Annotated in this window: 57 protein-coding genes (2 of these 57 running past the window's edge); 48 read left to right on the top strand and 9 right to left on the bottom strand. The window is 46.8% G+C overall.

The genetic code is table 11. The features are described 5' to 3' along the window. The 12 genes from gpr to mtaB form a co-directional block, all read left to right on the top strand. Window positions 1-481, top strand: partial view of a GPR endopeptidase gene (gpr, locus tag ADU24_RS13890; protein ID WP_053367197.1) — the 3' end only. It extends 644 nt beyond the left edge of the window; 481 of the gene's 1125 nt are visible here — the last part of the coding sequence; its start codon lies beyond the left edge, outside the window; its stop codon occupies window positions 479-481. 199 nt (window positions 482-680) lie between these two features. After that, window positions 681-1862: a stage II sporulation protein P gene (gene spoIIP / locus ADU24_RS13885; protein WP_053367196.1), complete on the top strand. Its 1182-nt coding sequence runs from the start codon at window positions 681-683 to the stop codon at window positions 1860-1862. 14 nt (window positions 1863-1876) lie between these two features. Continuing rightward, window positions 1877-2206, top strand: coding sequence for a DUF3679 domain-containing protein (locus ADU24_RS13880; RefSeq protein ID WP_053367195.1), 330 nt, complete (start codon window positions 1877-1879; stop codon window positions 2204-2206). Window positions 2207-2428: 222 nt separating this feature from the next. Continuing rightward, window positions 2429-4264, top strand: a complete 1836-nt coding sequence (lepA, locus tag ADU24_RS13875; protein ID WP_053367194.1) for a translation elongation factor 4 — start codon at window positions 2429-2431, stop codon at window positions 4262-4264. Window positions 4265-4419: 155 nt separating this feature from the next. Further along, a complete protein-coding gene (gene hemW, locus ADU24_RS13870; RefSeq protein ID WP_082306919.1) occupies window positions 4420-5586 on the top strand; it encodes a radical SAM family heme chaperone HemW in 1167 nt (388 codons plus the stop codon). Between the two features lie 105 nt (window positions 5587-5691). Further along, window positions 5692-6723, top strand: coding sequence for a heat-inducible transcriptional repressor HrcA (gene hrcA, locus ADU24_RS13865; RefSeq protein ID WP_053367192.1), 1032 nt, complete (start codon window positions 5692-5694; stop codon window positions 6721-6723). Window positions 6724-6770: 47 nt separating this feature from the next. Next, window positions 6771-7415, top strand: a complete 645-nt coding sequence (gene grpE, locus ADU24_RS13860) for a nucleotide exchange factor GrpE (RefSeq protein WP_082306918.1) — start codon at window positions 6771-6773, stop codon at window positions 7413-7415. Window positions 7416-7455: 40 nt separating this feature from the next. Then, window positions 7456-9294 (top strand): molecular chaperone DnaK, encoded by a 1839-nt coding sequence (dnaK, locus tag ADU24_RS13855; protein WP_053367190.1) that lies wholly within the window; start codon window positions 7456-7458, stop codon window positions 9292-9294. A gap of 430 nt (window positions 9295-9724) precedes the next feature. Continuing rightward, window positions 9725-10873, top strand: a complete 1149-nt coding sequence (gene dnaJ / locus ADU24_RS13850; RefSeq protein ID WP_053367189.1) for a molecular chaperone DnaJ — start codon at window positions 9725-9727, stop codon at window positions 10871-10873. A gap of 16 nt (window positions 10874-10889) precedes the next feature. Beyond that, on the top strand, window positions 10890-11831 hold the full coding sequence (prmA, locus tag ADU24_RS13845) for a 50S ribosomal protein L11 methyltransferase (protein ID WP_053367188.1): 942 nt from the start codon (window positions 10890-10892) through the stop codon (window positions 11829-11831). A 541-nt stretch (window positions 11832-12372) separates the two neighbouring features. Beyond that, window positions 12373-13119, top strand: a complete 747-nt coding sequence (locus tag ADU24_RS13840) for a 16S rRNA (uracil(1498)-N(3))-methyltransferase (protein WP_053367187.1) — start codon at window positions 12373-12375, stop codon at window positions 13117-13119. 6 nt (window positions 13120-13125) lie between these two features. Further along, window positions 13126-14481 carry a tRNA (N(6)-L-threonylcarbamoyladenosine(37)-C(2))-methylthiotransferase MtaB gene (gene mtaB / locus ADU24_RS13835; protein ID WP_053367186.1) on the top strand — a complete coding sequence of 452 codons (1356 nt, stop codon included), beginning with the start codon at window positions 13126-13128 and terminating at the stop codon, window positions 14479-14481. Between the two features lie 250 nt (window positions 14482-14731). Here mtaB and ADU24_RS13830 read toward each other — a convergent pair whose 3' ends face one another. Further along, window positions 14732-15652 carry a Na/Pi symporter gene (locus ADU24_RS13830; protein WP_082306917.1) on the bottom strand — a complete coding sequence of 307 codons (921 nt, stop codon included), beginning with the start codon at window positions 15650-15652 and terminating at the stop codon, window positions 14732-14734. A 342-nt stretch (window positions 15653-15994) separates the two neighbouring features. On the opposite strand from ADU24_RS13830, the gene rpsU reads away from it, so the two are divergent. The 24 genes from rpsU (at window position 15995) to ADU24_RS13715 (ending at window position 38528) form a co-directional block, all read left to right on the top strand. Beyond that, window positions 15995-16168 carry a 30S ribosomal protein S21 gene (gene rpsU, locus ADU24_RS13825; protein ID WP_007087607.1) on the top strand — a complete coding sequence of 58 codons (174 nt, stop codon included), beginning with the start codon at window positions 15995-15997 and terminating at the stop codon, window positions 16166-16168. 14 nt (window positions 16169-16182) lie between these two features. After that, window positions 16183-16626 (top strand): GatB/YqeY domain-containing protein, encoded by a 444-nt coding sequence (locus ADU24_RS13820; RefSeq protein WP_053367185.1) that lies wholly within the window; start codon window positions 16183-16185, stop codon window positions 16624-16626. Window positions 16627-16777: 151 nt separating this feature from the next. Then, window positions 16778-17413: an NfeD family protein gene (locus ADU24_RS13815; RefSeq protein WP_053367184.1), complete on the top strand. Its 636-nt coding sequence runs from the start codon at window positions 16778-16780 to the stop codon at window positions 17411-17413. A 70-nt stretch (window positions 17414-17483) separates the two neighbouring features. Then, entirely contained in the window at window positions 17484-18470 is a 987-nt protein-coding gene (gene floA, locus ADU24_RS13810; protein ID WP_269432239.1) for a flotillin-like protein FloA, read from the top strand. Window positions 18471-18508: 38 nt separating this feature from the next. Beyond that, window positions 18509-18967, top strand: coding sequence for a hypothetical protein (locus ADU24_RS13805; protein WP_053367183.1), 459 nt, complete (start codon window positions 18509-18511; stop codon window positions 18965-18967). Between the two features lie 227 nt (window positions 18968-19194). Next, the gene (yqfC, locus tag ADU24_RS13800; protein WP_053367182.1) at window positions 19195-19497 is read left to right on the top strand and encodes a sporulation protein YqfC; all 303 of its coding nucleotides are present in this window, start codon (window positions 19195-19197) and stop codon (window positions 19495-19497) included. Then, window positions 19494-20684: a sporulation protein YqfD gene (yqfD, locus tag ADU24_RS13795; RefSeq protein ID WP_053367181.1), complete on the top strand. Its 1191-nt coding sequence runs from the start codon at window positions 19494-19496 to the stop codon at window positions 20682-20684. Before yqfC ends, yqfD begins: the two co-directional genes overlap by 4 nt. Next, complete coding sequence (locus ADU24_RS13790) at window positions 20685-21644, top strand: PhoH family protein (protein ID WP_053367180.1); 960 nt, start codon at window positions 20685-20687, stop codon at window positions 21642-21644. A gap of 213 nt (window positions 21645-21857) precedes the next feature. Continuing rightward, on the top strand, window positions 21858-24038 hold the full coding sequence (locus tag ADU24_RS13785; RefSeq protein WP_053367179.1) for an HD family phosphohydrolase: 2181 nt from the start codon (window positions 21858-21860) through the stop codon (window positions 24036-24038). After that, window positions 24035-24505: an rRNA maturation RNase YbeY gene (ybeY, locus tag ADU24_RS13780; RefSeq protein ID WP_053367178.1), complete on the top strand. Its 471-nt coding sequence runs from the start codon at window positions 24035-24037 to the stop codon at window positions 24503-24505. Before ADU24_RS13785 ends, ybeY begins: the two co-directional genes overlap by 4 nt. Then, window positions 24483-24881, top strand: a complete 399-nt coding sequence (locus ADU24_RS13775) for a diacylglycerol kinase family protein (protein ID WP_053367177.1) — start codon at window positions 24483-24485, stop codon at window positions 24879-24881. Before ybeY ends, ADU24_RS13775 begins: the two co-directional genes overlap by 23 nt. Window positions 24882-25199: 318 nt before the next feature. Continuing rightward, window positions 25200-26123: a GTPase Era gene (gene era / locus ADU24_RS13770; RefSeq protein ID WP_053367176.1), complete on the top strand. Its 924-nt coding sequence runs from the start codon at window positions 25200-25202 to the stop codon at window positions 26121-26123. Between the two features lie 132 nt (window positions 26124-26255). Then, window positions 26256-26399, top strand: a complete 144-nt coding sequence (locus tag ADU24_RS22625) for a YqzL family protein (protein ID WP_082306915.1) — start codon at window positions 26256-26258, stop codon at window positions 26397-26399. A gap of 30 nt (window positions 26400-26429) precedes the next feature. After that, entirely contained in the window at window positions 26430-27182 is a 753-nt protein-coding gene (recO, locus tag ADU24_RS13765; RefSeq protein ID WP_053367175.1) for a DNA repair protein RecO, read from the top strand. Between the two features lie 309 nt (window positions 27183-27491). Then, on the top strand, window positions 27492-28874 hold the full coding sequence (locus ADU24_RS13760; RefSeq protein ID WP_053367174.1) for a glycine--tRNA ligase: 1383 nt from the start codon (window positions 27492-27494) through the stop codon (window positions 28872-28874). Between the two features lie 31 nt (window positions 28875-28905). Then, window positions 28906-29538, top strand: a complete 633-nt coding sequence (locus tag ADU24_RS13755) for a helix-turn-helix transcriptional regulator (protein WP_053367173.1) — start codon at window positions 28906-28908, stop codon at window positions 29536-29538. 33 nt (window positions 29539-29571) lie between these two features. Beyond that, entirely contained in the window at window positions 29572-30375 is an 804-nt protein-coding gene (locus tag ADU24_RS13750; protein ID WP_053367172.1) for a pyruvate, water dikinase regulatory protein, read from the top strand. Between the two features lie 583 nt (window positions 30376-30958). After that, the gene (locus tag ADU24_RS13745; protein ID WP_053367171.1) at window positions 30959-31450 is read left to right on the top strand and encodes a YaiI/YqxD family protein; all 492 of its coding nucleotides are present in this window, start codon (window positions 30959-30961) and stop codon (window positions 31448-31450) included. Between the two features lie 14 nt (window positions 31451-31464). Beyond that, entirely contained in the window at window positions 31465-33267 is a 1803-nt protein-coding gene (dnaG, locus tag ADU24_RS13740) for a DNA primase (protein ID WP_053367170.1), read from the top strand. A 39-nt stretch (window positions 33268-33306) separates the two neighbouring features. Then, window positions 33307-34425, top strand: a complete 1119-nt coding sequence (rpoD, locus tag ADU24_RS13735) for an RNA polymerase sigma factor RpoD (protein ID WP_053367169.1) — start codon at window positions 33307-33309, stop codon at window positions 34423-34425. A 256-nt stretch (window positions 34426-34681) separates the two neighbouring features. Then, the gene (locus ADU24_RS13730; RefSeq protein WP_053367168.1) at window positions 34682-35824 is read left to right on the top strand and encodes an acyl-CoA dehydrogenase; all 1143 of its coding nucleotides are present in this window, start codon (window positions 34682-34684) and stop codon (window positions 35822-35824) included. Window positions 35825-36082: 258 nt separating this feature from the next. Beyond that, window positions 36083-36451: a cytochrome c550 gene (cccA, locus tag ADU24_RS13725; RefSeq protein ID WP_053367167.1), complete on the top strand. Its 369-nt coding sequence runs from the start codon at window positions 36083-36085 to the stop codon at window positions 36449-36451. 254 nt (window positions 36452-36705) lie between these two features. After that, window positions 36706-37416, top strand: coding sequence for a tRNA (adenine(22)-N(1))-methyltransferase (locus tag ADU24_RS13720; RefSeq protein ID WP_053367166.1), 711 nt, complete (start codon window positions 36706-36708; stop codon window positions 37414-37416). Next, a complete protein-coding gene (locus ADU24_RS13715) occupies window positions 37413-38528 on the top strand; it encodes a Nif3-like dinuclear metal center hexameric protein (protein ID WP_053367165.1) in 1116 nt (371 codons plus the stop codon). Before ADU24_RS13720 ends, ADU24_RS13715 begins: the two co-directional genes overlap by 4 nt. A 38-nt stretch (window positions 38529-38566) precedes the next feature. Here ADU24_RS13715 and ADU24_RS13710 read toward each other — a convergent pair whose 3' ends face one another. Then, entirely contained in the window at window positions 38567-39526 is a 960-nt protein-coding gene (locus ADU24_RS13710) for a 4-hydroxy-3-methylbut-2-enyl diphosphate reductase (RefSeq protein ID WP_053367164.1), read from the bottom strand. Between the two features lie 171 nt (window positions 39527-39697). Continuing rightward, window positions 39698-40324, bottom strand: a complete 627-nt coding sequence (gene vrrA, locus ADU24_RS13705) for a VrrA/YqfQ family protein (RefSeq protein WP_082306914.1) — start codon at window positions 40322-40324, stop codon at window positions 39698-39700. Window positions 40325-40754: 430 nt separating this feature from the next. On the opposite strand from vrrA, the gene ADU24_RS13700 reads away from it, so the two are divergent. Continuing rightward, window positions 40755-42068, top strand: a complete 1314-nt coding sequence (locus tag ADU24_RS13700) for a DEAD/DEAH box helicase (RefSeq protein WP_053367162.1) — start codon at window positions 40755-40757, stop codon at window positions 42066-42068. Between the two features lie 24 nt (window positions 42069-42092). Beyond that, on the top strand, window positions 42093-42986 hold the full coding sequence (locus ADU24_RS13695; protein ID WP_053367161.1) for a deoxyribonuclease IV: 894 nt from the start codon (window positions 42093-42095) through the stop codon (window positions 42984-42986). Between the two features lie 102 nt (window positions 42987-43088). Here the strand turns inward: ADU24_RS13695 and ADU24_RS13690 are convergent, their stop codons facing one another. After that, window positions 43089-43343 (bottom strand): DUF2624 domain-containing protein, encoded by a 255-nt coding sequence (locus tag ADU24_RS13690; protein WP_053367160.1) that lies wholly within the window; start codon window positions 43341-43343, stop codon window positions 43089-43091. A 147-nt stretch (window positions 43344-43490) separates the two neighbouring features. Here ADU24_RS13690 and ADU24_RS13685 point away from each other — a divergent pair, with 147 nt between their 5' ends. From ADU24_RS13685 to ADU24_RS13675, 3 genes are read left to right on the top strand one after another with little or no spacing between them, the layout of a single operon-like run. Continuing rightward, on the top strand, window positions 43491-44267 hold the full coding sequence (locus ADU24_RS13685) for a metal ABC transporter ATP-binding protein (protein WP_053367159.1): 777 nt from the start codon (window positions 43491-43493) through the stop codon (window positions 44265-44267). After that, window positions 44261-45112, top strand: a complete 852-nt coding sequence (locus tag ADU24_RS13680) for a metal ABC transporter permease (RefSeq protein WP_053367158.1) — start codon at window positions 44261-44263, stop codon at window positions 45110-45112. The genes ADU24_RS13685 and ADU24_RS13680 overlap by 7 nt, the downstream gene beginning before the upstream one ends. Before the next feature lie 5 nt (window positions 45113-45117). Continuing rightward, on the top strand, window positions 45118-45528 hold the full coding sequence (locus ADU24_RS13675; protein WP_053367157.1) for a Fur family transcriptional regulator: 411 nt from the start codon (window positions 45118-45120) through the stop codon (window positions 45526-45528). Window positions 45529-45551: 23 nt separating this feature from the next. On the opposite strand, the gene ADU24_RS13670 is transcribed toward ADU24_RS13675, so the two are convergent. Then, window positions 45552-46112 carry a 5' nucleotidase, NT5C type gene (locus ADU24_RS13670; protein WP_053367156.1) on the bottom strand — a complete coding sequence of 187 codons (561 nt, stop codon included), beginning with the start codon at window positions 46110-46112 and terminating at the stop codon, window positions 45552-45554. Between the two features lie 208 nt (window positions 46113-46320). Between ADU24_RS13670 and ADU24_RS13665 the strand changes: the two genes are divergently transcribed. Further along, window positions 46321-46791, top strand: a complete 471-nt coding sequence (locus ADU24_RS13665) for a DUF308 domain-containing protein (protein WP_231689617.1) — start codon at window positions 46321-46323, stop codon at window positions 46789-46791. A gap of 53 nt (window positions 46792-46844) precedes the next feature. Here ADU24_RS13665 and ispG read toward each other — a convergent pair whose 3' ends face one another. The 3 genes from ispG to ADU24_RS13650 all read right to left on the bottom strand — a co-directional run bounded on the left by ispG (window position 46845) and on the right by ADU24_RS13650 (window position 49271). Next, window positions 46845-47951 carry a flavodoxin-dependent (E)-4-hydroxy-3-methylbut-2-enyl-diphosphate synthase gene (gene ispG / locus ADU24_RS13660; RefSeq protein ID WP_053367155.1) on the bottom strand — a complete coding sequence of 369 codons (1107 nt, stop codon included), beginning with the start codon at window positions 47949-47951 and terminating at the stop codon, window positions 46845-46847. A 114-nt stretch (window positions 47952-48065) separates the two neighbouring features. After that, window positions 48066-48386, bottom strand: a complete 321-nt coding sequence (locus ADU24_RS13655; RefSeq protein WP_053367154.1) for a LysM peptidoglycan-binding domain-containing protein — start codon at window positions 48384-48386, stop codon at window positions 48066-48068. Window positions 48387-48500: 114 nt separating this feature from the next. Then, window positions 48501-49271, bottom strand: a complete 771-nt coding sequence (locus tag ADU24_RS13650) for a DUF1189 domain-containing protein (protein WP_053367153.1) — start codon at window positions 49269-49271, stop codon at window positions 48501-48503. A gap of 147 nt (window positions 49272-49418) precedes the next feature. Between ADU24_RS13650 and ADU24_RS13645 the strand changes: the two genes are divergently transcribed. Continuing rightward, the gene (locus ADU24_RS13645) at window positions 49419-49901 is read left to right on the top strand and encodes a DUF456 domain-containing protein (RefSeq protein ID WP_053367152.1); all 483 of its coding nucleotides are present in this window, start codon (window positions 49419-49421) and stop codon (window positions 49899-49901) included. 371 nt (window positions 49902-50272) lie between these two features. On the opposite strand, the gene ADU24_RS13640 is transcribed toward ADU24_RS13645, so the two are convergent. Beyond that, window positions 50273-50968, bottom strand: a complete 696-nt coding sequence (locus ADU24_RS13640; protein WP_053367151.1) for a Crp/Fnr family transcriptional regulator — start codon at window positions 50966-50968, stop codon at window positions 50273-50275. A gap of 319 nt (window positions 50969-51287) precedes the next feature. Here ADU24_RS13640 and ADU24_RS13635 point away from each other — a divergent pair, with 319 nt between their 5' ends. From ADU24_RS13635 to pstC, 5 genes are all read left to right on the top strand, one after another. Continuing rightward, on the top strand, window positions 51288-51896 hold the full coding sequence (locus ADU24_RS13635) for a superoxide dismutase (RefSeq protein ID WP_053367150.1): 609 nt from the start codon (window positions 51288-51290) through the stop codon (window positions 51894-51896). Window positions 51897-52017: 121 nt separating this feature from the next. After that, window positions 52018-53235: an MFS transporter gene (locus tag ADU24_RS13630; RefSeq protein ID WP_053367149.1), complete on the top strand. Its 1218-nt coding sequence runs from the start codon at window positions 52018-52020 to the stop codon at window positions 53233-53235. A gap of 142 nt (window positions 53236-53377) precedes the next feature. After that, on the top strand, window positions 53378-55537 hold the full coding sequence (locus tag ADU24_RS13625) for a peptidoglycan D,D-transpeptidase FtsI family protein (RefSeq protein ID WP_053367148.1): 2160 nt from the start codon (window positions 53378-53380) through the stop codon (window positions 55535-55537). Window positions 55538-55782: 245 nt separating this feature from the next. After that, window positions 55783-56733 (top strand): PstS family phosphate ABC transporter substrate-binding protein, encoded by a 951-nt coding sequence (locus ADU24_RS13620; protein ID WP_053367147.1) that lies wholly within the window; start codon window positions 55783-55785, stop codon window positions 56731-56733. 153 nt (window positions 56734-56886) lie between these two features. Next, a protein-coding gene (gene pstC, locus ADU24_RS13615) for a phosphate ABC transporter permease subunit PstC (RefSeq protein ID WP_053368934.1) crosses the window boundary here: on the top strand, window positions 56887-57671 show its 5' portion. The gene runs 121 nt beyond the window's last position; 785 of the gene's 906 nt are visible here — the first part of the coding sequence; its start codon is at window positions 56887-56889; its stop codon lies off the right edge, out of view.

Genomic DNA, 57671 nt, shown 5'->3' with positions numbered 1-57671 from the left:
TACGGGGATCCACCCAGGGTCAGGGGTCGGCAACAAACGGAAGGAGCTCAGCAAGGAAACCCTTGGTATTCCGGTTATCGCTATAGGCGTGCCGACGGTCGTCGATGCTGTTTCCATTACAAGCGACGCCATTGATTTTGTCCTGAAGCATTTCGGCAAGGAGTTGAAGGAAGGGAACAAGCCGTCGAGGGCGCTTGTTCCGGCTGGCATGACGTTTGGAAAGAAGAAAAAGCTGACAAATGAGGACTTGCCTGAAGAAGAGCATAGAAAAACGTTTCTTGGCATCGTTGGCACCCTTGAGGAAGAGGAAAAACGCCAATTGATTCATGAGGTCCTGGCTCCGCTCGGGCACAATTTGATGGTAACGCCAAAGGAAGTGGATGTATTCATCGAGGATATGGCAAACCTGATTGCAACAGGGTTAAATTCGGCGCTTCATTCTGAAGTCGACCAGGAAAATACGGGTTTCTATACAAGGTAAGCTTTTTCCTGGCCACTTAATCAGAACCCGCCTTAAAAAGAAAACCTATTGCCATGCACATGCCACCTAAAATGAGGAACAGGTTCTACCAACTCTATCGCTTTCATATGATTTACTAGAAACTCGGTTCAAGGCATGTTGATTGTCTTTATGGCAATCCCTTGAATCGCTGTAGATCATTGGAGGGGATGGTGGGACGATGAAACACAGGCCGAACAATGCACTAATTTTATCAGGGACAGGCCTGGCAAAGGGGGCCGCCCTGCTGGCCAGCTTCCTGATTTGCATTTTTACCGCAAGCGGGCTCCTTGCATCCCTAGGTACGGGAAACACCCAAAAATCATTCGGCCTTGGAAATTCGCCAGGCAGAATCAATACGGAACTGCTTTACCGATTCGCGGGATGGGAGAACCATTACTTCGCGAGCCAGGATGGAAAAGGCGCGAGCCCGAAGCTTGCAAATCTTTTTTTATCCGTATCGGCAAATATAAAGTTAGACGACCCGAGAAGCTTGCTAGGACGGGAGTTGCCAGGTTTCTATTTGTTTGATGGCAGGATTGCCGTAGCGGGAGAAGGGACCAATTATACAAATATGCCAATTGAATCGGCTCCGCCAATTGAAATAATGAGGGCGGAAAGGGAGGCTGCGCTTCAAAACCTCGCCGATATTCCTTCTACCGGCAATGGCAGCTCCCCTGCACCGAGGTGGAAAGAAGGTGTGTTCATCTATTTCTCCCATAACCGGGAGTCTTATTTGCCTTACCTAAAAGGTGAAAAAGAGCCCAATCGCGCCTACCATTCGAAAATCAACGTCACGCAAATAGGGGATGTCCTGAAGAGTAGCCTTGAAGCTAGGGGAATTGGCTCGACTGTCGATAAAACGGATATTAATAATAGGTTGCTATCCAAAAAATTAGGATATGAAAAATCATATTCAGAAGCCAGGAATGTAGTTAAAGAAGCGATGGCAACGAATAAGGAACTTCTATATTATTTCGACATCCACAGGGATTCCCATCGAAAAAAAGAAACGACCAAACTAATTAACGGAGCTTCTTATGCAAAGCTGGCATTCGTTATCGGTGGTGACAATCCCAATTTCAAAAAGAATGAGCAATTCGCAACAGAGCTTCATGAGCTTCTTGAGAAAAACTACAAAGGCCTTAGTAGAGGTGTCGTGGTGAAAAAGGGAAAGGGGACGAATGGCAAGTACAACCAGGATTTATCAGGAAACGCCATTCTTATTGAATTTGGGGGAGTCGATAATACCTTCGAGGAATTGAACCGGTCCGCTGAAGCATTCGCAGATGTTTTTGCTGATTATTTCTGGCAGGCAGAAAGTGTGGAAAAACCGATTGAACAGCCGACTGATAAAAAGTAAGAGGAGGGAGCGGCATGAAGCTCTATATGTTAAAAGCACTTGGCCTTGCCGCGATCATGTTCGCGCTCGCCCTCGGGGGGATGCAGGCGGCAAATGACGGAATCAGCCGCATAAAGGGATATGGAGAACCTGAATTCAAGCAGCCTGTTTCTCTTGAAAAAGAAGGCCATGAAGATTTGACAGTCGGAATTATGGGAAGCGAGGTCGCCACAATCCGTTTAAATGAAAGAGGCCAACAAATTGAGGATACGGAAGGCATCAATGTGTTTTCCTCAATAGGCAAAGCACTGACAAGTATTCTGTCAGGAGCCGTAAAAGGAATAATTGATTTCTTTTCAAAGTAATATGCTTTTGTTTTTGTGTCCGGGTATGGAAGGCCCGGGCACTATTTTTATGTTTTATTTTCCTGCACGGCGGTAAGTGGCGCCACTTTTTCCTTCAATTCCCTGCATAACAGAATCCATATCTATCTCCGTGGGGATACCTGCACTTTTCATTGAAAGTTGATTTTCGTGCTGATATAATCAAAAATAGTCTACAGGTGCGTAAAACAGGAGTGAACCCTATTGAATAGAGAACAACGTTTGAAGAGGCAGTCGAAAATAAGGAACTTTTCGATTATAGCCCATATTGACCATGGCAAGTCGACGCTTGCCGATCGAATTTTGGAAAAAACGAATGCATTGACCTCACGTGAAATGAAGGACCAGTTGCTTGACTCCATGGACCTGGAGCGTGAGCGTGGCATAACGATTAAGCTAAACGCCGTCCAGTTGAAGTATAAGGCAAAAGACGGGGAAGAATATATCTTCCATTTAATCGATACACCGGGGCACGTCGATTTCACTTATGAGGTCTCGCGAAGCCTCGCAGCATGTGAAGGAGCAATTCTTGTTGTCGATGCCGCTCAGGGGATTGAAGCGCAGACCTTGGCAAACGTCTATCTTGCCCTTGATAACGACCTGGAAATCCTTCCGGTTATTAATAAAATTGACTTGCCAAGCGCTGACCCGGAGCGAGTCCGCAATGAAATCGAGGATGTCATTGGCCTTGATGCTTCCGAAGCGGTCCTCGCTTCCGCCAAAGCCGGCATTGGAATCGAAGACATCCTTGAGCAGGTAGTCAAGCAGGTTCCCGCTCCAACGGGAGATCCGGAGGCGCCATTAAAAGCCTTAATATTCGACTCGCTGTATGATGCGTATCGGGGCGTTGTTGCCTATATCAGGGTTGTCGACGGAACAATTAAGGTTGGCGACAAAGTTAAGATGATGGCAACCGGGAAAGAATTCGAAGTAAACGAAATCGGGGTGTTCTCGCCTAAAGCGGAACCGCGCGAAGAACTGACAGTCGGGGATGTCGGCTTCCTTACCGCTTCGATTAAAAATGTGAGTGATACGAGGGTCGGGGATACGATTACCAACGCGAAAGGCGGGGTAACCGAGCCGTTGCCAGGCTACCGGAAATTAAATCCGATGGTCTTCTGCGGTCTTTATCCAATTGATTCAAATAAATTCAACGATTTGCGTGAAGCCCTCGAAAAGCTTGAGCTGAATGATGCGGCTCTCCAGTTTGAGCCTGAAACATCCCAGGCGCTTGGCTTCGGTTTCCGCTGCGGATTCCTTGGCCTGCTCCACATGGAAATCATCCAGGAGCGGATTGAGCGCGAGTTTAAAATCGACCTGATTACAACGGCACCGAGTGTAATTTACCATGTTCTTTTGACGGACGGAACCGAGCTTAGCGTGGACAACCCATCCAATATGCCGGACCCGCAAAAAATCGACCATGTCGAAGAGCCATATGTTAAAGCAACCATGATGGCCCCGAACGATTATGTCGGCGCGATTATGGAACTTTGCCAGCATAAACGGGGTATTTTCATCGACATGCAATACTTGGATGAAAAGCGTGTCAGCATTGTATATGAAATTCCGCTTGCTGAAATTGTTTATGACTTCTTCGACCAGCTCAAATCGAATACAAGGGGCTATGCGTCCTTTGATTATGAGCTGATTGGCTATAAGCCTTCCAAGCTGGTCAAGATGGACATTCTGCTGAACACTGAAAAGGTTGATGCCTTGAGCTTCATCGTCCATAAGGATTTTTCCTACGAACGTGGAAAGGCGATCGTCGAAAAGCTGAAGGACCTCATACCGAGGCAGCAATTCGAGGTGCCTGTCCAGGCAGCTATCGGACAGAAGATCGTTGCCCGTTCCACAATAAAAGCAATTCGTAAAAACGTGCTCGCAAAATGTTACGGCGGGGACATTTCCCGGAAACGGAAGCTTCTTGAGAAGCAAAAGGAAGGGAAAAAGCGAATGAAACAAGTGGGTTCTGTTGAAGTCCCGCAGGAAGCATTCATGGCCGTCCTTAAAATGGATGACAGCGGACCGAAAAAGTAAACGAGATACGAGATGGCAGGCACCCGCCCGATCAGGCGGTGCCTGCCTTTTTTCATATAGGTGAATTGCCTTATATTAGAAGAAAGCGTCATAGCTTCTTGCTTCTTATTTTTTTGCCTTCTTATAGTATAATGGTTTAATATGTTTTTCTTGGAGTGATAAACGTGAATGAAACGAAATATACAGCGCCAGCCGCTGCCTATATCCATATTCCATTTTGTCAGCATATTTGCCACTATTGCGATTTCAATAAATTTTTCCTTCAGGGCCAGCCGGTTGACGAGTACTTAGAATCCCTCGATAAGGAGATTGGGCTCACACTTGGCCGCTATCCGGCGGGGGAGATGAAAAGTATATTTGTAGGAGGTGGAACGCCAACAGCCTTGAACAGTGCACAGTTGGAGAAGCTTTGCGGAAGCATTAACGCCAATTTGCCCAAGGCGCCTGGCCTTGAGTACACGTTTGAAGGAAATCCTGGCGACCTTTCCTATGAAAAACTGGCTATTCTTAAGGATGCCGGAGTGAACAGGCTGAGCCTTGGAGTTCAGTCATTTAACGATGAATTGCTTGAGAAAATCGGCCGGAGCCATAGGGCAAGGGATGTGTACAAAACAGTCGAGGATGCAAAAAGGGCGGGGTTCGAAAACATTTCCATCGATCTCATCTACGCACTTCCCGGACAATCGCTTGGCGATTTCAGGGAAACGCTAACCGAAGCACTATCCCTTGGCCTTCCCCATTTTTCAGGCTACTCGCTCATCATCGAGCCAAAGACGGTTTTTTATAACCTGATGAGAAAGGGAAAACTCCCATTGCCTGGCGAGGATGTGGAAGCGGCCATGTACGAACTGCTAATGGATGAAATGGCTTCGCATGGCTACCAGCAATACGAGATAAGCAATTTTTCAAAAAAAGGCTATGAAAGCCTCCATAATCTGACGTATTGGAGAAATGAGGAATACTATGGATTCGGGGCGGGTGCGCACAGTTATGTTGGAAAAGTCCGCCGCTCCAATATCGGTCCGCTTAACAGATATATGGCCTCCCTTAAAGACGGGCAGCTTCCTGTCTTGGAGGAAAATGAGGTAACAAAGGAAGAAGCGATGGAAGAAGAAATGTTCCTTGGCCTAAGGATGGCGGAAGGAGTCAGAAAGAGTCATTTTAAAAAGAAATTCAATGTTTCGCTCGAATCTGTTTTCGCATCCCAAATTGACACATTGTCGAAAAATGGCCTCATAGATGCCTCAGGGGAAAGCATCTTCCTGACGCGAAAAGGAAAGCTTCTCGGGAACGAGGTTTTCCAGTCATTTTTAATGAAGTAGGCGATGCCATTTTGAATCGAAATCATTGACACGACCAGGTAGTTTTGATACTTTATTAGTAGAATTAGCACTCGGGGTAAATGAGTGCTAACAGGGGTGATGAACTTGTTAACAGATCGCCAATTGCTTATTCTTCAGGTTATTGTTGATGAATTCATCCGATCCGCACAGCCGGTCGGTTCCCGGAGTTTGTCAAAGAAAGGGACTATTTCATTCAGTTCCGCGACAATCCGGAATGAAATGGCGGATCTTGAGGAACTTGGGTATATAGAAAAGACCCATACGTCATCCGGCAGGATCCCCTCGGAAAAAGGTTACCGGTATTATGTCGATCATCTGCTATCTCCCGAAAAAGTCGACCAGAGGGATTTGACCAAAATCAAGTCGATTTTTGCCGAGCGGATTTTCGAATTTGAAAAAATCATCCAGCGGTCCGCCATGATTTTGTCAGAAATGACAAGTTACACCTCCATTATGCTCGGGCCCGCGGTTGAGGAGAACCGGCTGAGAAAAATTCAAATCGTCCCTTTGAACAAGGAAACAGCGATTGCAATCATTGTCACTGATACTGGCCATGTAGAAAACAAGATGATGCAGCTCCCGGCTTCGCATGATGCGGGTGACCTTGAAAAGATGGTTAATATCCTGAATGAGCGGCTTGCGGGTGTTCCACTCCTTGATTTACGGGATAAACTGTATAAGGAAGTGGCGGTTCTGCTTCGCCAGCATATTAATGACTATGATATGATGCTCCATTTGATTTCCGACGCGCTGAAAATGCCTGTCAGCGAAAAATTGTTTTTCGGAGGCAAAACCAATATCCTCAGCCAGCCGGAATTTAATGATATTTCAAAAATACGCAGCCTCCTTTCGATGATTGAGCAGGAACAGCCTGTTTATGAATTGATTAAAAACAGCCCGGCTGGGATTACGATCAGGATAGGCCGTGAAAATGATAACCAGGCGATGGAAAACTGCAGCCTGATAACTGCCACTTATACAATGGGTGATGAAAATCTCGGAAGCATTGGGGTTCTTGGCCCTACGAGGATGGAATATTCACGGGTCGTTGGCCTTTTGAAAATCATCAGCCGGGATTTGTCAACCGTTCTTACAAAGCTGTATCAAACGAAATAGCCTTGGAAATATTGAGTAGGGGCGGATGCCTTATCCCGCCCTTTTTAATGGCCTTTTTCCGAAACGTGCAGCTTTTATTTTGGATATTGAAGACTGTTCCTTTAAGGGAGGTGAGCAAATTGACAGAAGAAAACAAGACTGATTTTACCCAGCCAGAAGATTTGGACCAGAAAGAGACTGAGGCTGGAAATGAAGAAACTGCTGCCGAGCGCACTGAAGCTTCAGAAGGCACTGGCCTTTCGAATGAAAAATGTGCTGAGCTTGAAAAGAAGCTGGAGGAAGCTGAAAACCGCTACTTCAGGCTGCAGGCTGATTTCGATAATTACCGGCGCAGGGTTAAAATTGACACCGAAGCTGCCGAAAAATACAGGGCTCAGAGCCTGATTTCAGATATTCTTCCAACCCTGGACAATTTTGAACGGGCATTGAGCCTGGAAGTTGAGGGTGAACAAGCATCATCACTGAAGCAAGGGATGGAATTGGTTTACCGTGGCTTGCTGGATGCGCTGAAAAAGGAAGGACTTCAGGCAATCGAGGCTACCGGCCAACCGTTTGACCCTAATTTCCACCAGGCGGTAATGCAAGTGGAAGACGATGCTTATGAGTCAAATACAGTGGTTGAAGAGTTTCAAAAAGGGTATTTGCTAAAGGATAAGGTAATTCGTTATTCAATGGTAAAAGTGAACCAATAAAATTACCTTTCTACATATTTGGAATTGGAGGAAAAGGATTATGAGCAAAATCATTGGAATCGACCTTGGTACGACCAACTCCTGTGTGGCCGTACTTGAAGGGGGAGAACCTAAAGTAATCCCAAACCCGGAAGGCAACCGCACAACACCATCCGTCGTTGCCTTTAAAAATGGCGAGCGCCAAATTGGGGAAGTGGCCAAGCGTCAGGCTGTTACGAACGCGAACACAATCATGTCGATTAAAAGGCATATGGGCACAAGCCATACAGAGGAAATTGAAGGCAAAAAATACACGCCTCAGGAAGTTTCCGCAATCCTGCTTCAATACCTGAAGTCCTATGCGGAAGACTACCTTGGGGAAGAAGTTACAAAAGCAGTTATTACCGTACCTGCATACTTTAATGATGCGGAGCGCCAGGCAACGAAGGATGCCGGACGGATCGCAGGCCTGGAAGTAGAAAGGATTATCAACGAGCCAACAGCAGCAGCGCTTGCTTATGGCCTTGATAAAACGGAAGAAGACCAAACAATCCTCGTTTACGATCTTGGAGGCGGTACATTTGACGTATCCATCCTTGAACTTGGCGATGGTGTGTTTGAAGTAAAAGCTACTGCTGGTGATAACCGCCTTGGCGGCGATGATTTCGACCAGGCTGTTATTGACTATCTGGTTGACCAGTTCAGGAAAGAAAACGGAATCGACCTTTCACAGGATAAAATGGCGGTTCAGCGTTTGAAGGATGCAGCGGAAAAAGCAAAGAAAGATCTTTCCGGTGTTACTTCAACGCAAATCTCATTGCCATTTATTACTGCTGGCGCAGCCGGCCCCCTTCACCTTGATGTTACATTGACAAGAGCGAAGTTCGATGAATTGACTGCTGATCTTGTTGAACGCACAATGGGGCCAACCCGCCAGGCATTAAGCGATGCAGGAATGTCTGCTTCCGAAATCGACAAGGTTATCCTCGTTGGCGGATCAACTAGGATCCCTGCCGTTCAGGAAGCTATTAAACGCGCGACTGGCAAAGAGCCTCACCGCGGAGTCAACCCTGACGAAGTAGTTGCAATGGGTGCCGCAATCCAGGGAGGCGTCATTTCCGGAGACGTGAAGGATATCGTGCTTCTCGACGTTACCCCACTGTCACTTGGAATTGAAACAATGGGCGGCGTATTCACGAAGCTGATTGAAAGGAATACGACAATTCCTACATCTAAATCACAGATTTTCTCTACTGCCGCTGACAACCAGACCGCAGTTGATATCCATGTCCTTCAAGGGGAACGCCCAATGGCTGCGCACAACAAGACACTTGGACGTTTCCAACTGACCGATATTCCGCCGGCTCCACGTGGAATCCCTCAAATTGAAGTAACTTTTGATATTGACAAGAACGGAATTGTAAATGTCCGCGCGAAAGACCTTGGAACGAACAAGGAACAGCAGATTACGATCAAGTCCTCAACCGGCCTGAGCGATGAAGAAATCGAGCGCATGGTTAAGGAAGCTGAATTGAATGCAGAAGCAGACAAGAAGGCAAAAGAGGAAGTTGATCTTCGCAATGAAGCTGACCAGCTCGTGTTCCAAACGGAAAAGACATTGAAAGATCTTGAAGGCAAGGTAGACGCTTCCGAAGTGGCAAAGGCAACTGAAGCGAAAGATGCCCTAAAGGCTGCAATCGAGAAAAACGACCTCGATGAAATGCGCGCGAAGAAAGACGCGTTGCAGGAAATCGTCCAGAACCTTTCCGTCAAACTTTACGAAGAAGCAGCGAAGCAGGCGCAAGCCCAGCAAGGACAGAATGCCGGTCCTGGTAGCGCCGGCCCGAAAGACGACAATGTCGTTGACGCCGAATTCGAAGAAATCAAAGACGACAAGTAAGAAAAGCGGAGGTGGTCAGGGGCTACAGGCTTAAGACCCCGAGCCCCTAGCCGCCGCAGCTGGACAGAGAAAAGCGGAAGTAGCCGGTTAGCGCCGTATGGGCTGGAGGGCTCCGAACGAGATAAAGGAAACACAGTGAACGCAGTGAACCGATGTTGACTTATCGTAAGGAGGAGACCGAAGTACACTAGGCGCTGGCTGCCGCAGCTGGACAGAGAAAAGCGGAAGCGGCCGGTTAGCGCCGGCTGCCAGACAATAGAAAAGCAAGGGTCTCGTTATGAGTTCCTTTTTACATTGAAAAAGTCAAAGTCACGTTATCCGGCTTTGACTTTTTCTGTGGATTGCCTGGAACGGGCAAGCATCTTTATATTGTTTAACACCCAGGCGAATGCTACAATTATTTTTATGTGAGATTTTCGGGAGTGGTTAGATGAGCAAAAGGGACTATTATGAAGTACTTGGAGTCGGGAAGGGTGCCTCCAAGGATGAAATCAAAAAGGCATACCGGAAGCTTTCCAAGCAGCTGCATCCTGATGTAAACAAGGAACCGAATGCCGATGAAAAATTTAAAGAAGTGAAAGAGGCATATGAAACGCTCAGCGACGACCAAAAGCGCGCCCACTACGACCAATTCGGGCATACTGACCCGAACCAAGGTTTTGGCGGTTTCGGTGGTGGCGGCGATTTTGGCGGCGGCTTTGGCGGCGGCTTTGGCGGTTTTGAAGATATATTTAATACTTTTTTTGGCGGCGGGGCAGCCAGGAGGCGCGACCCAAATGCGCCAAGGCAGGGCGCGGACCTTCAATATACAATGACCGTTTCATTTGAGGAAGCCGCGTTCGGAAAAGAGACAGACATTGAAATCCCGCGTGACGAAACATGTGGAACATGCCACGGCTCGGGCGCGAAACCAGGGACTCAGCCTGAAACGTGCAGCCATTGCCATGGAACGGGCCAGCTGAATGTCGAACAAAACACCCCATTCGGCCGTATCGTTAACCGCAGGGTTTGTACTTACTGTAATGGAACCGGAAAAGAGATTAAGCAAAAGTGTGCAACCTGCGGCGGAGAAGGAAAAGTGAGGAAGAGAAAGAAAATCCATGTGAAAATCCCGGCAGGAATTGATGACGGGCAACAGCTGAGGATGGCTGGCCAGGGAGAAGCTGGGGCCAATGGCGGCCCTCCTGGGGATTTGTACGTTGTTTTCCATGTTAGGCCGCATGAATTTTTCGAACGGGATGGTGACGATGTCTACTGTGAAATGCCATTGACATTTGTCCAGGCATCGCTCGGGGATGAAATTGAAGTTCCGACCCTTCATGGGAAAGTTAAACTTAAAATACCGGCTGGTACGCAATCGGGAACCAAATTCCGCCTGCGCGGAAAAGGAATCCCGAACGTCAGAGGCTATGGTACAGGCGACCAGCATGTGATTATCCGGATTATCACGCCTACGAAATTGACGGACAAACAAAAGCAGCTGCTCCGCGAATTTGCGGAAATTAGCGGGAATGCGCCGCTTGGCGAGCATGAAGAAAGTTTTTTTTCAAAAGTAAAACGCGCCTTTAAAGGCGATTGAGAGTGGGGCAGGCAAGATGAAATGGTCTGAAATCAGCATCCATACGGCGAATGAAGCAGTTGAACCGATTTCCCATATCCTCCATGAAGCAGGGGCTAGCGGGGTTGTTATTGAGGACCCTTTTGAGCTTATTAAAGAGCGGGAAGACCAATTCGGGGAAATTTATCAGCTCGATCCGAATGATTATCCGGAGGAAGGCGTTATCGTTAAGGCGTACCTGCCGGTGAACAGCTTTTTGGGTGAAACGGTCGACGCCATCAAGGAATCAATCAATAATCTGATTATCCACGATATTGATATCGGTCTGAACAAAGTCACGATTTCCGAAGTAAACGAGGAAGAATGGGCAACAGCCTGGAAAAAGTACTACAATCCAGTGAAAATTTCAGAGCGGTTCACGGTAGTCCCAACGTGGGAGGAATATACCCCGGTAAATAGTGATGAATTGATTATTGAACTAGACCCGGGCATGGCTTTTGGTACAGGAACCCATCCTACAACGGTCATGTGCATCCAGGCGCTCGAACGGACTGTAAAGCCGGGTGATGACGTAATCGATGTGGGCACAGGCTCCGGCGTTCTAAGCATAGCAGCGGCATTGCTTGGTGGCTCCGATATAAGGGCGTATGATCTCGACGAAGTGGCCGTTAAGTCAGCAAGGCTGAATATTAAGCTGAATAAGGTCCAGGACAAGGTATTGGTTGCCCAGAACAACTTGCTTGAAAGGATACAAGATCGTTCAGCTGATGTCGTTGTCGCCAATATTCTTGCCGAAGTCATTTTACGGTTTACAGAAGACGTGGCCCGCGTCCTGAAACCTGGCGGCACCTTCATCGCTTCAGGAATCATCCAAGCCAAAAAGGATTTGGTAAAGGATGCACTCATTAACGAAGGCTTTTCAATAGTGGAAACAATTTTAATGGAAGACTGGGTTGCGATAATCGCCCAAAAGAAATGATTTTCCGCATGAGGTATCCGCTTTTTTAAGCGGATGCCTTTTTTGTGAAGTGTGAAGTAAATTCGGAAGCTGTACGGGACGTAGTTTTTAATTCAGAAAGAGAACATGTGAACCATCGGAAATGGAGTCCAGAGATAGTTGAATGTAAATTGGGGTAATAGTGGTATCTGAGTCCAAAGAAGCCCGATTTTTTGACAGCTAGTAGAGTATTCGTAACTTCCGTGTCCAAATAAGGCGGGGATTCGGACACCAAATAGAGTCTTTGCAACTTCCATGTCCAAATAAACCAGGGATCCAGAAAGCAAACTAAATTTTCATGGGATTCTAGTCCAAAGCCCCCTTTTCAAAAATTCAACACGATCATTCACCTTGCTCTTTACGACATTCGCCCCGTTTATTAGTTCATTCGCCACATTTTACAAGCCATTCGCATTTATCTAAATTTTCATACAATTAAAACACCAGTAAACATGCAAAATCAAGTGACTTTATTAGTAACTTTTAGTAAAATAGAAATATTGCTTACAGAGGGGTGCTCCACATGCAGCGCTATTTTGTTGAAAAATTGGAAGATGGCCGGTTCATTCTGGAAGGGGATGACCGTTTCCACATCGTGAAGGTGATGCGAATGGGAATTGGTGATCACATCATCTGTGTTAACCCCGGGGCAAGGAGCGCTGTATGCGAAATTGCAGAAATTACCGGTGAAACGGTAGCCGCGGACGTTGTAAAATGGAATGATGGAACTACCGAGCTGCCTATCCAAGTGGCGATTGCCAGCGGGCTTCCGAAAGGGGACAAACTGGAATGGATTATTCAAAAGGGCACCGAAATGGGCGCCCACAAGTTCATCCCATTTGCCGCCGCGCGTTCCGTCGTTAAACTGGACGAAAAAAAATCAGGCAAGAAGGCTGAACGTTGGCAGAAAATTGCCAAGGAAGCGGCCGAGCAGTCACATCGCAATGTATTGCCTGAAGTTATGGCGCCGATTGATTTTCGCGCTCTGCTTTTGGAGTCCAATAACTATGATGCAAAGCTCGTCGCCTATGAAGAAGAAAGCAGGGCCGGAGAAACTTCCGCATTCTCTGGAACACTTGCGAATATTAAGCCGGGAGATTCCTTGCTGATTGTTTTTGGTCCGGAGGGAGGGCTTTCTGAAGGGGAAGTTGACCAACTCAAGGGCCATGGTTTTCAGCTTTGTGGTCTGGGACCAAGAATTTTAAGGACAGAAACCGCCCCGCTCTATGCGCTGGCGGCGATATCCTATCATTTAGAATTAATGAGGTGAGTTTACATGCCTACAGTCGCGTTTCATACTCTTGGATGCAAGGTGAACCACTATGAAACTGAAGCAATTTGGCAATTGTTCAAACAGGAAGGCTACGATCGTGTTGAATTCGAGTCTTCTTCTGATGTATATATAATCAATACGTGCACGGTCACGAATACAGGCGACAAAAAAAGCCGCCAAGTTATCCGCAGGGCGATACGCAAAAACCCGGATGCCGTTATTTGCGTTACCGGCTGCTACGCCCAAACGTCACCAGCTGAAATCATTGCAATCCCGGGTGTGGACATTGTTGTCGGGACTCAGGATCGCGTGAAGATGCTCGACTATATCGCCCAGTACAAGCAAGAGCGCCAGCCGATCAACGGCGTCCGCAATATTATGAAAAACCGGGTGTATGAGGAGCTGGATGTTCCCGCATTTACAGACAGGACACGCGCATCCCTGAAAATCCAGGAAGGCTGCAACAACTTCTGCACCTTCTGTATCATTCCGTGGGCCCGCGGCCTCATGAGGTCACGTGATCCGAAAGAGGTTATCCGCCAGGCACAGCAGCTAGTCGACGCCGGCTACAAGGAAATCGTCCTTACAGGCATCCATACCGGCGGCTACGGCGAAGACTTGAAGGATTATAACTTGGCAGCCCTGCTCCGGGATCTTGAAGCAGAAGTTAAAGGGCTGAAACGCCTTCGCATTTCATCCATTGAAGCGAGCCAAATTACCGATGAAGTTATCCAGGTCATCAATGATTCGGAGCTTGTTGTCCGCCACCTGCATATACCGCTGCAATCCGGGTCTGATACCGTCTTGAAAAGAATGCGCCGGAAGTATACGATGGAATTTTTCGGCGAACGGCTTGACCGCTTGAAGGAAGCACTTCCTGGCCTTGCCGTTACATCCGACGTCATAGTCGGTTTTCCGGGTGAAACGGAAGAAGAGTTCATGGAAACATACAATTTCGTCAAGGCTCATAAATTTTCCGAGCTTCATGTCTTCCCATACTCCAAGCGCACAGGCACCCCTGCCGCGAGGATGGAAGACCAGGTTGATGAAGAAGTGAAAAATGAGCGCGTCCATCGCCTGATTGCCCTTTCCGATCAGCTTGCCAAGGAATATGCGTCCCAGTTTGAAGGAGAAGTGCTTGAAGTGATTCCGGAAGAGGAATTCAAGGATGGCGGCCAAACGGGCTTGTATGTCGGCTATACAGACAATTACCTGAAGGTTGTTTTCCCGGCATCCGAGGAAATGGTCGGAAAGATTGTAAAAGTGAAAATTGCCAAAGCCGGATATCCTTATAATGAAGGCCAGTTTGTCCGCGTAATGGACAACGAAGAAGCCTCCGTTAAGGAAGCGATTGGATAACACAGCAAAGGCTGCCCCGTGAATGATGGGGCAGCTTTTCTTTTTGGGAAAAATGGGCCATCGTACGAAGTTTTCAAAGGGAACACATAATCTCTACTTTAAAAAAATGCCATCGTACGAAGTTTTCAAAAATAATCACTACTTTTTAAAAATCCTAAAGCACGATATTGCCTGGAGAAATCATGAACCCATCTTTTTTAAAATCCTCAACAACCGAGAATCCATAAATCATCTTTTATTTCCTTCAACACTATTTAGCATGGAAATACATAATCATTCTCCCGAACCTCTCCGCGAATGGAAGCGCCAGCAGCGAAGTCGCAACATTGAAAATGACGCTGATGTGGGCCAGCTGGACATCGGGTGATTTGGCTATGGCCGGCCCCAGATTCCCAAGTGCAGGAATAAGAGGGATGAACAGCAGGACGCCTATGACATTCAGCCAGACATGGGCAAATGCAGCCAGCCTTGCTTCCTCGCCGCCTCCGATTGCCGCAATAAGGGCAGTTATGCATGTCCCGATATTGGCCCCAAGCATGACGGCGATTCCCGCCTCGAGCCCAAGGACGCCTGAAGTAAGGAAGCCCATTGCAATTCCTGTCATGGCCGTACTGGACTGGATAATGGCGGTCATGCATGCCCCGGCCGCTATCCCGACAAGTATATGCTCGTTTAATGACAATAGGAGCTTATGGACGGCCTCTACGGACGCCAGGGGCAGCGATAGAGCCTCGAACCCTTTCATAGCGGTGAAGACGGACGCAATGCCCAGGAGGACCATCCCGGAGCTTCTCCAAACGACCTTCCTCGCAAAAATTAAAATGGCACCGGCAACTGCGATTGGGATTAGGATCTTACCTAAATCAAATGTAATTAATTCTGTCTTGAACGTAGTCCCGATGTTTGTCCCCAAAATAATCCCGATTGATTGGGGGAAGGTAAGGATTCTGGCGGAAATCAATCCTATCGCCAATACCATAACAGTCGAGCTGCTTTGAAGGATTGCTGTGATTAATGTGCCGGTGGCCATACCTTTAAATGGGGTGCTCGTTAATTTTTGGAGCAGCCGCTTCAGCCGGTTCCCGGATATATTGAACATCCCAATCCTGATAATGGTCATCCCCATAATAAACAGCCCAATGCACAAACCAAATAAAACAATGTATTTCACGGCATCCACTCCCTTTACCAGTCTATGGCCTGTCCCGGGAGAGAATGATTCTTTTTTCTAAAACAAACGGATGGGTAGGCATTAGGAAGGCTGCTGCAGCCTTGCAATTGTACATAGAAAAAATATTTTTCTTTTCCGAAGGGGCCTGGCGCAGGTGCTTTCACTTTACTGATAGCCTTCCGTACTTATATTTTCGGGATTATTTTAAAAAAGTTGGACAAACATCCCCATCCCGTGCGTAAATTCAGTTGACCTCAGTAATAGGTTGTATTATAATGGCAAAGTACATGGTTTTCCATGTGTTTGATGTGAGTGTGTTGTGTTCGGAGGGAGGGAAAGAGAATGTCTAAAACCGTCGTTCGTAAAAACGAATCGCTTGAAGATGCTCTTCGTCGCTTCAAACGTACAGTTTCTAAAACTGGTACATTGCAAGAAGCTAGAAAGCGCGAATTCTACGAAAAACCAAGTGTCAAGCGTAAGAAGAAGTCAGAAGCAGCCAGAAAGCGTAAGTTTTAAGAGAGGGTGGACCTATGAGTCTTCTCGAGCGTTTAAACAATGACATGAAACAAGCAATGAAATCAAAAGACAAAGACAAGCTTACCGTCATTCGGATGATCAAGTCCTCCATGCAGAATGAAGCCATTAAGCATGGACGGGAATTGACCGAGGAGGAAGAGCTGACTGTCCTTTCACGCGAAATGAAACAACGGAAAGACTCCCTTCATGAATTTGATAAAGCAGGTCGTCCTGACCTTGTTGAAAAACTGCGCCAGGAACTTTCAATTGTGGAACTTTACATGCCCCAGCAGCTTTCCGAAAAGGAGCTAGAGGAAATTGTCAAGGAAACAATCGTGGAAACCGGTGCCAGTTCCAAAGCGGATATGGGAAAAGTGATGGCTGCCATTATGCCAAAAGTCAAAGGCAAGGCAGACGGATCACTTGTTAATAAACTTGTGCAACAACACCTTTCATAATTCAACTGACATCAATGGCCGCAGGCGTAAGCCTGCGGTTTTACTATGACCTGGAAAAGTGGAGCGCTTCCAAAATTTATTTTGCTTGCCTGAAACTTTCAGGCATATGAGACGTACATAATAGAACAGGGATTTTGGGAGGAGGATTGAGATGACCGCATTTATAACAGATCCTATTGTTGTCACGGTGTTATTGTGCATTGCGGGGATGGCTATGGTCCTGGAATTGTTTTCACCAAGAATAGGGCTGCCGGGGCTTGTCGGGCTATCCGCGTTGTTGCTGTTTTTTTATGGCCACTTTATGGCCGGGCTGGCGGGGTTTGGTACGCTCGCCCTTTTTATCGCAGGCATAATCCTGATTTTTCTTGAATTTTTCCTTCCGGGCGCAGTAGCTGGAACGCTTGGGATTGCGGCGCTTGTGGGAAGTTTGTTCATGGCGGGGGAAAACACGTTTCAGATGGGTGTTTCACTGCTAATCTCGTTAACGTTTTCAATTGTCTTATTCTTTTTGCTTATCAAAGTGTTCCATAAGAAAATGACCCTGTTTAATTCAATGGTCCTGTTTGACACTGCGCGCAAAGAAGATGGCTATGTTTCAAACGTAAACAGGACCGACCTGATGGGCAGGGAAGGAATTGCACAAACCGTGCTCCGGCCAGCCGGCACCGCCATTTTCGGCAGTGAGCGCGTCGACGTGGTGACGGAAGGATCCTTCATTGGGCAAAATGCAAGGGTGAAGGTAATTGAAGTTGAAGGTCCCCGTGTTGTGGTAAGGGAGATAAAGTAAAGCCGCTAGAAACATAAAGAGGCAAGCTTTATCACTAATATAGATAAAGATTGAAGGAGGCTGAACCATTTTGACGAATGAAGCTGTTTTTATCATTGCGATTGTAGTAGTTGGAATGATTTTATTAGGGATCTTGTTATCTTTTGTCCCGGTCATGCTATGGATTTCCGCGCTTGCGGCTGGGGTAAGGGTGAGTATCTTCACCTTAATTGGGATGAGGTTGCGCCGCGTAACGCCGCACAGGGTCATCAACCCACTGATCAAGGCGCATAAAGCAGGACTTAATGTTACGACGAACCAGCTTGAAAGCCACTATTTGGCCGGGGGGAACGTAGACAGGGTCGTAAACGCGCTTATCGCCGCGCACAGGGCGAATATCGAGTTGTCGTTTGAACGGAGCGCCGCGATTGACCTGGCCGGCCGTGATGTACTAGAAGCGGTCCAAATGAGTGTTAACCCAAAAGTTATTGAAACGCCTTTCATCGCCGGGGTTGCGATGAACGGAATCGAAGTGAAGGCAAAGGCGCGAATTACCGTGCGCGCCAACATTGACCGCCTTGTCGGTGGGGCCGGAGAAGAAACGGTTGTTGCCCGTGTTGGCGAGGGAGTCGTTTCCACAATCGGTTCTTCCGAAAACCATAGCAAGGTTCTCGAAAATCCAGACCTGATCTCCCAGACGGTGCTAGCAAAAGGGCTTGACGCCGGGACCGCATTCGAAATCCTGTCAATCGATATCGCGGATGTGGACATCGGCAAAAACATCGGTGCGGAACTTCAAACCGAACAAGCCGAGGCGGATAAGAAAATTGCCCAGGCAAAGGCTGAGGAGCGCCGCGCGATGGCGGTTGCGAGCGAGCAGGAAATGAGGGCCAAGGTTGAAGAAATGAGGGCGAAAGTTGTCCAGGCGGAAGCTGAAGTGCCGCTTGCGATGGCAGAAGCTTTGAAATCCGGCAACATTGGCGTTATGGATTACTTTAATTTCAAGAATATCAATGCTGATACCGACATGAGAGATTCGATTGGCAAAATGGGCAAGGATCACAAAGATGGCCAGTAACAGCCTGGAACTGCTGAAGGCAGGGAAGGAGGCCCAAATTGGAAAAGCTTTTTGAAAATCCAATCCTATTGTTTGCATTAATCGCCATTGTTTCTTCGATGTTTTCCAAAATAAAAGGAAAACCTGAAGCCAAAAACAAGCGTCCCGGCAGGCTGCCCGAGCTGGCTAGGGAGCTGCAGGATATGGCAGGCGAAGTCGCGAGGCAAAACGAGCGGGGAAGCGGCAGGCGGCCCGTAAGACGCGAGGAGCCCCAGGTACAGGCGCGAACTGACAAGGCCGAAGCTGTGCGGGAGGCGGTCAATTCTGTTCCCGCTTTGGCGGCAGCCATGGAAAAGAGAGAAGAAACCAAAAGGCCCGTGCTTCAGGATGCGGGCAAAGGCAGGGATGGGCAGGATATCGCCATAGAGCCGGTAACGGAAAAAAATCTCGCGGATGCGGTAGTCTGGGCAGAAATCCTCGGCCCGCCAAGATCAAAAAAGCCTTATTATAAGCGATAGCCGCTATATCTATTTAAACAGGGATTCCAGCAGCGGTAGAAGCCTTGCAACGCGCGTTCTCGCGTGCATTAAGGGTTTGATGGCCCGTTGGTCAACCCGGGGGCTACCCATCTTACGGGAAACAGGCTCCCTGATGGAAGATTCGCTTTAAAGCTTGGATAGAAAAACAGGTGCTAGAACTTTCTTTCATTTCATAAATATATGAAATGAAAGGAGGTTCTTTTTTTATGGCGAAAAAATGGGGCCAGCGCCTCCGAAAATGGGTAGCGGCAAAGATGGATCTTCCTCAGGATGTCATGATGGATTTGCCAAGGATTACAATGATTGGCCAAATCCACATATATGTCGAGAACCATCGTGGGCTGCTTGCCTTCACAGACAGGGAATTAAGGCTGCTGCTGAAGAAGGGGCAGCTTTTAATAAAAGGAAAAGCATTTGTCATTAAAACAATCTTGCCTGAAGAAATTTTGCTTGAAGGGAAAATTGACCAGGTTATTTATATTCAGGAAGATTCCGGGGGGCCAAAATGAAAAACCAATGGGTAGAATTTTTAACGGGCAAAGTGACGGTCAAGCTTACTGGAAGGGGAATCGAGCGATTTCTGAATGTGCTGGCAAAGAACGGGATCCAAATATGGAATGCAAGGAGAATTTCCCCGGATGCAGTCCATTTCACGATGCGCCTTGGCGATGCATTGCGGATCCGCAGTTTTGCGAGGGGCAGTGAATGCAAAGTATCTTTCATAAGGAGGAAGGGCGCGCCGTTCCTTTTGAAAAGGCTTCTGAAGAACAGCGGATTCTTAATAGGCGCTTTTCTTTTTTTCGTAGTTGTCATGTTGTTATCCAATATTGTTTGGGGTATAGAAATAAAAGGGGCAAAGCCCGCTACCGAATATAAGATTCGCCAGGAACTGGACAAGCTTGGGGTAAAGAGAGGGAAGGCGATGTTTTTCCTCGATAGCGTTGAAACAATCCAGAAAGAGCTGACGAATCGGGTTGAAGCCATTACCTGGGTAGGGGTTGAACTCCGTGGCACCACCTTCCATTTTCGCGTTGTCGAGAAAAAACAGCCCGAGTCGCCGAAAATCATCGGGCCGAGGCACCTGATTGCCAAAAAGGAAGCGGTGATAACGAACTATTTTATCGAAAAAGGCCAAAAGCTTTTTGAAGTAAGTGACCGTGTCGTGCCCGGGCAGCTCCTCGTATCCGGGCTCATCGGAAGGGAAGGCGCATATGAAGCGGTAGCCGCAAAGGGTGAAGTTTGGGGTGAAGCATTGTACAGGGGTGAAATTGAACTTCCCCTGTCCGCTACATTTCAGGTGTTTAATGGCAGGGAACAGCAAAAGCATTTCCTGCGCGCGGGCAGCTTTCAATTTCCTATCTGGGGTTTTGGGAAAATTAACTTCAAGAATTACGAGACGGAAACATCCGCCGCACGAATGAAACTATTCAAATGGGAAATTCCTATTGCATATGTTAACAAGACGATGCGGGAACGCGAAGAAGTAACGAGAATTTACTCTAGAGATGAAGCGGTCAAAAGGGCTTCCGACCTGGCAAGGGCCGATATAAAAAAGCATATTGATGAAGATGCTATGATAAAAGGTGAAAAAATTTTGCACAGCTCGATTGCGAATGGTAAAGTTAAGCTGTCAATTCTTTATACAGTTGTAGAAAATATTGCGATAGGACAACCCATTATCCAAGGAGACTCATGAATGACAGAAAATTCAAGAATGATCCAACTTCAGCTTGAAAATCCAAATGAGGCAGTTACGCTTTTTGGAAATTCGGATTCAAACCTTAAAATTTTGGAACAGGAACTTCAAGTCTCGGTCATTTCCAGAGGCGAGGCCGTCCATGTGGCGGGGCTTTCGGAGAACGCGGAATTGGCCGCTTCAGTGCTTGACAAGCTCGTGCATGTCATCCGCAAAGGCATTGGCATCGGCCCGCGCGATGTTCTCTATGCCATTGAGCTTGCGAGGAAGGGAACGCTTGATTACTTCGAGAATTTATTCGAAGAGGAAATCGCCAGAAACGCACGCGGGAAATCAATTCGGGTGAAGACGATCGGGCAGGGATATTATATCAATGCCATGAAAAAGAATGATATGGTATTTGGAATTGGGCCTGCCGGTACCGGAAAAACCTACCTGGCTGTCGTCATGGCGGTGGCGGCCCTGAAAAACGGAACTGTGAACAAAATCATCTTGACCAGGCCTGCTGTCGAAGCGGGGGAAAGCTTGGGCTTTTTGCCGGGGGACCTGAAGGAAAAGGTTGATCCATACTTGAGGCCGCTTTACGACGCCCTTCACGATGTTCTTGGGATGGAACATACCGTGAGGCTAATTGAACGGGGGACGATTGAAATTGCCCCGCTTGCCTATATGAGGGGAAGGACACTGGATGAAGCGTTCGTCATCCTGGACGAAGCCCAAAACACTACGCATGCCCAGATGAAAATGTTCCTTACCCGCCTTGGGTTCGGTTCAAAAATGGTCATTACCGGCGACAAAACCCAGGTTGACCTTCCGAAAGGCGCCAAGTCCGGTTTATTCTCGGCCGAAGAAATCCTTGACGGAGTCAGGGGAATCGCTTTTGTCCGCCTTGAACAAAGCGATGTTGTCCGGCATCCGCTTGTAGGTCGGATTATAGAGGCTTATGGCAAAGTCGAATGACTAGCTGCTCCTTTAGGGGCAGCTTTTCCAATTTCCCGCCTTTTCCGGTAATCGATGCGGGCTACTTACCTTCCCATTTCCCTTTCATTTTGGAAATATAAGTGAAACTTGCTGAAAAACCTGTTATGATTTTGAAAAGGGAAGCGGTGCCTGAAAGAAGGATTCACAAGAGAAAAAGAGGGATGGGCCGCGCTTTTGGGAAAGGGGAACAGTATGGATATGCTTCGGCACCAGTTTCAGAAGATTAAACGGCTACTTGATATAACGTTTTTTCGCATCCTTTTCTTTGCCTTCATCGGGGTAATCCTGTTTCTGGCAATGTACGGAAATGTTAAACCGGATAAATTGAAGCTGGATCAATTTGAAATTGCTGAAAAGACAGTTGTATCCCCGATTACGGTCGAGGATAAAGAAAGTACGGAGGCAAAGCGCAAACAGGAACTAGAGCGTGTAAAAGGGGTATATAGGCTAAAAAGTGAGTATACGCAAAACCAGGTGGATTTAGTGGCCTCGATATTTGATACAGCTATTAAGGTCAACCAGGAAATTCAGGACGATTTGAAGAAAGCAGCCGAAGATAAAGAAGCCAGCGAGCCAAAGTCCGAAGCTCCCGAAGAAATCCCGGTTGCCGACAAGGTGAAAAAACTGAAGGAGAAGCTTACCCACGCTGTTATAGAGGAACTGCCGGAAGAGACTTTTATCGCGCTGGTTTCTGCTGATAAAGCGCAACTGGAGATTGCAAAAGATCTAACGGTAACAGCTGTCAATAACGTAATGAGCAAGCCCATCCCGGCTGATGAGGTTGAAAATTCCAAAAAGAAAGTTGAAGAGGAATTAAAGTTTTCTGCGCTTAAACCAAGCCTGAAACGCGCTGCGATTGTTTTGGGGCGGTACGCTGTTATCCAAAACGAGTTTTATGATCCCCAGGCAACCGAAGAAGCGCGGAGGCGGACTGCCGAAACTGTGGAGCCAGTTAAAATCCTTGAAGGGCAGGTCATAGTCGAAGAAGGTGAATTGATCAGCCATGAAATTTTCAGGCAACTCAAGCTGGCTGGACTTTTGGAAAGCCAGGACTCAAAAAAGCCGCTTATTGGACTTTTGCTCCTGATCAGCATCATTTTATCTGCGATATATTATTTTTTGGAACGGAAAAGCCTGTCCGAAAAAAAACAGACAGATCTCTTGCTTTTTGGAATTGTTTTTTCATTTTCAATCATTCTTATGAAGACTGCCAGCCAGTTTCAGCAATTCGGGTACGAAGGGGTCAGCTGCCTGTTTCCCGCGGCCATGGCCGGCATGATTATTAAAATATTGATTGACGAACGGCTTGCCTGGCTGACGGCAACCATCCAGGGGATTTGCGGAAGCATTATTTTCAATGAAGAAACGACTGGAGCCCTGAACATGTCGGCGGGGATTTATATCCTATGCGCTGGCCTTGCCGCAACCCTTTTCCTAAAGGACCAAAATGCCAGGTCAAAAATACTGCCAGCAGGCGTTTTTGTTTCTTTTATAAACTTTTCTGTCATCATGTCCTTGCTGTTCCTCAGGAATACCCAATATACGGGGATGGAGTACGGCCTCATCTTTATTTTTTCCGCCGTATCCGGCATTGCTTCCGCTGTCCTTGCAATCGGCCTTTTGCCGTTCCTTGAGGCCAGTTTCGGAATCCTGTCGGCAATGAGGCTGATTGAGTTGTCGAACCCAAACCATCCGCTTTTGAAAAAAATCCTGACAGAGGCACCGGGAACGTATCACCACAGCGTGATGGTCGCGAATATGTCTGAAGCCGCCTGTGAGGCAATTGGCGCGAACGGGCTCCTCGCAAGGGTTGGATGCTATTACCACGATATTGGAAAGACAAAACGTCCGCTGTTTTTTATTGAAAACCAGATCAACCGTGATAACCCGCATGACAGGCTGTCGCCGGGGAAAAGCGCACAAATCATCATTGCCCACGCAACCGATGGGGCTGCCATGCTGAGAAAGTATCATATGCCAAAGGAAATCGTTGATATCGCCGAACAGCACCATGGAACCTCATTGATTAAGTTTTTTTACCATAAAGCAAAACAGGCGGGGGATGTAAATGAAGCCGATTTTCGTTATCCCGGGCCAAAAGCCCAATCAAAGGAAGCGGCCATTATCGGGATTGCGGACAGTGTGGAGGCGGCAGTGCGCTCAATGGCCCTGCCAACTCCTGAGCAAATCGAATCCCTTGTCCATTCAATTATTTCGGACAAGCTGCAGGATGGCCAGTTAAATGAATGTGATTTAACGTTAAGGGAAATAGAAGTGGTTGAACATACACTTTGCGAAACGCTGAAGGGGATTTTCCATTCAAGGATTGAATACCCTACAGATATGACAAAACAAAAGGTGATGGATGCATGAAGATGATAATAGATTTTTTGGATGAAACCGGCACGGTGCGGGATGAAGATATTTCCGGGCTAGAAAGCCTGCTTAATTACGCCGCGCAGCAAATGGATGTCGAAGAGGGCAGTGAAGTGTCGGTTACTTTTGTGGGAAATGAACGGATTCAGGAAATTAATCATGAATATAGGCAGAAGGATGCCCCGACAGATGTGCTGTCCTTTCCGATGGAAGAGCCGGGCGAAGGGGAGATTGAAATTTCCGGCGGCGATTTGCCAAGGGTTTTAGGGGATATTATTATTTCCGTTCCGAAAACAAAGGAGCAGGCGGAGGAATATGGACATTCGTTCATGCGGGAGCTTGGTTTTCTTGCGGTCCACGGTTTCCTTCACCTCCTCGGCTATGACCATGAAACAGAAGCGGATGAGAAGGAAATGTTTTCGCTTCAGAAGGACATTCTTGATGGATACGGGCTCACCAGATAAGGGTCGTGCGTTCCGGGGCCGCCTGTTGAAATCGTTCGGTTTCGCCATAACGGGATTATTGACGGCGATACAAAAAGAACGGAACATGCAAATCCACATTTTCGCCGGTGTTGCCACGATTTGCCTTTCCGTTTTCTTCTCCATCTCGAAGCTTGAATGGCTCTTTATTCTACTGGCGATAGCGGGTATGCTTTCGCTTGAACTGCTGAATACGGCGGTGGAAAGGGTGGTCGACCTCGTTACGCAAGAATATCACCCGGTTGCGAAGCAGGCAAAAGATATCGCGGCGGCTGCTGTCCTTGTATATGCCTGTATGTCCGTTTTGGTTGGCCTAATCATTTTTTTGCCGAAAATCGCGGCAATGATCGGAAAGTAAAGAGGCAGGCACACTCCTGCCTTTTTAATTTCCCAAAAACCCGGGCAGATTTGAAATCCGGCTTACATATTGCTAAAATGGCGAAACAAGCAATTCTTATAGAAATGAATTTAAAGAAAATTCTAAATTTATTTTTGGGAAATGTCTGTGGAGGGATGAAACATACCCCAATTTAAGGTAAGATGGAAGAAGAAATACCCCCCGCGGACGATATTCCAAGGGGCCGAGAAAAGGTTTTAACAATGTGCAAAGAGGTAATAAAAGAAACTACAGCAGAAGGTTTTTCCCTTCATCGCTAAATACCGGAGGATTGCAAGCATGGCAAATGGTGCAAGTGTGGAAAAGGGCCATAAGTCGGGATTCATCTCGATTATTGGACGCCCTAATGTAGGTAAATCCACTTTTTTAAACAGGGTGATCGGCCAGAAGATCGCCATAATGAGCGATAAACCGCAAACGACCCGCAATAAGGTGCAGGGGGTGCTCACCCTCGAGGATGCACAGCTGATTTTCATCGACACGCCGGGCATCCACAAGCCCAAACATAGACTTGGTGATTTCATGATGAAGGTGGCCCAGAATACGCTTAAAGGAGTCGACCTGGTTCTGTTCATGGTCAGCGCCGAAGAGGGTTTTGGAAAAGGCGAGGAATTCATTGTTGAAAAGCTTCAATCGGTAAAGACGCCGGTATTCCTGATCATTAATAAAATTGATAAAGTCCATCCGGACAAATTGCTTCAAATTATTGATGATTACAAGGAAAGGCATCCGTTTGAGGCGATTGTGCCGATCTCCGCACTCGAAGGAAACAATGTGGATCGCCTTCTTGGACAAATAAAAGAGTACCTGCCGGAAGGTCCTCAATTTTACCCGGCCGACCAGGTGACCGACCATCCCGAACGGTTTATTGTTTCAGAATTGATAAGGGAAAAGGCGTTACACCTGACGAGGGAGGAAGTTCCCCATTCATTGGCGGTTATAATTGAAAAGATGGAGCGCGATGAAAAAAAGGATATGGTTCACGTCATGGCCGCGATTATTGTCGAGCGCGATTCGCAAAAAGGAATTATCATCGGCAAGCAAGGCGGGATGCTAAAGGAAATTGGGAAGCGGGCAAGAATGGACATTGAACAGCTTCTTGGCACAAAAGTGTATTTGGAACTTTGGGTAAAAGTGCAAAAGGATTGGCGGAACAAAATGTCGCGGCTGCGTGAATTCGGATTCCGCGAGGACGAGTATTAACTACGTTTGATTCTATTCATGGCCGAGATTAACAATATTTTCGCATTATTATTTTCGAATGGCAGGCTAAGATAAATGTAACCAGGGATTACGATTAGAAGCTAGTCTATTAAGGAAAGGATGGGGTTTTCAATGTTGGATTTTACCTGGAAGGTATTCAGTCAGACAGGTAATATTGACACATATCTTCTCTTTAAGGAAATGGAGAAGGAAAGAATAGAAATACCCGGCAATCTCGACGAAGAACTAGCGCAAGCAGATTATCCTGTTTCATAAGTTTGTCAAAATACCTGGATGGTGACTGGGATGCTTCAAAAATGTGAAGGCATCATCATAAGGACAACCGATTACGGAGAAACGAACAAGGTTGTTACTTTATTTACCCGTGAATGGGGAAAGGCCGGAGCGATGGCGAGGGGGGCGAAGAAGCCGAACAGCAGGCTTTCCGCGGCAACCCAGCTTTTGACTCATGGGTATTTTTTGGTCCATAAAGGCAGCGGGATGGGAAGCCTCCAGCAGGGGGAAATCATTTCTTCAATGAAATCAATTCGCGAGGATATTTTCCTGACGGCCTATGCGAGCTATATCGCCGAATTAACCGATAAGGCAGTGGAGGACAGGAAACCGAACCCGTTTTTATTCGAGCTGCTTTACCAGACCTTAAATTACTTAAATGAGGGATACGATCCAGAAATCCTCATGTTTATTTATGAGATGAAAATGCTGAATGTGATGGGCCTTTATCCCATCCTTGATCAATGCGCCGTTTGTGGCAGCACAGACGGGCATTTTTCTTTTTCCATAAGGGAAGGCGGATTCATCTGCCACCGCTGCATAGAAAAGGATCCATACCATTTCAAGCTTTCTCAGGCGGGAGCGAGGCTTCTCCGGCTATTTTACTACTTTGACCTTGCCCGCCTTGGCAATATCTCGGTGAAAAAGGAAACAAAGGACGAGCTGAAGCGGATCATTTCGGCGTACTATGAGGAATACTCCGGCCTGAGCCTTAAATCAAAGCGCTTCCTTGATTCAATGGATAGCCTGAGGGGCATGGTTTAATGGAGTTGACATCCGTTGCCTTTTTCGCTACTATCTTTATAAAGCTTTCTTAAATAATTCTATAAGTTGCAGAGATGGAAAAGAGTACCTGGCTGCTCCTGTAAAAGCGAATCCGGGATGGTGGAAGCCGGAGGACGGGAAACCTGGGAAGGGCGTTCCGGAGCAACATTCTTTCAAAGAGGCCGCATTTTTGCGGCAAATAGGGTGGAACCGCGGGTAAACTCTCGTCCCTATGCTTACTGGCATAGAGGCGGGGGTTTTTTGTTTCGTGTGCCAGAATACATATACTATGAAAAAGGAGAATGTACAATGAGCGTTTCAATGGAGCAGATTGTCTCCCATGCAAAACATAGGGGTTTTGTATTTCCGGGTTCCGAAATATATGGAGGGCTCGCCAATACATGGGATTACGGCCCGCTTGGAGTGGAACTGAAAAACAACATTAAAAAAGCCTGGTGGAAGAAGTTCGTCCAGGAATCCCCATACAATGTCGGCCTTGACGCCGCCATCTTAATGAACCCAAGGACATGGGAAGCTTCCGGCCATATCGGCAACTTCAATGACCCAATGATCGACTGCAAAAAGTGCAAATCAAGGCACCGCGCGGATAAAATAATCGAGAATGCATTGGATGAAAAGGGGATTGAACTTGTCGTCGATGGCCTTCCTTTCGAAAAAATGGAAGAGCTGATTAAGGAATACGATATTGCTTGTCCTGATTGCGGCAGCAAGGAATTCACCGGAATCCGCCAGTTCAATCTAATGTTCAAGACTTTCCAGGGGGTTACCGAGTCAAGCGCGAACGAAATTTTCCTTCGCCCGGAAACAGCCCAAGGAATTTTCGTCAATTTTAAAAATGTCCAGAGGACCATGAGAAAGAAGCTCCCGTTTGGAATTGCGCAGGTCGGCAAAAGCTTCCGAAATGAGATTACGCCGGGCAACTTTACTTTCCGGACGAGGGAATTTGAGCAAATGGAGCTTGAATTTTTCTGTAAGCCTGGTACCGAGCTGGAATGGTTCTCCTACTGGAAAGAGTTCGCGGAGCAGTGGCTGCTTTCGCTTGGAATGAAAAAGGAAAACCTCAGGCTCCGTGACCATTCCGATGATGAACTGTCACACTACAGTAACGCGACGACCGACTTTGAATACAAATTTCCTTTCGGGTGGGGAGAACTATGGGGTGTCGCTTCCCGTACCGATTATGATTTAAAGCAGCATATGCAGTATTCGGGCGAAGACTTCCATTATCTTGACCCTGAAACGAATGAGAAATATATTCCATATTGCATTGAGCCTTCACTTGGCGCCGACCGGGTCACCCTAGCCTATTTAATCGATGCCTATGAGGAAGAACAGCTCGAAGACGGCACTTCACGGACCGTCATGCATCTACATCCCGCACTTGCGCCATTCAAAGCGGCTGTCTTGCCATTATCGAAAAAGCTGTCTGATTCCGCAAGGGAGATTTTCTCTAGCCTCGCAAAAGAGTTCGCTGTCGACTTTGATGAAACGGGCTCGATTGGAAAGCGGTACCGCCGCCATGATGAAATTGGCACCCCATTCTGCATTACGGTCGATTTCGAAACGGCCGAGGACAGGAAGGTAACAGTCAGGGACCGTGATACAATGGAACAAACGCGCATTTCGATTGAAGAGCTAGCGGCATTCCTTCGGGAAAAAACGCAATTTTAGAATGGTTGGTATGTAGCACAGTGAATAGGCGGTGAGGGACTTGGAACTGAATAAGCGGCAGGACCAAATTTTGCAAATCGTAAAGGAAAACGGGCCGATTACAGGCGAGAATATTGCTGAAAGGCTAAATTTAACACGCGCCACACTAAGGCCGGACCTGGCCATTTTGACGATGGCGGGGTTCCTTGACGCAAGGCCTAGGGTAGGTTACTTTTATACCGGGAAATCCGGGGACCAGCTTTTATCAGAAAAGCTTCAAAAAATCCTGGTGAGCGACTACCAATCGATACCTGTCGTTGTTAATGAAAATGTTTCCGTATACGATGCGATTGTTACGATGTTTCTAGAGGATGTAGGAACCCTTTTTGTGGTTGACGAAAAATCAATTCTCGCCGGTGTCCTTTCGCGTAAGGACCTGCTTAGGGCAAGCCTTGGCAAACAGGAGCTAACCGCCCTTCCAGTCAATATCATCATGACAAGGATGCCTAATATTACTGTGTGCCGGAAGGAAGACCTGCTCACAGATGTCGCGAAACAGTTGATTGACAGGCAAATTGACGCGATTCCTGTTATTAGGGAAACGGAAGCAGGCTTTGAAGTGATCGGCCGTATTACGAAAACCAGTATAACGAGGGCGTTTGTATCCCTCGGGAACGCGGAATGAGCTTAGTTTAGGAAGAGGGGAATAAAGACGACCATGGACCAGCCAATAATCTATGTAGTATCCGATTCGGTTGGGGAAACTGCCGAACTCGTAACAAAAGCGGCAATCACCCAATTCAACGGCAACGATATCAAGCTAAAGAGATTCCCTTATGTAGAAGATACAGACCATATTGATGAGGTTATTTCACTGGCGGCGTTTGATAAAGGGATGATCGCATTTACACTCGTAAAGCCGCAAATGCGTGCGTATATGAAGGAAAAAGCGGATGAAGCGGGAATATACGCCGTCGATCTAATCGGACCGCTAATGGACCAAATCCAGCTGCTTTCCGGCAAAACGCCGCTATTCGAGCCAGGGCTTGTCAGAAAGCTGGATGAGGATTATTTTAAAAAGGTCGAAGCAATCGAGTTCGCGGTAAAATACGACGATGGAAGGGATCCCAGGGGTCTTATGAAGGCGGATATCATACTGATTGGGGTTTCGCGGACTTCAAAAACCCCGCTCTCCCAGTATTTGGCCCATAAACGCCTTAAGGTCGCCAATATTCCGCTCGTCCCGGAGGTCGACCCTCCGGAGGAACTGTACCGTGTTCCCGCCGAGAAATGCATTGGGCTCAAAATAAGCCCTGAAAAATTGAATTCGATTCGCCGGGAACGTCTTAAAACGCTTGGACTGAATGACAGCGCGAGCTATGCAAATATCGCCAGGATTAAGGAAGAGCTCGATTTCTTTGACAAGGTGATTGAAAAGATTGGCTGTCCAGTAATCGATGTCACCAACAAAGCGGTTGAAGAAACAGCGAACGTCATTTTAAGCAAAGTCCACAGTGGATAAAGTGAAACTTCCATCGGCGGCGTCCTTCCGCCGATGGTTAGTTGAACTTATCGGACCTTTAGGGACAGTAGCCCTTTAGGGCTTACTGTCTCTTAACGGTGGGGCAAAGTGAAACTTCCATCGGCGGCGTCCTACCGCCGATGGTTAGCCGCGTTCTACTGCCGCTAATTCCCCGCTAAAGCGGTGACTAAGCGGCAGTACGAACCCGATTGGTTCAACTAAGCCGCTGAAAAGCACAGCGGCAAGTTTCACTGTATCTCACTTATCGGACCTTTAGGGCTTACTGTCCCTTGAGTGGGATAAAGGATAAACACATGGCCGGGGAGGGCATGTGTTTTCCTTTTCATGCCAATATATCATTCTGTTTAAAAAAATGAGATAAATGAATGGCAAAATCATTTGAAATGTCCTATAATAAAAAATTGTGATAAAAAAGACACCTTTGCAGGTTTAGACTTGCATTGCTAGGAATAAACTATTTATTGTCAGAAGTCAAGGGAACGGATAATAAAAAATTCGACACAATCTCCGATAATCTTTGCCGGAAAAGAAGGAATATGCGGGGGGATGTAGAATTAGTACTATGGAAAAAAAACACCCAATAGTGTATGTGGATGCGGATTCGTGCCCGGTTAAAGAGGAAATTGCACAATTGGCGTCCGATTTTTCTGTTGAGGTGACATTCGTTGCTTCCTATGCCCACGCCACGTCCAATCCGCTTTATATGGAGTGGAAGTGGAAATATGTCGATTCGGATCGGGAAGCGGCCGACCTTTACATTATGAATCATGCATCCAAAGGTGACATTGTCGTCACACAGGATATCGGCCTTGCTTCCACTCTCCTGTTGAAAGGGGTTTATGTCCTATCGCCAAAGGGAAATTTATTTGAGGAAAAAGATATCCAAACGGCCCTTGACATCCGGTATATAAAAACAAAAGCCCGCGCCAGAGGCATTTATGGAAAGGGGCCGCCTCCGTTCACCGATTTGGAACGAAAACGGTTTGTGGAGGAACTGGCAGCACTATTGTCGGTTAGTGCAGGCGCCGGCTTTCCTGGCGGCCAAGAACGTTAACTGGAGTTGTTTTCATGGCTGAACGCATCCCCGAAGAAAAAGTCAATCAGATTAGGCAATCTGTTGATATAGTGGATTTTATCGGTGAATATGTGCAGCTGAAGAAACAGGGCAGGAATTATTTTGGCCTGTGCCCGTTTCACGGTGAAAATTCACCATCCTTTTCCGTTTCTCCCGACAAGCAGATTTATTATTGCTTTGGCTGCGGGGCGGGCGGAAATGTTTTTTCTTTTTTAATGGACCTCGAAGGAATGCCATTTGTAGAAGCCGCATCCAAACTTGCCGATCGGGCGGGGATGGATCTTGGAATCACCCACGCCGCCACAGAAGCGGAAAGTGCCAGGCAGGCAGGTTTGCAGCCATATTTCGAAGCCCATGATTTACTTGTAAAATTTTATCACCATTTGCTGGTAAATACAAAGGATGGGCAGGAAGCCCTTGAATACCTGCTGTCACGGGGATTTACGAGGGAGGCAATCGACACCTTCCAAATTGGCTATGCCCTTGATTCCTGGGAATTCGTTACGAAATTCCTTCAAAAAAGGGGTTTTAAGGCCGAAGAAATGGAAAAAGCGGGCCTCATTATCAAGAGGGAGAAAGATGGCACGTACTTTGACCGTTTCAGGAACAGGATTATGTTCCCTTTGTTCGACCAAAATGGAAAACCGATTGCTTTTTCGGGAAGGGCCCTGGGCGGGGAGGATGTCAAGTATCTGAACAGCCCCGAAACGCCAATCTTCAATAAAAGCAAAGTCCTTTATAACTTCCATTTGGCGAAACCGGTTATCCGCCGGCATCACCATGCCGTACTTTTCGAAGGATTTGCCGATTCAATCGCAGCCTACAGGGCCGGGGTGGAAAATGGCCTTGCGACAATGGGGACATCGTTGACCCAGGAACATATCTCCCTCATCCGGAGAAATGCCCAAGTTGTGACAATCTGCTACGACTCGGACAATGCCGGAATCGAAGCAGCTTACCGGGCGGCAGGCATGCTTACGGAAGCTGGAATTGAAATCCGCGTGGCATTGATGCCTGATGGCCTCGATCCCGATGACTATATAAGGAAATTCGGAGCCGAAAAGTTCAGGAACGAAATTTTAGGCTCAAGCCTTACATTAATGTCATTTAAATTTCATTACTATCGCAGGGGAAAAAATCTTCAAAATGAAGGAGATAGGCTTTCCTATATCGAAAAGATAGTAAGCGAAATAAGCAGCCTCCAAAAAGCGGTTGAAAAGGATCATTATTTACGGCAGCTCGCGGCTGAATTCTCATTGTCTCTGGAAGCATTGAAGCAGCAAATGGCGGAAAATGCCCAAAAAAGCAACAGGCAGGAAGGGAAGCCCCAAAAAAGGGAGCTTCCGCCGATTCCCGTCATATCCTCGGCGCTTAGGCCCGCCCACTACAATGCGGAGCGCAGAATGATCGCCCATATGCTCAGGGACCGGGAGAACGCCTATAAAATACAGGAAATGCTTAAAGGCACCACGTTCAACCATGATGAGCACCAGGCAATCATCACGTATCTTTTCGGTTATTATGAGGAAAAGGAACAATTCGAATTGGGAGAGTTCCTGAATTATATTAAGGATGAAAAGCTTAGGAGGATGGTTGCCGATATCGAAATGATGACGCTCAATGAAGAATTGGGCGAGCAAGAACTCAAAGATTATATCCATCAGGTGTTGAAATATCAAAAGTTGTTAAAAATAAAAGAAAAACGCAATCTCCAAAAAGAAGCGGATGCCCAAAAGGATTACCGTAAAGCGATGGAGCTGGGCAAAGAAATAATTGAATTGCAAAAATCATTGTAATGCAATGCGATATGCCTGAATTTTGAAGGAGGGGGACCTATGGCTGAAAAATCAGCACGGTCAAACGAGGTCGAGAATGAATTGACCGTTGAACAAGTGAAAGACCAATTAACAGCACTGGGTAAAAAAGTTGGCCACCTTGCCTATGACGATATAGCTGAAAAAATGGCAAATTATGACCTGGATTCCGACCAGATGGATGAGTTTTACGAATACCTTGGCGACCAGGGAATTGACCTGGTCGGAGACAATGAAGAGGCGGATCCGAAAATAGCAAAAGACGATGACGAGGAATTCGACCTCAATGACTTGAGTGTCCCTCCCGGTGTAAAAATAAATGACCCTGTCCGTATGTATTTAAAGGAAATTGGACGTGTCGACCTGCTTTCCGCCGAGGAGGAAATCGAACTTGCCAATCGGATCGAGGCAGGCGACGAGGAAGCGAAACGCCGTCTTGCGGAAGCCAACCTCCGCCTGGTTGTCAGCATCGCCAAACGGTATGTGGGCCGTGGCATGCTTTTCCTTGACCTGATCCAGGAAGGAAACATGGGATTGATCAAGGCGGTGGAAAAATTCGACTACCGCAAAGGCTTTAAATTCAGCACGTATGCAACATGGTGGATTCGCCAGGCAATTACGCGCGCAATCGCAGACCAAGCAAGAACCATCCGGATTCCTGTCCATATGGTTGAAACAATCAACAAGCTAATCAGGGTCCAGAGGCAGTTGCTTCAGGATCTCGGTCGCGAACCAACTCCGGAAGAAATTGCCGAGGATATGGACCTTACTCCGGACAAAGTAAGGGAAATTCTTAAGATTGCGCAGGAGCCTGTATCACTTGAAACGCCAATCGGGGAGGAAGACGATTCCCATCTTGGCGATTTCATCGAGGACCAGGATGCAACTTCTCCTTCTGAGCATGCCGCGTTCGAATTGTTGAAGGAACAACTCGAAGATGTCCTTGACACCCTAACCGACCGCGAAGAAAATGTCCTGCGCCTCAGGTTTGGGCTAGATGATGGCCGTACCAGGACGCTTGAAGAAGTCGGAAAGGTCTTTGGCGTAACTAGGGAACGTATCAGGCAAATCGAAGCAAAGGCACTCAGGAAACTGAGGCACCCGAGCCGAAGCAAGCGCCTGAAAGATTTTCTTGAATAAAATAAGCCTTCCAGCGGAGGTTTTCATGGATGATTACATCCGTGCTCCACATGGATGAGTAGCCTGCCTTTTACGTAAGGGCAGGCTCTTTTTTTTACCTTGCTCTATTTTACTTAAAATGGAATGCGAATGCAAATGGCCATGTGGGTGTTTTTTAATTATAAACCCTTTTCTAAAAGTTATAAATGTTGAGAAAATATTTACCCCGCCATATAATGGTTAAGAAAGCGCATACATAGCACTTGGAGGGGTAAACATGGATTTCAATTTAACATCTGAGCAGGAAATGATAAAAAAGACAATCAGGGAGTTTGCCGATGAAGTAGTGGCGCCGGGAGCCTTGGAGAGGGACCGGACGAAGCAGTTCCCACATGAAATTTTTAAACAGCTAGGGGAAATGGGCATCATGGGGCTGCCATTCCCCGAAGAGTATGGGGGTGGCGGGGCTGATACGATAAGCTTCGCGATTGTCACTGAAGAGCTTAGCCGGGCTTGCGGCTCGACCGGTATCACATATTCTGCCCATATTTCCCTTGGCGGCGCTCCGATCAATATGTTCGGCACCGAGGAGCAAAAACGGAAGTACCTTACCCCTATCTGCACGGGTGAATCTTTTGGGGCTTTCGGGCTTACTGAGCCAAACGCAGGTTCAGATGCCGGTGGTACAAGGACTTTCGCAAAAGAAGAAAATGGGGAATGGGTCATCAATGGCAGCAAGTGCTTTATTACAAATGCAAGCTATGCAAAGCATCTCGCTTTGACGGCGGTTACCGGCCAAACGGAAGCCGGCAAGGAAATTAGCGCTATTATCGTTCCAACGGATGCAAAGGGCTTTAAGGTAATCGACAACTATGAAAAAATGGGCTTGCATTCATCCAATACAACGGAACTTGTCCTTGAGGACGTCAAGGTTCCGGCCGAGAACCTTCTTGGGAAAAGGGGAGAAGGCTTCAAACAGTTCCTGATTACGCTTGACGGAGGGAGGATCGGCATTGGGGCGATGGCTGTCGGGATTGCCCAGGCAGCCTATGACAAGGCTCTCCAGTATGCGAAAGAAAGGGCGCAGTTTGGAAAGTCGCTTTCATCCTTCCAGGCTATCCAGTTTAAACTTGCCGATATGGCGATGAAAATCGAGCTGGCAAGGACAATGGTGTATAAGGCTGCATGGCTTAAGGACAACGGTAAGCCATTCACGAAGGAAGCAGCGATGTGTAAGCTCTATGCATCGGAAATTTGCATGGAAGTCACTGACCAGGCCGTCCAGATCCATGGAGGATACGGCTATATGAAGGATTATCATGTTGAACGCTATATGAGGGATGCCAAACTGCTGGAAATTGGGGAGGGAACATCGGAAATCCAGCGCATCGTCATTGCAAGGGAAATTGGCTGCAGCTAATTCTGGCAAGAGGCCTCCTCGAAAAGGCTGGCTGGGTGTTTTTACAGCCAGCCTTTTGTTTTTTTTTAAAAGAGTCTCCAGACTAGAATCCGCAGTTTTTTTTGTGGCTTTTATAATCGGGAATGCCAGGATTCAGTACTGGTGCTAATAAAATGTGACAAAAGTAACTTAATGCTTTTCCTTCTGGAGATTTTCGGCTAAAATAGTAGTTGTTTGTATATTACACGCATTTGTTCGTACATAAGGGAGGGGAATTTCATGAATCGCAATCCAGTCATTCCATTTATTCTTATTATGGTAATGGGTATCGGGTTAATTTTCTTGCTTTCCTTCAAGGGGCTTGGCGACATGAAGGAAATTGCAGAAGGCGATAAGAAAGGTGGCGGCGAAAAGACCGAGGTAGCCGCAAAGCCTGAGGAGCTGTACAAATCCACAGGCTGCATCAATTGCCACGGGGAAAATCTCGAAGGCGGAATGGGCCCTAAATTGGACGATGTTGGTTCTAGGCTTGATGAAGCCGGAATCAAAGACATTCTCGTTAATGGTACTACAGGTGGCATGCCTGCCGGTCTTGTAAAGGGAGCCGAAGCTGATGCCATGGCCAAATGGCTTGCTGAAAAGAAATAATTGCAAAATGCGAAAGCTGCTGCCCGTCCATCCGGGCGGCAGCTTTACTATTGTTTTAGGGTATTTAGTGAGAAGCTCCTGACCGTAAGAAGTTTGTTATTCTTCTTTTAGCCTGAAGGCGGGGCAGCCAGCTACCGTTCAGTCACTAAGGATAAGGAGATTGCTCCTTTTTGTTTTAATCCAAGTCCTTTGCATCTGTAAAGGACTTTTTTTATACTTGTAGAGAAACGTAAAAGTGAAAAGTGGTGCTTAATTTGAATGCTGAACAATTATCGAAACGCCTTGGGACAGTTGCTTCTTTTATCCCGAAAGGCGCGAGTGTTGCAGATATAGGCTCAGACCATGCCTATTTGCCATGCTACCTGGCGAAACAGGGGCATATACCCTCGGCTATTGCGGGGGAAGTGGTCGAGGGGCCTTACCAGTCCGCGAAAAGGCAGGTGGAAGCTACAGGCCTTCAGGATAGGATCGAAGTCAGGTTAGGAAATGGCCTAGAGGTCCTGAAACCTGGGGAAGCCGATTGCATTACGATAGCCGGAATGGGCGGCGTCCTGATTTCCGATATACTTGAGGCTGGTAAAGATAAGCTTCCAGGGGTAAAAAGGCTGGTCCTTCAGCCGAATGTCGGAGCCAATTCCGTTCGGGAGTGGCTCTTCAGGAACGGATGGGAGCTGATTGACGAAGAAATCCTTGAAGAGGACGGAAAAATTTATGAGGTCCTGGTGGCGGAAAAGGGGAATCCCGAAGCTCCGTATAAGGCTGAGTTGGAAAGAGGCATTTTGTTTGGCCCATTTTTGCTGAAGCGCAAAGAAACGGCCTTTATTAAAAAATGGACGCTAGAGAAAGAGAACTGGCAAAGAGTTCTGTCCCAGTTGGATAAAGCGCAGCCATCCACTGATGTGGATGAGAAAAAGGAAGAATTGTTCGGGAAAATCAGGATGGTGGAGGAGGTACTCGCAAATTGAAAAAAATAAACGGACATGAGTTAATTCGATTAATGGAATCCTTTTCACCGAAGGAATACGCGATGGAAGGGGATCGGATTGGCCTGCAGATTGGCCAACTGAACAGGCCGGTTGACAAGGTTTTGGTTGCCCTCGATTTGGTTGAGGAAGTCGTAGACGAAGCCATTGAAAAGGGCGTGCAGCTCATTATCGCCCACCATCCACCTATTTACAGGCCATTGGCGAAACTTGCAACCGATACGGCCCAAGGGCGGATTTTTGAAAAATTAATCAAGCACGACATTTCCGTCTATGCGGCCCATACGAATCTTGATGTAGCGACTGGCGGTGTAAACGACATGCTCGCTGCGGCACTCGGCCTGGAAAATCCGGAAGTGCTTGTCCCTACATATGAGGAGCGATTAAAAAAAGTTGTCGTTTTTGTCCCGAACGAGCATGCCGGCCAGGTAAGGGAAGCGATGGGGAATGCAGGTGCAGGTGCCATCGGCAACTACAGCCATTGCTCTTTTTCCACAGAAGGGACTGGAAGGTTTCTTCCGGGAGAGGGCACTAATCCGTTCATCGGCAGTGAAGGCAAGATTGAAGCAGTTGGTGAAGCAAGAATCGAAACCATTGTGCCTGAAAGGTTTGTAAAGAAGGTTGTAAGTGCCATGATAAAAGCGCATCCGTACGAGGAGCCCGCCTATGACGTTTACCCGGTAGAAAACAAAGGGGCCACCCTGGGACTTGGCAGAATCGGAACGGTTCAAGAAATGACCCTTCGTGAGTTTGCCGAAAAGGTAAAAGCGGATCTCGGGGTAGAAGCGGTCCGGGTTGTCGGGAATCTTGATGCCAAGGTGAAAAAAGCAGCCGTTCTTGGCGGCGATGGAAATAAGTATTTTTCACAGGCGAAATTCAAAGGTGCGGATGTGTATGTCACCGGGGATATTTACTACCATGTCGCCCATGATGCCCTTATGCTTGGACTTAATATCATCGACCCGGGGCACAATGTCGAAAAAATCATGAAAAAGGGTCTTGCTTCCGTCCTTGCCGGCCTTTGCGCAGAGGCGGGATATGATGCCGAAGTCCTTGCATCAGAAATCGATACCAATCCATTCAATGTTATTTAAGATAGAAAAAAACCGGCTGAGGTCAGCCGGTTTTTTGCTTATTGTAACTTTAGTTCAGGATTTTTTACTTTCGGAAGGATTTTTGCAAGCGGGACATTCTTTGTCCTATCCCACGTTGCCGGGTTTTCCGGATCATACTGCTCAAGGAAGGAAATGACTTCCTTCGTAATTGGCGTCGGAGTGGAAGCCCCAGCAGTAACCGCCACTGTCGAAGCATCTTTCAGCCACTCAAGGTCAAGCTCCGAAATATCGGCGATCCGATAGGCTTTCGTACCAGCAATTTCCTCGGAGACTTGGGCGAGCCGGTTCGAGTTGTTGCTCATGGGATCCCCAACGACAATCAGGACGTCCGCCTCACCCGCCTGCTCGGCAACGGCTTCCTGGCGTACCTGTGTAGCCATGCAAATCTCCCTGTGGACTTCGGCATGTGGATATTTTTCCTTAACCCTATTTATGATTTCGGCAACATCCCATTGGCTCATGGTTGTCTGGTTTGTGACAATGATTTTATCATGGCCGATTTCTAGGGCATCGACATCTTCTGAGGTTTCGACAAGGAAGACAGTTCCCGGTGCCGCAACGCCAACAGCACCTTCTGGTTCGGGATGGCCCTTTTTGCCGATGTAAATGATTTTAAAGCCTTCCGCTTCCTTTTCGCGGATCAGTTCATGCGTCTTTGTGACGTCAGGGCACGTTGCGTCAATGGAGACGAGCCCCTTTTCCTTCGCAAGATTGCGCACTTCCGGAGAAATTCCGTGGGCGGTGAAAATGACTGTTCCCTTATCTACTTTTTCGAGTATTTCTCTTCTGTTGTTGCCGTCCAGGGTAATGATGCCTTCTTCAGCAAACGCATCCGTCACATGTTTATTATGGACAATCATCCCCAGGATATAAATAGGCCGGGGAAGCGATTTATCTAATGCCGCATTTCTGGCAATGACCATGGCATCAACAACGCCATAGCAATAACCCCGCGGTGAAATTTTAATGATTTTCATAACGCGCCTCCTGTCAAGGTCTTACTTCAATACTATGTATATAGTATATAGGACTTGGAGCAATACTTCAAAGTCTATAAAATCCAGGTGCAAATGGGAGCGGGCTCCGAATCCGGCGCCCGCCATATAAGCCTTGCTTATTTGCTCTTGTAAAGAAAGTTCCCAGAGTCATTAAATAAAGAGTTTGGGCTTTGATTCGCCCCGTACAGGTTCGGGCTTGCTTTCGCGCGCAGGTTGGCTAGTGGGTGGTGAGGCAGGATTGTTTTTTCTGCGGCTTTCCTGCGGCATGGTTGAAGCTGCCGGCTTTTCAGGTTTGGTTTCCTGTGTTTCTTTTTCCGAAGCTTTGCCTAAAGCGGCTGCATTGCCATCGTCGGAGTCTTTAAGTCCACGGTACAATTTCCACATCGCAGGCAGATTCCTGAAAAGCGGTCCGTACTGTTCGATTATCGGGCCAAATTGCTGGGCGGTGTTAAGTACATTTTGGGTATTCGCAAGAAAAGTATTTAGTGCCTCTGGATTCCCAAGCGACTTCAGTAAAGAACCGGTCCCTGCCTGGCCCGCGGCCCCTGCGGCTGCGCCTCCGCGCCCGGCCGCCGCCTGGGCTGGGCCCGACCTGCCAAACAGCCTTGCCAGGAGGCCTCCCCCCCTCGACGGCTGTCTTTGCATTGGATTCATTGGACCCATAAGGGGAGGCCGTTGTTGGCCTGGAAATCCCGGCTGCCTCCCGAACGGCGGCCCTCCCATCGGCATCCGTCCGAATCCTCCTTGCCTCCGCATTTGCGGCATAGGTGGCATCATGACAGTCTCCTTTCAAAAAAATATCCTCTTTTTAAACTATGCAGTTTTTTCAATAATGTTAAGGAACCCAATGGGAAGGAAAACTTAATGAAAAGCATGGAAATTGCAAATGATGAAACTATATAGGTTGAACTTAATAATTACACCCAATAGTTTGGGAAGCTGGTTGATTGGAGCTCAGGCATGTAGACTCCTGCGGGATTGAGCGGCAAGGGGAGACCCCGCAGGAGCTTTGCTCCGAGGAGGCTCCACTGACGCCCCGCTGAAAGCGAAATGCCCGGAGCGGAAATCAACCACCTCGTTCACATTTGGAACCCAATTTTTATTTCAACCTATATAACATCGTTTCTTGTGGAGATTTAGCCGAAACTTTACTATAATTACAGGATGGATAAGTCTGTTCCATCAATTGAACTTAAGGAGCAATAAAATGAGTGTAAACCAATTTGAACGATTCAAGCTTAAACCATTTCTTATAGAGGCTGTGGAGTCGCTCGGCTTCACAAAGCCGACAGATATCCAGGAGCAAATGATTCCCGCAGCGCTAAAGGGAGAGAGCGCGATTGGGCAGTCCAGGACAGGGACAGGAAAAACACATTCCTATTTGCTGCCGATTCTTGATAAACTTGACCCTGGCCGCCAGGAAGTGCAGGCGGTGATTACCGCTCCTACACGGGAATTGGCGAGCCAAATTTACCACCAGTTTTTGAAGGCCGCCGAATATTATGACGGCCCTGAAGAAATCAGAATCCGCAATTATATCGGTGGAACGGACAAGCAAAAGACGATTGAGAAGCTGAAAGTCCAGCCGCACATCGTTGTCGGCACTCCTTCCCGCATCAATGACCTAATCCAGGAACAGGCTTTATTCGTACACACCGCGGCAACGCTTGTCATCGACGAGGCTGATTTAATGCTGGATATGGGCTTTCTGGAGGATGTCGACAAGGTTGCATCGAGAATGCCCGAGAAGCTGCAGATACTTGTTTTCTCGGCAACCATTCCTGAAAAGCTGAAGCCTTTTCTAAAAAAATATATGGAAAACCCAAAATATATCCATATTGAGCCAAGGAAGAAAGCGGCGGAAAACCTGGAGCATTGGCTATTGCCTTCAAGGCATAAAAACAAGAAGCAAATCGTTTCAAATGTTCTCCGGGCATTCAATCCGTATTTGGCCATCGTATTTACGAATACAAAGAAAATGGCTGACGAAGTAGCGGACTACCTGATTGGTGAAGGGTTGAAAGTTGGCAGGGTCCATGGCGACCTCAATCCGCGCGAACGAAAAAAAATGATGAAGCAAATTCAGGATTTGGAGTATCAATATATTGTGGCGACCGACCTTGCCGCCCGTGGAATCGATATTGAAGGCGTTAGCCATGTGATCAATTATGAATTGCCGAGTGATTTGGATTTTTATATCCACAGGGTCGGCAGGACGGCTCGGGCCGGCTATTCCGGAATTGCGTTGACGGTGTATGACCCATCGGACGAAGATGCTCTCAACAGGCTGGGAAAAATGGGCATCACCTTCAAGCATGTCGACTTCGGGAAGGAAGGCCTTGTTGAAATTGCCGACCGGAACAAGCGGAAAACTAGAAAGAAAACGGAAGATAAAGCCGATAAAGTAGCCAAATCGATGGTCAAGGCGCCGAGCAAGGTGAAACCAGGTTATAAGAAAAAGATGAATGCCGAAATAGCTAAAATAAAGAAAAGGCAAAACAGGCTGAACAAAAAGAAGTAGGCAAGGGTGAAAGGAGAAGGGAATATGTTGAAGATTGGCTCTCATGTGTCGATGAGCGGGAAGGATATGCTGCTTGCGGCCAGTAAGGAAGCTGTTTCCTATGGATCAAATACATTTATGATTTACACCGGGGCACCTCAAAATACAAGAAGGAAAAAGATTGAGGAGCTAAATATTGAGGCAGGCAGAAGGCATATGGAGGAGAACGGTATTGAGGAAATTATCGTCCATGCCCCCTACATCATTAACATCGGGAATACGGTCAACCCGGCTACCTTTGAATTGGGCGTAAACTTTTTGCGCTCAGAAATCGAAAGGACGGAAGCGATTGGCGCAACCCAAATCGTCCTCCATCCCGGTGCCCATGTTGGCGCTGGTACGGAAGAAGGCATTAAGAAGATCGTCGAAGGGTTGAATGAAGTGCTTACCGGCAATGAAAAAGTACAGGTAGCGCTTGAAACGATGGCTGGCAAGGGCTCGGAATGCGGAAAAACCTTCGAGGAACTGGCGATGATTATGGATGGGGTTATTTATAATGACCAGTTGTCAGTCTGTTTTGATACTTGCCATACACACGATGCCGGCTATGACATCGTCAACGATTTTGACGGCGTCCTTGCTGAGTTTGATAAAATTATCGGGATTGACAGGCTGAAAGTCCTTCATATCAACGATAGCAAAAATGCTGTAGGAATGAAGAAGGACCGCCATGAAAATATCGGATACGGCCATATCGGCTTCGATGCGATATGCGCGATTGTCCATCATCCCCAATTAATAAACGTTCCAAAAATCCTGGAAACGCCATATGTTGGGGAGGACAAGAAAAACCAAAAGCCTCCTTATAAGCATGAAATCGAAATGCTTCGGAACAAGGTTTTTGATGCAAGCCTGAAAGGCCTTCCGGCACATGTATAGCCAGCTGTTCCACAGATTGTAATTGGCTAAGCCAACAAGATGGGAAAAAGCCTCCTGTCCGCGCTCCAGGGCGCAGGGCAGAAGGCTTTTTTCTTCTGGTTTTCAACTGGTGAATTTAAGAAAAAGTTTGTTTACTTCCCGGGCGGTATCAGGGCCCGAAATTTTGGCGACTTCTTTAATAATTGTAGCTCTTTGGGAGCTATCAAAAATATTAACATGCCTCCCCCGTAAGTATGCGGCAATCTTGGTTGCCTGGCTTCTATTGATGGAAATTTCGAACTGGGCGGCGTAATTCAGCAGTTCGTCCGTCGTTATGGTATTTATTTTATGGTTGATAATATTTTCAAAAATCTTCATTCTTATCACTCCCCTTCCTAATGTATGTTCATCGCCGAGAAACAGTGCAAAAAAATACCTGAATGTGTGGGCGGCTTTACAAGAAGCGATAACTGGGGTATACTACATAACGTAAATCGGAATGATTCTTAAAATTAAGGTGATTATATGGCTGTGCCAGTTATTGAAATAAAGAGGCTGTCCTATCGATATGAGAAGGAAAAAGTCCTCGAGGATATAAATTTAACTGTTCCAAAAGGAGCTTTTCTCGGAATTGTCGGACCAAATGGATCCGGAAAATCGACCCTCCTAAAATTGATTCTCGGTCTCCTGGATCCCCAGGAAGGGGAAATCCGCCTGTTTGGGAAACCGATCGGCGCTTTTTCAGCGTGGGATAAAATAGGATATGTTTCACAAAAAGCAAACTCGTTCAATTCGGGCTTTCCAGCAACGGTTGAGGAAGTGGTTTCCAGCGGGCTGACAAGGAAAATAGGACTGTTCCGTTTCTTGCGCGGCAGTGACCGGCAGAAGGTCAAAAAAGCGCTTGAATCAGTCGGGATGGCTGAGTTTTTCGATAGAAATATCGGAGAGCTTTCAGGCGGCCAGCAGCAGAGGGTTTTCATCGCAAGAGCCCTCGTGAGCGATCCGGAACTGCTCATCCTTGACGAACCAACCGTAGGCGTTGATGCGAGGCGCGTCGATGTTTTTTATGACATGCTTGAAACATTGAATAAGGAGCGGGGGATTACCCTTTTGCTCGTGACCCATGATATTGGGACGATCTCCGAAACCGTTACACATGTTGCCTGCCTGAATAAGCATCTCCATTTCCATGGAGAAGCCGGTGAGTTCGGGGAGCTTGCGGAAAAAGGGCTATCCGACATCTATGGGCACGGTGTCCATCTTCTTGACCACCATCATCATGAGGAGGCGGGAAGATGTTAAGCGGAATTCTTCGGTATGAATTTTTACAGAATGCGTTTCTCTCCGGGGCACTAATTGGGATTATTGCTCCGCTTCTGGGAGTCTTCATTGTGGTGAGGCGCCTGTCCCTCATCGCGGACGCCTTGAGCCATGTCACGTTATCCGGCATTGCTGCAAGCCTTTTTATCGAAAAAAAGCTTGGCCTCTCAGGAGCCATCAATCCTTTGTATATGGGTATGGCATTTTCAGTGGCGGGTTCATTGTTCATCGAAAAGCTGCGCGGCGTGTATAAACATTACCAGGAGCTTGCCATTCCAATCATCCTTTCCGGGGGGATTGGAATAGGGGTTATTTTCATCTCGCTTGCAGATGGATTCAATTCGGACCTTTTTGGCTATTTGTTTGGGAGTGTTACCGCTGTCAGCCGCGTGGATGTTTGGACGATAGCGGCTATCAGTGTATTTGTTGTGGCGGTTGTTGCCTTGCTGTACAAGGAGTTATTCTTGCTTTCGTTTGACGAAGAACATGCGAAAGCTTCAGGAATTCCTGCAAAGGCAATCCATTTTATTTTTATTGTCATGGTCGCGCTTGTTATTGCAGCCTCCATGAGGATTGTCGGCATTCTCCTCGTTTCGTCGCTTATGACCCTACCGGTCGCGGCAAGCATGAGAATAGCAAAGGGCTTTAAACAGGCAATCTTTTTATCAGTGGCGTTTGGGGAAATTTCGGTTTTTGGCGGCCTTATTGCCGCCTACTATCTCGATTTGGCACCAGGCGGAACGATTGTCCTTCTCGCGATTGCGATTTTGGCTGGCGCTATTATTTTTAAAAAGGCGGCCTTAAAAAGAAGATTCGCACAGGGGTGATTGGAATGGATGTAAACGAAGCGCTTGATTTCTTAAAGGAAAAAGGATATAAGCATACAGGAAAAAGGGAAGAAATGCTCCAGCTTTTTTCCGATAGCGATAAATATTTAACAGCGAAGGATGTCCTCGAAAGGTTGAAGGGGGAATACCCTGGCCTAAGCTTCGATACGATATACAGGAATTTGTCCTTATTCGCGGAGCTTGGGATACTTGAAACAACTGATCTTTCAGGAGAGAAGCATTTCCGGTTCACCTGCTCACGGACATCGCATCACCACCACTTTATCTGCCTGGACTGCGGGAAGACCAAGGAGCTCGGGACATGCCCGATGGATGGGCTTGGTGAAGATCTGAATGGCTACGATGTATCAGGCCACAAGTTTGAAATATATGGTAAATGCCCGGAATGTATATAAAAAAACAGCCCCATGGCTGTTTTTTATTTGCTCAATTTTTCAATCCAATCATTTGCCTCCTGCCAGTTTGCAATCCGAATGACGCCTTCGGGAATGGGTTCACGGTTGTACGGGGTATCGAACAATAAAACCGGAATTCCGCATTCCTCATGAATGGTAACCGCATTGTCGTGCTTGTCCTCCAAAAATAAATCCACGTTATATTTTTTGGCTGTGGCGATTTTGTTGTGTGTCCCAATTAATTCAATATGGTGAAAAGCAAGCTCGTTGTCCGTGAACCATTGCTTGGTTAACTCAAGCAAATGGGATGCCCTGGCGCTTATAAAATAAAGCTCATAGCTGTTTGCCCACTCCGTTAGCACCTCCCTGGCACCTTCAGCAAGCGGGGAGCCTTTGTAAATTTCCGGCTCCGCCCCTTTAAACCACTCGGCAAACTGCTCTCTCGAAATGTCCACAAGGTGCAGGAGGTCGTACTCCTTTACATCATCCAGGGTTACATTAAGGTTAAAGGCTTTGTTTATATATGGCAAGATGCTTGAAGGGGATGTTACGGTTCCATCGATGTCAATTCCGATTCTCTTCATGAATGTAAACTCCTTTTGTCGCTTTCAGTCCGCAAATTCTTCACAATATCAGTTTACCTACTTTTAATGACCTCTGCTGGAGGTTTCACTTCATTTTACCAAAAATCCTTTGCTTTTGCTTGTAGTCCTTGCAAAGATTGACATAGTAAAAAAAGCGGGCAAGTAAACACTAAGAAGGCTCCTACCTTTTGAAAGTGAGGGATTTTAGGTGGCCGATCAATCAAGGGATAACAACACGATGCAGCAAAATTACAGCCGGGAAGGGCAGCCTTCCAATTATAATGAAGAAACCTCCACGGAATCGGTCCTGCTTCTTCCTGAACCGACCGGTACGCCGGGCATGAACAGCAGTGCTTCGGCTTCAGGCACAGGCAATACTGGCTATCAGGAAGAAACGGCGGCGGAAATAGCTGCTCCTGTTTCTGTCAGGCAGAACAGGGAAGGGCAGCGGGCCGGCGGTCGTGAAATGGACCGGGATACCGCGGGAGGGATGCTTGGCTTTGCGGCTCTCGTCTCGGCAATTTTGTCGTTGTTCGTCATGCCGGTCATTCTCGGCGCGGCAGGAATCATCATTGGGTTTCTGGCGATGCGCAGAGGGGCGACAAAATCCGGCGGATGGGCAATTGGCATCGGTGCGATTTCTCTCATCATCGGGATCTTTATTACACCCTTTTTCTAGCTTTATCAGGGGCAATGGAAAAGAGGCCGGGCGTTTGCCTGGCCTCTTGCCGTTTACACACCTTGTTTTTCAAGTGCCTTCTTTTTGAAGTATTCCTCCGCGAGGACGTCAATTTCCTTTTTCAGTTCCTCTACCATTGTTTCTTCCGGTACTTTGCGGATAATTTCACCATGCCGGAAGAGCAATCCTTCGCCGCGGGCGCCGGCAATGCCGATATCCGCCTCGCGCGCTTCCCCCGGGCCGTTAACGGCGCAGCCAAGCACAGCAATTTTTATAGGTGCCTTGATTTTCGAGATATATTCTTCGACTTCATTGGCAATGCTGATCAGGTCGATTTCAATCCTTCCGCAAGTCGGACAGGAAATAAGGGTTGCCGCATTTGAGGAAAGCCCAAATACCTTCAGGAGCTCGCGTGCGACTTTCACTTCCTGGACTGGATCTGCACTAAGCGAAATCCGAAGCGTATTGCCGATTCCCATATTCAATAACGCACCAAGGCCGGCGGCACTTTTTACCGTGCCTGAGAAAAGTGTCCCTGACTCGGTAATCCCGAGGTGAAGAGGATAATCAAATGCCCTGGCAGCCTTCTCATAGGCTTCAATAGCAAGATTTACGTCGGATGCTTTCATCGAGACGATAATATCATGGAAATCTAGGTCTTCAAGAATTTTGATATGGTGAAGCGCGCTTTCAACCATGCCATCGGCGGTTGGATAGCCATATTTCTCAAGAATCCTTTTTTCAAGGGAACCGGCATTGACGCCGATCCTGATTGGAATGCCGCGTTCTTTCGCAGCTTTTACGACAGCTTCCACTTTTTCGCGTCTGCCGATATTTCCCGGATTGATCCTGATTTTATCAGCTCCGCCTTCAATTGCTTTAAGAGCAAGCTTGTAGTCGAAGTGGATGTCGACAACAAGGGGGATGTTGATCCGCTTTTTGATTTCGGCTATCGCATTGGCCGCCCGTTCATCCGGACAGGCAACACGGACGATTTGGCATCCCGCGTCCTCAAGCCTCTTTATTTCGGCGACGGTTTCCTCGACATCGTGGGTTTTCGTCGTCGTCATGCTCTGTATGATAAGTTCGTTATTCCCGCCGATTGTTAAGTTTCCAACCTTTATAGGGCGGGTTTTTGTTCGATGTATAATTTCATTCACGTGCGATTCGCTCCTTTGCGTACCGATTGAAGTTAATCTTTTTTAAATCAATACTTCATTATTTTATCAGTAGCCGGGCAATCTTACAAGGCAAGGAGCTTTTTCTGCATGTCCCTAACGTCCATAGTCCGGGAACCGGTACTCCTTCCCAATTTGGAGGCGTTCTGGTGACACTCCTGGATTGAGCAACTGAAAATCGGCAATCAATTTGGCAATTGATACATTCGGGCTTTTGCCCCGTTTCTGTTCCACAATCGAAAGCAACGTCTGGCCTGGCTCGACGGCTGCTGTGAAGTTTGGCATTTCAAGGGTGGCTGGCTCGGCGCTTTTTAAAGGAGGGGCTGCGATTGATACGGGCAATGTGCCGGCAGTCAGGTCAACATACATACTAACAAGCAAGGCGGCAAAAAAAACGGCGATAATCATTTTTTTCATGGGACAGGCCTCCAGCGCGATTTTTTTCATATATATGCCGCGTTCCAGAGAATAGTACAGCCAAAATAAAAAATGGCAGCCCCCAAAGTGGGACTGCCATTTTCGCGTGCCGGATTATGCTTTTTTAGGAGCCGGCGTTTCGTTAATCGCAAGGTACAGAACGATTGCCGATACGAGCCAGTTAATGAGGAAACCGTTTGGAACAGATGTTTGAATGGCTTCCATGATTGTAAAGAAGACGGTTGAAATCGTTACGCTGTAAGCCGCCATTCTCCATAGGTGGCCATAGTTCAGGTGCCTTCCGCCCATATTTTTCAAAATCAGGCCCATCATCGCGAGGACGCTGACTTCAATGAATTTCATCGCGGATGATACAAGATAGATGAAAACAAATGCGATCGGAAGAATAATATAGGCGGCACCATCCATTGAAGCGAAAAAGTCAACGAAATCCTGTTTGCCAATTTCTGATGCGTCAATCATCGAATAGGAATAGGTCTGGACGTTACCTCCAGCCGCTAGTGCAAACTCATCCTTCAATAACCCAAAGGCGGTTCCTGTGGCCGCCAAATCCTTGCCGCTCACCGAACCAGTTGGATCGATTGTTATTGAAAATCCATCACGGTCAATCGTGACAGGCAGATTGTTTTCCGTCTCCAGTACACCATTTTTAATTGTAAAATCGGGAAGTTCTTCCCTGATGATTTCCTCTGCAGCCTGTATCCCATTTGTAATTGCGATGCTAAAATGGTAAAAGGTAGGCAGGACCGATAGCAATGTTAGAAGAAACACATAGAGAATCGTTTTGCCAATACCCTGAAACCGGTAAATGGCAATGTCCCGCGGGGAATACAAACTTTTGTACATTTGTTTAAAAACATTCATGAACACACACCCCTAACAAGTTTCAGCCCTTTCATTTTATCTTTATATAGTGGTAATCACAAGCACAAATAAGCACGGTGGTTATCCATAGCAGGCGGGGGTAAAGGGGTAATGGGATTTTATATTGTGGAAAAGGAGCATTAGTTAATGGAAAGCATTATATTAGGGATTGTTATTTTATTGTTTATTATTGCGTTTGTCGGGATTTTTTTCCCGATTATTCCGAGTGTCCTGTTTATCTTCGCGGGATTCCTCGTGTACGGCTTTTTTGTTTCTTTTGAGCCATTCAACTGGTTTTTCTGGACAATTCAGGTGCTGTTTACAGTGTTGCTGTTTATTGCCGACTATGCCGCCAATGTGTTTGGGATAAAAAAATACGGGGGTTCGAAGGCGGCGGTTTGGGGGAGCACGATTGGGCTCATCGCCGGCCCTTTTATCCTGCCTTTCGCGGGAATTATCCTTGGCCCGTTTATCGGCGCAATTGCCGCGGAATTGCTTATCAGCAGGAAAGGGCTCGCTGACAGCGCCAAAATTGGATTTGGTTCCGTTATTGGTTTTATTGGAGGGGCTGCAGCAAAAACCGTCATCCAGGCGGGAATGGTCGCCTACTTCCTCTATATGGTTCTTTAGAAGTCTACAAGCTAAAATTCATCCTTTAGTATGATTGATGGAAATGTAATAGTAATTATCATTCAAATCATCCTTTTGTGGGTTATGTCGTTACTTAACCAACATAAGTGTGATTTGGATTTTTCTTTTGTTGCAAGGAATTCTATCGTATAATTTTTTTCTTTTAATGCCCGAATGCCCTGTTATGTCCTGCTGTCCGGTCACTAAAATGCTTTTTTCGGGGACTCGGACAAAAAGAATGCCTGTTCCCTCACGAGTGGCCGACTGCTAATCTCGGCGAAACGTTCGGGGCCAGGCACTCAGTTTACAATCATGAGCTCACACTAAAAAGACTTCTTGGTTCATTTCAAAAATTCCGATACCCGCATTCCCTAATTCAATCCGCAAATTTCATGGGCGCAATTTTGGCAGTCGACTTCCTGCCTTAAATAGGAAAGTTTTTTTACGGTAAACTTTTGCTGGTCATAGCTGATAATGCCGTTGTCCCTTAACTCCTTCAAGCTTCTTTGGATTACTTCCCGCGTTCCGTACGTTAAATTGGCAAGTTCCTGATGGGTGAGGGGCAGGTCAATCAGAATGCCATCCTCACTTGGAACTCCATACGAATTGCAAAGGCGGATTAAGATGGAGTATAGGCCGCCTTTTTTTCCATTCATAATCAGGTCCTGGCATTTCATCTGCGCTTTCAGGTAGGAGGTGCTCAGCCATGACACAAGTGCGAACATGGCGTTGGGGTCGTTCATCACGAATTCCTCGAACTGCTCCCGTTTTATAACTAGCAATTCACAGTCGGTTAGCGCCTTGGCTGAGAAATGGTAGCGTGAAAGCGGCTTGAACAATTGATATTCGACAATCATTTCTCTTTCATTAAGGATTTTTAAAATAAATTCTTTTCCTTTTAGGTGGACACGGCCAATCGCGGCGCTGCCCTTTTGAATGAGATAAATATGCTCGACGCGGTCCCTTTCATGGAAAAGGACCGTTCCGGCTTTAATTTTTTGAATAGGCTCCCTGCCCCCAAAAAAGTGGCTCAGCAATTTGTATAAAGAAACAGTGTTTTCCTGCATATCCGCAACTCCTTTTGTGCCATCACTTTGATTAAAAAAGATTATATACAGCATGTCAACATCGTTTTTACATTTATTGGAATCCATTAACGGCAGTTATGACTTAAATCGTTGACAGCGCTGGATTTTTCTGAAATTGACAATTTACCGAATTTTTGTGGGCGCTGAACAAGGATGGAATGAAATAGAATAATGAGGGGAACGGTATCAGTAGCCGCGAGCGTTTCATTTGAATCGCGATGAAAATTTTGCTAATCTTAAGCTGCATAAGCTTAGGAAATTTTCAAAAAATAAAACCAGTACATAGGAGGAGTTGTCCATGGCATTCGAATTGCCTCAGCTTCCTTATGCGTATGATGCGCTTGAGCCGCACATCGACAAGGAAACAATGAACATTCACCATACGAAGCACCATAACACATATGTTACGAACCTGAATAACGCGCTTGAAGGAAATGAAGAACTTCTTTCCAAAACGGTTGAAGAAGTCATTTCCAATCTCGATGCTGTTCCGGAATCAGCAAGGACCGCTGTCCGCAACAATGGAGGGGGTCATGCGAACCATACCCTTTTCTGGCAGATCCTTTCCCCGAATGGCGGGGGCGAGCCATCAGGAGAATTGGCGGATGCGATCAGCAGCAAATTTGGCAGCCTGGAATCTTTCAAGGAAGAGTTTGCGAAAGCTGCAACAACCCGCTTTGGTTCAGGATGGGCCTGGCTCGTTGTCAATAATGGCGCGCTTGAAATCACAAGCMCCCCTAACCAGGACTCGCCATTAATGGAAGGGAAAACGCCAATCCTTGGATTGGATGTTTGGGAGCATGCCTACTATCTGAAATACCAGAACCGCCGTCCGGAATACATCAATTCATTCTGGAATGTCGTCAACTGGGGTGAAGTGGCAAAGCGTTACAACGAAGCGAAGTAAAGATTGAATACGAGTGGAAAAAGGCAGAGATTTTCTGCCTTTTTTCTTTTGGGGTTTTTTAAAGGGAATAGAAAACAGGCCGGTGATGAAGACTACCTTTAAGAAAAAAGGGAGTTTTCATATGGCAAAAAAACTTCGGATTCTAGGGGAATTATCGATTACGAGGGAGCTTGCGCTTCTTCTTGCGCTTGGCGGCCTTTACTCTCTAAGTGTCGCATTGTCCAACTCGTTCGTGAATGTTTATTTATGGAAGCAATCAGGTGATTTTACCGAAATCGGCTTATATAATCTCTCGATTGTCGTCCTTCAGCCGCTCACTTTCATAGTTGCGGGAAGATGGGCGAAAAAGGTAGACCGGATTATTGTCCTCCGTACAGGTGTCATTTTTCTTGCCCTGTTTTATTTATCTGTCCTCGCCGCCGGGACAGGGGCATCCCGTATGCTCATGCTTCTCGGAGGGCTGCTCGGAATTGGCTATGGCTTTTATTGGCTCGCCTTTAATGTCCTCACATTTGAAATAACAGAGCCGGAAACAAGGGACTTTTTTAACGGCTTCCTTGGAATTCTTTCTTCAGCCGGAGGGATGATTGGGCCGATTGCCTCCGGGTTCATTATTACACTAATCGGCGGAATGAAAGGCTATATGGCCGTGTTTGGATTATCCCTGACCCTTTTTGTGCTTGCGGTCGTACTTAGTTTCTTCCTCAAACGGCGGCCATCTGAAGGGAAATATGCCTTTAAGGAAGTTTTGTCGGAGCGGGGAAGGAACCAAAATTGGCGGCTTATTACAAACGCCCATCTGTTCCAGGGATTGAGGGAAGGCACATTTGTGTTCGTCATTTCTGTTTATGTGTTTTTATCCACTGGCAGCGAACTGTCACTCGGGACATTCGGTTTGCTGAACTCTGGGGTTTCCTTCATCGCCTATTTTGCAGTTTCACGGTTGATTAAAAAGAAAAGGCGGAAAAAAGCCATCCTTCTTGGCGGCCTAATTTTGTATGGTGCAGTTTTTCTTATTTTCAAGGATGTTACGTTTGCGAAATTGCTCGTGTATGGAACGGCAATAGCAATCGCCTATCCGCTCCTGCTTGTTCCGTATATGTCAATTACGTATGATGTGATCGGCAGGAGCTGGAAGGCAGCTGAAATGCGAATTGAGTACATTGTAGTCCGGGAAGTATTTTTAAATATAGGAAGGATTATTTCTATCGGGGTATTCCTATTGGCGGTAACCCTTTTTGATTGGCATAAAAGCATTCCGGTCGTCCTGCTTATCTTGGGGGCAGGACATAGCTTCATTTATTTCTTCGTCAAAAAAGTCCACCTTTCTTCTCCTTGAGGTTGAGCGCTAGCTGGGCCTTTGGAGCCATTTTCAACGTTTCCGTGATATTTGGGCCGTTGGAAAGGGATTCCAGATAGAAAAAGTTTTCACTTTCCGATAAAATAAAGGTTAGTGAAAATGTAAAGGAAAGTGTGAGTCCATGGTTACGAAGAAAAAAAAGAAAAAGGCGCATGTTCCGTTCAGGTTGAACATGCTGTTTTTCGCAGTATTTGTCCTTTTTTCGATGTTAATTTTACGGCTGGGCATTGTCCAGATTGTCTATGGTGATGACTTTAAACGGGAAATTGAGCGGACCGAGGAAATAACGGTTAAAAATCCAGTTCCCCGTGGGAAAATGTTCGACAGGAACGGGACCATCATCGTTGACAACTCTCCGTTGAACGCAATCACCTACACGAAATACCAGGGCACGTCACAGGATGAAATGCTCGAGGTGGCGAGAAAGCTAGCCGAGCTCATAGACAAGGATCCGAAAAAGCTACAGAAACGGGATAAAGTGGATTTTTGGCTTTTGACGCATAAGGAACAAGCGGAAAAGAAAATAACCGATAAAGAATGGAAAATGTACGAAAACAAAGAATTAAAGGATGCGGATATTTATAAACTCCAGGTGGAAAGGGTAACTGAAGAAGATCTCAACAGCCTTTCAAAGGAAGAACTGGAAGTCGCAGCGATTTTCCGTGAATTTAATTCCGGCTATTACCAGTCTCCGCAGATTGTGAAAAATGAAAATGTTACTCCGGAGGAATTCGCTTTGGTTAGTGAAAATCTCGAGGATTTACCGGGGGTCGATACGACAACCGATKGGACCCGCCGATACGCTTTTGGCGACACGCTGAAAACAATCCTTGGGAATGTCACGAGTTCCGATCGAGGAATTCCAAAAGAACAACTGGATTATTATTTGTCGAGGGACTACAGCCGGAATGACCGTGTCGGCATCAGCTATATCGAAAAGCAATACGAAGAGGTGCTCCAGGGCCAAAAAGCCAAGGTGAAAAACAAAACCGACAAGTCCGGGAAAATCCTCGGCACAACGGTTGTTTCCGAAGGGAAACGAGGCAAGGACCTTGTCCTGACTATCGATATGGAGCTTCAGCAGGAAGTTGAAAAAATTCTTGGGGAGCACTTATGGAAAGCCAAACAGAACAGCAATTCCAAGCTTCTTGACCGGGGGTTTGTCGTCCTGATGAACCCGTATACAGGCGAAATTCTGACGATGGCTGGCAAAAAAATTGAAAAAAACCCGAAAACCGGTAAATACGAAATGAGCGACTATGCGTATGGAACATTCACCACCTCCTACAACGTCGGTTCCGTTGTAAAGGGTGCGACAATCTATGCCGGGTTTCAGACCGGAGCGATAAAGCCGGGAGAATATTTCGTAGACAAACCAATGGTTATAAAAGGAACCGATGCAAAGGCTTCATGGAGACGATCGGGTTTCGGCCGTATTAACGACCTGCGCGCCCTTCAAATATCTTCGAACGTTTACATGTTCCATACCGCTATCCAAATTGGGCAGGGGTCCTATGTCCCGAATCAGCCGCTTCGTATCAAAAATGTGGGGTTTGATATCATGCGGGAGTCATTCGGCCAATTCGGGCTTGGCGTTCGGACAGGTATCGACCTTCCAAACGAGGCGATTGGATATCCGGGAAAAATTGATCCAGGAAAGCAGCTTGATCTCGCAATCGGCCAGTATGATACGTATACCGCGATGCAGCTTGCCCAGTATATCTCAACGGTTGCAAATGGCGGGACGAGAATCCAGCCCCATATTGTGAAAGAGATCCGCGAGCCTGTCATGGAAACAGATAAGCTTGGCCCTATCATCCAGGAAATTCAGCCGAAAATACTGAATAAGCTTGATGGAGATGAGGAATGGATCAAACGGGTCCAGACCGGTTTCAGGATGGTTATGCAAGGGGACGGCACAGGAGCACGGAAATTTGGGAACGCCCCGTATCAGCCTGCTGGCAAAACAGGGACTGCCCAGGCATTTTATGACGGATTTGAGCGGAAGAAGTTTGGCAAAATTCCGCCCGATGTCATGAACCTGAGCCTAATAAGCTACGCTCCATTCGACCGGCCTGAAATTGCCATGGCAGTACTGATTCCGTGGGCATATCAGGGAAACAACGGGATTTCTTACAACAATGAAATTGGCCGAGATGTCCTTGACGCGTATTTTGACCTGAAGAAAAAACGCGAATCTGCCGGTGCCAAGCAGGACAATGAAGCAAATGAAAATACAGATGAAAATACAAATGAACAGCAAGCTGCCTCGGGCCAGTAAGCACATTGAAAACCGTCTCCAATACGAGGCGGTTTTTTTTGGCTTTTTCGGGAAAAATACTTTCAAACATTACGGCTCACTCCAAACTTTCCTTAATCCCGATACAAAAGCAAACGCTTGAATTGTAAATTCTATTTTTGAATAAATTTACAAACAGTTTACATGCGATTAAAACCCTATTTACACTGAACCTTTATTCTAAAAATGCAAGGAAGAAAAAACACTTACCCAGGGGGTACAAACGAATGAAACTTGTGAAAAAGTTAGGTATCGTATTTATGCTGGCAGCTGTTATGGTTGTAGCGGCCGCTTGCGGAGGAGATAACAAAAAGAATGCGGATGCCCTTGAAGGCAGTGTCGTTATTGATGGATCGGGAACCGTATTTCCTTTCATGGCCAAAATGGGTGAAAACTACATGACGAATGAGCAGGAAAATGTATCGGTTGAGGTTAGCAGGGCCGGAACATCCGCAGGTTTTAAAAAATTCCTGGCTAAAAACGGCACAGATTTCAATAATGCCTCCCGCTCAATAAAAGAAGAGGAAATTGCAGAAGCGAAAAAACAGGGTATCGACGTTCAGGAATTGAAAGTCGCCCTTGATGGTATTACGATCGTCATCAACAAAGACAATGATTGGGCAAAGGAATTGACGAAGCAGGAAGTCATTGACATCTTTACAGCAAGCAAAGGCAAGAAAAACTGGTCAGATGTCCGCGCAGATTTTCCGAATGAACCAATCAAGACATACGGCCCGAACGAAAACCATGGAACATATGAGTTCATGTTCGAAAAAATTCTTGGAGAACAAGCCCTTCCAGAAAAAATCAATCTGCAACAGGATTACTCGACTCTCGTGGACCTTGTTTCAAAAGACAAAAATGCAATTGGGTTCTTTGGATATGGCTACTACGAAAGCAATAAGGACAAGCTATCGGCTGTAAAAGTAGATTTTGGCCAGGGGCCGGTTGATCCATCGCTTGACACGATCAAGGAAGATGGCGATTATGCGGAGTTTACTCGTCCAGTTTTCACATACCTGAACGTAAACCATGCCAAAGAAAAACCAGAAGTGCTCGATTTTGCTATCTATACAATGGAAAACGCGCAGGAAGTTGCGAAGGAAACAGGATTCGCGCCTTTGTCCGATGAAGATAAGCAAGCTTCTCTTGATGCCTTGAACGCCTTGAAACAATAAAAAATATGACATTGATTTGTGCAGAGTGGAGATGAGGAGTGTTTCTTCTCATCTTTCTCATTGTGCATCAGGGAAGGCTCTCGAGTAAATAGGGTGAAAGGGGTTATAACATTGGACAGAACATCCGGGGAAAATAGACTCGACATCAGCGGCATGATAGAGAAAAAGAAAAAAACCGCCAGTGTTGGGAATGTAGCTGAAAAACTGATTCCAGGGATATTGTTTGGGATCGCCGCCATTTCAGTGCTAACGACAATTGGAATTGTTTTAACTTTGCTGACTGAAACAATCCTATTTTTTAAAGAAGTTCCATTTCTTGATTTTTTCACAGGTACAAAGCTGAAGCCGCTTGGAAAGGATGCTGTGTTTGGCGTCCTGCCTCTTTTGACGGGAACGCTACTGTCAACAGTGATTGCGATGGCGGTTGCTATCCCAATTGGCTTGATGACGGCAGTATTTTTGAGTGAATACGCATCTGAACAATTGAGGAAATTCCTTAAACCAATGCTCGAAATATTAGCCGGAATTCCGACGATCGTGTACGGATTCTTTGCTTTTACATTCGTTACTCCTTTATTGCGTTCCTTCATCCCGGGTTTGGAACCTACAAACATTCTTAGCCCTGGGATTGTGATGGGCATAATGATTATTCCGATGGTCGCTTCCCTGTCTGAGGATGCGATGAACGCTGTTCCCAACGCAATGAGAGAGGGAGCGCTCGCTTTGGGGGCGACAAAGCTTGAGGTGACATGGAAGGTTGTCGTTCCGGCAGCGATTTCCGGTATTATTGCGTCCTTCGTCCTCGGAATATCCCGGGCAATCGGGGAAACGATGATTGTGGCCATCGCAAGCGGAAGCTCCAAGAACTTTACATTTGACGTGACCCAATCGATGCAGACGATGACTGCCTATATTGTAGAAGTTACTGGCGGGGAGGC

It is taken from the genome of Bacillus sp. FJAT-27245 (assembly GCF_001273955.1).
Lineage (GTDB): Bacteria > Bacillota > Bacilli > Bacillales > Cytobacillaceae > Bacillus_D.
The sequence above is the reverse complement of the archived record's forward strand: the minus strand, read 5'-3'. Positions and strand labels throughout refer to the sequence as shown.

What these genes read in the sequence shown, in the direction of transcription:
- spoIIP (WP_053367196.1), top strand. Translation starts at nt 681, where the DNA reads ATGAAACACAGGCCGAACAATGCACTAATTTTATCAGGGACAGGCCTG.
- ADU24_RS13880 (WP_053367195.1), top strand. Translation starts at nt 1,877, where the DNA reads ATGAAGCTCTATATGTTAAAAGCACTTGGCCTTGCCGCGATCATGTTC.
- grpE (WP_082306918.1), top strand. Translation starts at nt 6,771, where the DNA reads ATGGCCTTTTTCCGAAACGTGCAGCTTTTATTTTGGATATTGAAGACT.
- dnaK (WP_053367190.1), top strand. Translation starts at nt 7,456, where the DNA reads ATGAGCAAAATCATTGGAATCGACCTTGGTACGACCAACTCCTGTGTG.
- dnaJ (WP_053367189.1), top strand. Translation starts at nt 9,725, where the DNA reads ATGAGCAAAAGGGACTATTATGAAGTACTTGGAGTCGGGAAGGGTGCC.
- prmA (WP_053367188.1), top strand. Translation starts at nt 10,890, where the DNA reads ATGAAATGGTCTGAAATCAGCATCCATACGGCGAATGAAGCAGTTGAA.
- ADU24_RS13840 (WP_053367187.1), top strand. Translation starts at nt 12,373, where the DNA reads ATGCAGCGCTATTTTGTTGAAAAATTGGAAGATGGCCGGTTCATTCTG.
- mtaB (WP_053367186.1), top strand. Translation starts at nt 13,126, where the DNA reads ATGCCTACAGTCGCGTTTCATACTCTTGGATGCAAGGTGAACCACTAT.
- rpsU (WP_007087607.1), top strand. Translation starts at nt 15,995, where the DNA reads ATGTCTAAAACCGTCGTTCGTAAAAACGAATCGCTTGAAGATGCTCTT.
- ADU24_RS13820 (WP_053367185.1), top strand. Translation starts at nt 16,183, where the DNA reads ATGAGTCTTCTCGAGCGTTTAAACAATGACATGAAACAAGCAATGAAA.
- ADU24_RS13815 (WP_053367184.1), top strand. Translation starts at nt 16,778, where the DNA reads ATGACCGCATTTATAACAGATCCTATTGTTGTCACGGTGTTATTGTGC.
- yqfC (WP_053367182.1), top strand. Translation starts at nt 19,195, where the DNA reads ATGGCGAAAAAATGGGGCCAGCGCCTCCGAAAATGGGTAGCGGCAAAG.
- yqfD (WP_053367181.1), top strand. Translation starts at nt 19,494, where the DNA reads ATGAAAAACCAATGGGTAGAATTTTTAACGGGCAAAGTGACGGTCAAG.
- ADU24_RS13790 (WP_053367180.1), top strand. Translation starts at nt 20,685, where the DNA reads ATGACAGAAAATTCAAGAATGATCCAACTTCAGCTTGAAAATCCAAAT.
- ADU24_RS13785 (WP_053367179.1), top strand. Translation starts at nt 21,858, where the DNA reads ATGGATATGCTTCGGCACCAGTTTCAGAAGATTAAACGGCTACTTGAT.
- ybeY (WP_053367178.1), top strand. Translation starts at nt 24,035, where the DNA reads ATGAAGATGATAATAGATTTTTTGGATGAAACCGGCACGGTGCGGGAT.
- ADU24_RS13775 (WP_053367177.1), top strand. Translation starts at nt 24,483, where the DNA reads ATGGATACGGGCTCACCAGATAAGGGTCGTGCGTTCCGGGGCCGCCTG.
- era (WP_053367176.1), top strand. Translation starts at nt 25,200, where the DNA reads ATGGCAAATGGTGCAAGTGTGGAAAAGGGCCATAAGTCGGGATTCATC.
- ADU24_RS22625 (WP_082306915.1), top strand. Translation starts at nt 26,256, where the DNA reads ATGTTGGATTTTACCTGGAAGGTATTCAGTCAGACAGGTAATATTGAC.
- recO (WP_053367175.1), top strand. Translation starts at nt 26,430, where the DNA reads ATGCTTCAAAAATGTGAAGGCATCATCATAAGGACAACCGATTACGGA.
- ADU24_RS13760 (WP_053367174.1), top strand. Translation starts at nt 27,492, where the DNA reads ATGAGCGTTTCAATGGAGCAGATTGTCTCCCATGCAAAACATAGGGGT.
- ADU24_RS13750 (WP_053367172.1), top strand. Translation starts at nt 29,572, where the DNA reads ATGGACCAGCCAATAATCTATGTAGTATCCGATTCGGTTGGGGAAACT.
- ADU24_RS13745 (WP_053367171.1), top strand. Translation starts at nt 30,959, where the DNA reads ATGGAAAAAAAACACCCAATAGTGTATGTGGATGCGGATTCGTGCCCG.
- dnaG (WP_053367170.1), top strand. Translation starts at nt 31,465, where the DNA reads ATGGCTGAACGCATCCCCGAAGAAAAAGTCAATCAGATTAGGCAATCT.
- rpoD (WP_053367169.1), top strand. Translation starts at nt 33,307, where the DNA reads ATGGCTGAAAAATCAGCACGGTCAAACGAGGTCGAGAATGAATTGACC.
- ADU24_RS13730 (WP_053367168.1), top strand. Translation starts at nt 34,682, where the DNA reads ATGGATTTCAATTTAACATCTGAGCAGGAAATGATAAAAAAGACAATC.
- cccA (WP_053367167.1), top strand. Translation starts at nt 36,083, where the DNA reads ATGAATCGCAATCCAGTCATTCCATTTATTCTTATTATGGTAATGGGT.
- ADU24_RS13710 (WP_053367164.1), bottom strand. Translation starts at nt 39,526, where the DNA reads ATGAAAATCATTAAAATTTCACCGCGGGGTTATTGCTATGGCGTTGTT.
- vrrA (WP_082306914.1), bottom strand. Translation starts at nt 40,324, where the DNA reads ATGATGCCACCTATGCCGCAAATGCGGAGGCAAGGAGGATTCGGACGG.
- ADU24_RS13700 (WP_053367162.1), top strand. Translation starts at nt 40,755, where the DNA reads ATGAGTGTAAACCAATTTGAACGATTCAAGCTTAAACCATTTCTTATA.
- ADU24_RS13695 (WP_053367161.1), top strand. Translation starts at nt 42,093, where the DNA reads ATGTTGAAGATTGGCTCTCATGTGTCGATGAGCGGGAAGGATATGCTG.
- ADU24_RS13690 (WP_053367160.1), bottom strand. Translation starts at nt 43,343, where the DNA reads ATGAAGATTTTTGAAAATATTATCAACCATAAAATAAATACCATAACG.
- ADU24_RS13685 (WP_053367159.1), top strand. Translation starts at nt 43,491, where the DNA reads ATGGCTGTGCCAGTTATTGAAATAAAGAGGCTGTCCTATCGATATGAG.
- ADU24_RS13680 (WP_053367158.1), top strand. Translation starts at nt 44,261, where the DNA reads ATGTTAAGCGGAATTCTTCGGTATGAATTTTTACAGAATGCGTTTCTC.
- ADU24_RS13675 (WP_053367157.1), top strand. Translation starts at nt 45,118, where the DNA reads ATGGATGTAAACGAAGCGCTTGATTTCTTAAAGGAAAAAGGATATAAG.
- ADU24_RS13670 (WP_053367156.1), bottom strand. Translation starts at nt 46,112, where the DNA reads ATGAAGAGAATCGGAATTGACATCGATGGAACCGTAACATCCCCTTCA.
- ADU24_RS13655 (WP_053367154.1), bottom strand. Translation starts at nt 48,386, where the DNA reads ATGAAAAAAATGATTATCGCCGTTTTTTTTGCCGCCTTGCTTGTTAGT.
- ADU24_RS13650 (WP_053367153.1), bottom strand. Translation starts at nt 49,271, where the DNA reads ATGAATGTTTTTAAACAAATGTACAAAAGTTTGTATTCCCCGCGGGAC.
- ADU24_RS13645 (WP_053367152.1), top strand. Translation starts at nt 49,419, where the DNA reads ATGGAAAGCATTATATTAGGGATTGTTATTTTATTGTTTATTATTGCG.
- ADU24_RS13640 (WP_053367151.1), bottom strand. Translation starts at nt 50,968, where the DNA reads ATGCAGGAAAACACTGTTTCTTTATACAAATTGCTGAGCCACTTTTTT.
- ADU24_RS13630 (WP_053367149.1), top strand. Translation starts at nt 52,018, where the DNA reads ATGGCAAAAAAACTTCGGATTCTAGGGGAATTATCGATTACGAGGGAG.
- ADU24_RS13620 (WP_053367147.1), top strand. Translation starts at nt 55,783, where the DNA reads ATGAAACTTGTGAAAAAGTTAGGTATCGTATTTATGCTGGCAGCTGTT.